50 protein-coding genes and 1 pseudogene (2 of these 51 cut by a window edge) are annotated in these 57,671 nt (G+C 47.8%); 13 read left to right on the plus strand and 38 right to left on the minus strand.

Annotated features, from left to right (window positions below; all coding sequences use genetic code 11):
* Both ftsX and ftsE read right to left on the minus strand, forming a co-directional pair.
* Positions 1–327: the 5' portion of a permease-like cell division protein FtsX gene (gene ftsX, locus BFJ94_RS16820; RefSeq protein WP_120463692.1), read on the minus strand. Its footprint begins 588 nt before the window's first position; 327 of the gene's 915 nt are visible here — the first part of the coding sequence; it begins with the start codon at positions 325–327; its stop codon lies off the left edge, out of view.
* Positions 317–1,003 carry a cell division ATP-binding protein FtsE gene (gene ftsE, locus BFJ94_RS16825; protein WP_120465271.1) on the minus strand — a complete coding sequence of 229 codons (687 nt, stop codon included), beginning with the start codon at positions 1,001–1,003 and terminating at the stop codon, positions 317–319. The genes ftsX and ftsE overlap by 11 nt, the downstream gene beginning before the upstream one ends.
* Positions 1,004–1,238: 235 nt before the next feature.
* Between ftsE and BFJ94_RS16835 the strand changes: the two genes are divergently transcribed.
* Complete coding sequence (locus BFJ94_RS16835) at positions 1,239–2,768, plus strand: VanW family protein (protein WP_229717105.1); 1,530 nt, start codon at positions 1,239–1,241, stop codon at positions 2,766–2,768.
* A gap of 105 nt (positions 2,769–2,873) precedes the next feature.
* On the opposite strand, the gene BFJ94_RS16840 is transcribed toward BFJ94_RS16835, so the two are convergent.
* The 11 genes from BFJ94_RS16840 to BFJ94_RS16890 form a co-directional block, all read right to left on the minus strand.
* Positions 2,874–3,794, minus strand: a complete 921-nt coding sequence (locus BFJ94_RS16840) for an N-acetylglucosamine kinase (protein ID WP_120463694.1) — start codon at positions 3,792–3,794, stop codon at positions 2,874–2,876.
* Between the two features lie 804 nt (positions 3,795–4,598).
* A complete protein-coding gene (locus tag BFJ94_RS16845) occupies positions 4,599–5,738 on the minus strand; it encodes an exo-beta-N-acetylmuramidase NamZ family protein (protein WP_120463695.1) in 1,140 nt (379 codons plus the stop codon).
* A 78-nt stretch (positions 5,739–5,816) separates the two neighbouring features.
* A complete protein-coding gene (locus BFJ94_RS16850) occupies positions 5,817–6,521 on the minus strand; it encodes a PIG-L deacetylase family protein (protein WP_120463696.1) in 705 nt (234 codons plus the stop codon).
* 2 nt (positions 6,522–6,523) lie between these two features.
* A complete protein-coding gene (locus BFJ94_RS16855; protein ID WP_120463697.1) occupies positions 6,524–7,528 on the minus strand; it encodes a GNAT family N-acetyltransferase in 1,005 nt (334 codons plus the stop codon).
* 51 nt (positions 7,529–7,579) lie between these two features.
* The gene (locus tag BFJ94_RS16860) at positions 7,580–8,782 is read right to left on the minus strand and encodes an anhydro-N-acetylmuramic acid kinase (RefSeq protein ID WP_120463698.1); all 1,203 of its coding nucleotides are present in this window, start codon (positions 8,780–8,782) and stop codon (positions 7,580–7,582) included.
* On the minus strand, positions 8,782–9,642 hold the full coding sequence (locus BFJ94_RS16865) for a carbohydrate ABC transporter permease (RefSeq protein ID WP_120463699.1): 861 nt from the start codon (positions 9,640–9,642) through the stop codon (positions 8,782–8,784). Before BFJ94_RS16865 ends, BFJ94_RS16860 begins: the two co-directional genes overlap by 1 nt.
* A gap of 19 nt (positions 9,643–9,661) precedes the next feature.
* On the minus strand, positions 9,662–10,582 hold the full coding sequence (locus BFJ94_RS16870) for a carbohydrate ABC transporter permease (protein ID WP_120463700.1): 921 nt from the start codon (positions 10,580–10,582) through the stop codon (positions 9,662–9,664).
* A gap of 86 nt (positions 10,583–10,668) precedes the next feature.
* A complete protein-coding gene (locus tag BFJ94_RS16875; protein ID WP_120463701.1) occupies positions 10,669–12,147 on the minus strand; it encodes an ABC transporter substrate-binding protein in 1,479 nt (492 codons plus the stop codon).
* A gap of 29 nt (positions 12,148–12,176) precedes the next feature.
* Positions 12,177–13,091, minus strand: a complete 915-nt coding sequence (gene murQ, locus BFJ94_RS16880; RefSeq protein WP_120463702.1) for an N-acetylmuramic acid 6-phosphate etherase — start codon at positions 13,089–13,091, stop codon at positions 12,177–12,179.
* A 692-nt stretch (positions 13,092–13,783) separates the two neighbouring features.
* Positions 13,784–14,440: a transcriptional regulator gene (locus BFJ94_RS16885; protein WP_120463703.1), complete on the minus strand. Its 657-nt coding sequence runs from the start codon at positions 14,438–14,440 to the stop codon at positions 13,784–13,786.
* A 171-nt stretch (positions 14,441–14,611) separates the two neighbouring features.
* Complete coding sequence (locus tag BFJ94_RS16890) at positions 14,612–15,481, minus strand: MurR/RpiR family transcriptional regulator (protein WP_120463704.1); 870 nt, start codon at positions 15,479–15,481, stop codon at positions 14,612–14,614.
* A gap of 284 nt (positions 15,482–15,765) precedes the next feature.
* Here BFJ94_RS16890 and BFJ94_RS16895 point away from each other — a divergent pair, with 284 nt between their 5' ends.
* The 11 genes from BFJ94_RS16895 to BFJ94_RS16945 all read left to right on the plus strand — a co-directional run bounded on the left by BFJ94_RS16895 (position 15,766) and on the right by BFJ94_RS16945 (position 27,248).
* Entirely contained in the window at positions 15,766–17,064 is a 1,299-nt protein-coding gene (locus BFJ94_RS16895; RefSeq protein WP_120463705.1) for a 6-phospho-beta-glucosidase, read from the plus strand.
* Positions 17,061–18,116 carry an N-acetylglucosamine kinase gene (locus BFJ94_RS16900; RefSeq protein WP_120463706.1) on the plus strand — a complete coding sequence of 352 codons (1,056 nt, stop codon included), beginning with the start codon at positions 17,061–17,063 and terminating at the stop codon, positions 18,114–18,116. The genes BFJ94_RS16895 and BFJ94_RS16900 overlap by 4 nt, the downstream gene beginning before the upstream one ends.
* A gap of 176 nt (positions 18,117–18,292) precedes the next feature.
* Positions 18,293–18,925, plus strand: coding sequence for a 4Fe-4S single cluster domain-containing protein (locus tag BFJ94_RS16905; RefSeq protein WP_229717104.1), 633 nt, complete (start codon positions 18,293–18,295; stop codon positions 18,923–18,925).
* Entirely contained in the window at positions 18,922–19,380 is a 459-nt protein-coding gene (locus BFJ94_RS16910) for a hypothetical protein (RefSeq protein ID WP_120463708.1), read from the plus strand. Before BFJ94_RS16905 ends, BFJ94_RS16910 begins: the two co-directional genes overlap by 4 nt.
* 11 nt (positions 19,381–19,391) lie before the next feature.
* Positions 19,392–19,982: a hypothetical protein gene (locus BFJ94_RS16915; protein ID WP_120463709.1), complete on the plus strand. Its 591-nt coding sequence runs from the start codon at positions 19,392–19,394 to the stop codon at positions 19,980–19,982.
* 17 nt (positions 19,983–19,999) lie between these two features.
* Positions 20,000–21,682, plus strand: a complete 1,683-nt coding sequence (locus BFJ94_RS16920; RefSeq protein ID WP_120463710.1) for a Ycf46 family AAA ATPase — start codon at positions 20,000–20,002, stop codon at positions 21,680–21,682.
* Positions 21,683–21,694: 12 nt separating this feature from the next.
* Positions 21,695–21,904, plus strand: coding sequence for a DUF2997 domain-containing protein (locus BFJ94_RS16925; RefSeq protein ID WP_120463711.1), 210 nt, complete (start codon positions 21,695–21,697; stop codon positions 21,902–21,904).
* A 3-nt stretch (positions 21,905–21,907) separates the two neighbouring features.
* On the plus strand, positions 21,908–22,237 hold the full coding sequence (locus BFJ94_RS16930; RefSeq protein WP_162944311.1) for a WXG100 family type VII secretion target: 330 nt from the start codon (positions 21,908–21,910) through the stop codon (positions 22,235–22,237).
* An 18-nt stretch (positions 22,238–22,255) separates the two neighbouring features.
* Positions 22,256–23,464 (plus strand): hypothetical protein, encoded by a 1,209-nt coding sequence (locus BFJ94_RS16935; protein WP_120463713.1) that lies wholly within the window; start codon positions 22,256–22,258, stop codon positions 23,462–23,464.
* A 603-nt stretch (positions 23,465–24,067) separates the two neighbouring features.
* On the plus strand, positions 24,068–24,829 hold the full coding sequence (locus BFJ94_RS16940) for a hypothetical protein (RefSeq protein WP_120463714.1): 762 nt from the start codon (positions 24,068–24,070) through the stop codon (positions 24,827–24,829).
* Positions 24,822–27,248 (plus strand): Mbeg1-like protein, encoded by a 2,427-nt coding sequence (locus BFJ94_RS16945; protein ID WP_162944312.1) that lies wholly within the window; start codon positions 24,822–24,824, stop codon positions 27,246–27,248. The genes BFJ94_RS16940 and BFJ94_RS16945 overlap by 8 nt, the downstream gene beginning before the upstream one ends.
* A gap of 232 nt (positions 27,249–27,480) precedes the next feature.
* On the opposite strand, the gene BFJ94_RS16950 is transcribed toward BFJ94_RS16945, so the two are convergent.
* The 10 genes from BFJ94_RS16950 to argC all read right to left on the minus strand — a co-directional run bounded on the left by BFJ94_RS16950 (position 27,481) and on the right by argC (position 40,336).
* A complete protein-coding gene (locus BFJ94_RS16950) occupies positions 27,481–28,206 on the minus strand; it encodes a polymer-forming cytoskeletal protein (protein WP_120463716.1) in 726 nt (241 codons plus the stop codon).
* A gap of 4 nt (positions 28,207–28,210) precedes the next feature.
* Positions 28,211–28,855, minus strand: coding sequence for a YhbD family protein (locus tag BFJ94_RS16955; protein WP_120463717.1), 645 nt, complete (start codon positions 28,853–28,855; stop codon positions 28,211–28,213).
* Positions 28,856–28,981: 126 nt separating this feature from the next.
* On the minus strand, positions 28,982–30,994 hold the full coding sequence (locus BFJ94_RS16960; protein WP_240431916.1) for a methyl-accepting chemotaxis protein: 2,013 nt from the start codon (positions 30,992–30,994) through the stop codon (positions 28,982–28,984).
* A 370-nt stretch (positions 30,995–31,364) separates the two neighbouring features.
* Positions 31,365–32,780, minus strand: a complete 1,416-nt coding sequence (gene argH, locus BFJ94_RS16965) for an argininosuccinate lyase (protein WP_120463718.1) — start codon at positions 32,778–32,780, stop codon at positions 31,365–31,367.
* A 501-nt stretch (positions 32,781–33,281) separates the two neighbouring features.
* The gene (locus BFJ94_RS16970; RefSeq protein WP_120463719.1) at positions 33,282–34,520 is read right to left on the minus strand and encodes an argininosuccinate synthase; all 1,239 of its coding nucleotides are present in this window, start codon (positions 34,518–34,520) and stop codon (positions 33,282–33,284) included.
* Between the two features lie 48 nt (positions 34,521–34,568).
* Positions 34,569–35,531, minus strand: coding sequence for an ornithine carbamoyltransferase (gene argF, locus BFJ94_RS16975; RefSeq protein WP_120463720.1), 963 nt, complete (start codon positions 35,529–35,531; stop codon positions 34,569–34,571).
* Entirely contained in the window at positions 35,528–36,718 is a 1,191-nt protein-coding gene (gene argD, locus BFJ94_RS16980; protein WP_120463721.1) for an acetylornithine transaminase, read from the minus strand. Before argD ends, argF begins: the two co-directional genes overlap by 4 nt.
* Positions 36,719–36,762: 44 nt before the next feature.
* A complete protein-coding gene (gene argB / locus BFJ94_RS16985) occupies positions 36,763–37,536 on the minus strand; it encodes an acetylglutamate kinase (RefSeq protein ID WP_229717108.1) in 774 nt (257 codons plus the stop codon).
* 119 nt (positions 37,537–37,655) lie between these two features.
* Entirely contained in the window at positions 37,656–38,888 is a 1,233-nt protein-coding gene (argJ, locus tag BFJ94_RS16990) for a bifunctional glutamate N-acetyltransferase/amino-acid acetyltransferase ArgJ (RefSeq protein ID WP_120463723.1), read from the minus strand.
* Positions 38,889–39,283: 395 nt separating this feature from the next.
* Positions 39,284–40,336, minus strand: coding sequence for an N-acetyl-gamma-glutamyl-phosphate reductase (argC, locus tag BFJ94_RS16995; protein WP_120463724.1), 1,053 nt, complete (start codon positions 40,334–40,336; stop codon positions 39,284–39,286).
* A 237-nt stretch (positions 40,337–40,573) separates the two neighbouring features.
* On the opposite strand from argC, the gene BFJ94_RS17000 reads away from it, so the two are divergent.
* Positions 40,574–41,011, plus strand: a complete 438-nt coding sequence (locus BFJ94_RS17000; RefSeq protein ID WP_120463725.1) for a type II toxin-antitoxin system PemK/MazF family toxin — start codon at positions 40,574–40,576, stop codon at positions 41,009–41,011.
* A gap of 899 nt (positions 41,012–41,910) precedes the next feature.
* Here the strand turns inward: BFJ94_RS17000 and prfB are convergent.
* From prfB to BFJ94_RS17085, 15 genes and pseudogenes are all read right to left on the minus strand, one after another.
* A protein-coding gene (gene prfB / locus BFJ94_RS17010) for a peptide chain release factor 2 (protein WP_120463727.1) occupies positions 41,911–43,024 on the minus strand; the annotation gives its coding sequence in 2 pieces (ribosomal slippage) (positions 41,911–42,951 and positions 42,953–43,024; 1,113 coding nt in all).
* Between the two features lie 143 nt (positions 43,025–43,167).
* Positions 43,168–45,675 carry a preprotein translocase subunit SecA gene (secA, locus tag BFJ94_RS17015; RefSeq protein WP_120463728.1) on the minus strand — a complete coding sequence of 836 codons (2,508 nt, stop codon included), beginning with the start codon at positions 45,673–45,675 and terminating at the stop codon, positions 43,168–43,170.
* 222 nt (positions 45,676–45,897) lie between these two features.
* Positions 45,898–46,446, minus strand: coding sequence for a ribosome hibernation-promoting factor, HPF/YfiA family (gene hpf / locus BFJ94_RS17020; protein WP_120463729.1), 549 nt, complete (start codon positions 46,444–46,446; stop codon positions 45,898–45,900).
* A 494-nt stretch (positions 46,447–46,940) separates the two neighbouring features.
* Positions 46,941–47,138 carry a cold shock domain-containing protein gene (locus BFJ94_RS17030; RefSeq protein ID WP_068778981.1) on the minus strand — a complete coding sequence of 66 codons (198 nt, stop codon included), beginning with the start codon at positions 47,136–47,138 and terminating at the stop codon, positions 46,941–46,943.
* A gap of 134 nt (positions 47,139–47,272) precedes the next feature.
* A complete protein-coding gene (locus BFJ94_RS17035) occupies positions 47,273–47,983 on the minus strand; it encodes a hypothetical protein (protein ID WP_120463731.1) in 711 nt (236 codons plus the stop codon).
* A 48-nt stretch (positions 47,984–48,031) separates the two neighbouring features.
* Positions 48,032–48,529: a VanZ family protein gene (locus tag BFJ94_RS17040; protein ID WP_120463732.1), complete on the minus strand. Its 498-nt coding sequence runs from the start codon at positions 48,527–48,529 to the stop codon at positions 48,032–48,034.
* Positions 48,530–48,532: 3 nt separating this feature from the next.
* Positions 48,533–49,567, minus strand: coding sequence for an SDR family NAD(P)-dependent oxidoreductase (locus tag BFJ94_RS17045; protein ID WP_120463733.1), 1,035 nt, complete (start codon positions 49,565–49,567; stop codon positions 48,533–48,535).
* Positions 49,548–50,918: a UDP-glucose dehydrogenase family protein gene (locus BFJ94_RS17050; RefSeq protein ID WP_120463734.1), complete on the minus strand. Its 1,371-nt coding sequence runs from the start codon at positions 50,916–50,918 to the stop codon at positions 49,548–49,550. The genes BFJ94_RS17045 and BFJ94_RS17050 overlap by 20 nt, the downstream gene beginning before the upstream one ends.
* A 99-nt stretch (positions 50,919–51,017) precedes the next feature.
* Positions 51,018–52,268, minus strand: coding sequence for an oligosaccharide flippase family protein (locus BFJ94_RS17055; RefSeq protein WP_120463735.1), 1,251 nt, complete (start codon positions 52,266–52,268; stop codon positions 51,018–51,020).
* A gap of 34 nt (positions 52,269–52,302) precedes the next feature.
* Entirely contained in the window at positions 52,303–52,911 is a 609-nt protein-coding gene (locus BFJ94_RS17060) for an acyltransferase (protein WP_205571033.1), read from the minus strand.
* A 42-nt stretch (positions 52,912–52,953) separates the two neighbouring features.
* A pseudogene (locus tag BFJ94_RS17065) lies at positions 52,954–53,910 on the minus strand (IS30 family transposase).
* Positions 53,911–54,028: 118 nt separating this feature from the next.
* On the minus strand, positions 54,029–55,330 hold the full coding sequence (locus BFJ94_RS17070) for an O-antigen ligase family protein (protein ID WP_120463737.1): 1,302 nt from the start codon (positions 55,328–55,330) through the stop codon (positions 54,029–54,031).
* Positions 55,331–55,393: 63 nt separating this feature from the next.
* Positions 55,394–56,557: a glycosyltransferase gene (locus tag BFJ94_RS17075; protein WP_120463738.1), complete on the minus strand. Its 1,164-nt coding sequence runs from the start codon at positions 56,555–56,557 to the stop codon at positions 55,394–55,396.
* A gap of 29 nt (positions 56,558–56,586) precedes the next feature.
* On the minus strand, positions 56,587–57,411 hold the full coding sequence (locus BFJ94_RS17080; RefSeq protein WP_120463739.1) for a glycosyltransferase family A protein: 825 nt from the start codon (positions 57,409–57,411) through the stop codon (positions 56,587–56,589).
* 58 nt (positions 57,412–57,469) lie between these two features.
* On the minus strand, positions 57,470–57,671 hold the final stretch of the coding sequence (locus BFJ94_RS17085; protein ID WP_120463740.1) for a glycosyltransferase family 2 protein. The gene runs 965 nt beyond the window's last position; 202 of the gene's 1,167 nt are visible here — the last part of the coding sequence; its start codon lies beyond the right edge, outside the window — the gene reads right to left on this strand; it ends in the stop codon at positions 57,470–57,472.

The raw sequence follows: 57,671 nt of genomic DNA on the forward strand, positions 1-57,671 counted from the left end.
CTCCACGCCCAGCTTGTCTTTAAACTCCTTGAGCCCTTCGTTCTTCGGAATCAAGGTTACTTCACTAACCTCAGGCATCGTCTGAATCTCTGCCATTACCTTGTCCCGCAATGCATCATCCACCTTCGATTCCAGATAGACGCTGATCTGCACCTGGCTATCCGCATCATCGGCGAAGGAATTTATGTTAATGACGAGCATAATAAAGACGCCCAATACGAGTAGAGACACAATGATAGATGTAATCGAGGCTACTGACATCCAGCCGTTACGGAACACGCTCTTGGCTCCTTCACGGAACTGCCTTAAGAGGGTACTAAAACTCATAACCGTATTCCCCTCTCATCTCATCACGAACGATATTGCCATGTTCAATAGCGATAACACGTTTGCGCATTGTATTTACAATTTCTTTATTGTGAGTAGCCATAACGATCGTCGTACCGCGGAAATTAATCTCATCCAGCAGCTGCATAATTCCCCAAGAGGTCTCTGGATCAAGATTCCCTGTAGGCTCATCGGCGATAATCACCGAAGGGCTATTCACAATCGCTCTGGCAATCGCCACCCGTTGCTGTTCTCCCCCTGATAACTGGGAAGGATCACGGTTCGCTTTATTTCTCAGGCCGACTAATTCCAGCACCTCAGGCACCCGCTTGCGAATCACCTTCTTCGGCGCTTCGACAACCTCCATCGCAAAAGCGACATTCTCATACACATTCAGCTTGGGCAGCAGTCGGAAATCCTGAAATATAACACCGATATTACGTCTGACATAAGGAATTTTGCGCTGTTTGAGCCTGCCGATATTAAAACCGTTTACAGAAATTTGTCCTTTCGTTGGTACTTCTTCACGATATATTAGCTTCATAAAAGTCGATTTTCCCGCACCGGAGGGACCGACCAAATACACGAATTCATTGCGGTCGATTTTAACCGAGATGCCTTTCAAAGCATGGGTCCCGTTAGAATACGTCTTCCATACGTCCTGCATTTCTATCACTTCATCACGTCCTAAGCTTTGATTCATATCTAGTAAAATTCACGTGCAGTCAACTACTTTCATTTCGACATCTTCCAGCCAAATCCTTTAAAAGATGAGTCAAATTTCATCAGTTCGATAATTATTGTAACAAATATGTTACCATTTGAGTACCCGAAAGTTTCCATTATTTCAGCATATATATCATAAATAAGGTTGTACATTAACTTTTTCCAGAGATGATAAGGAGCGAGCCATGAGAACAAAACGCCTCTTATTCTATGTCGCCCCGATCCTCGCTCTGGGGATCACCGTACTGATTCTGCTGCTGTCACTGCAGCGTTATGCCTTTCGGGATACCGTTCCTTCCGGGGTGATCGTCGCTGGAATTCCTATGGGAGGAATGACATTTCACCAAGCCATACAGATTCTTGATACGAAGCTGGCGGAGCTGGAGAATGAGCCGATTACCTATTCGTTCCGCGAGAAGCAGACTACCGAGACCCTATCCTGGAAAAATAGCGGCATCACCTTCGATGTCCCCGATTTCCGTACAGAACTGGCGAGTTTATCCCACGCTAGTCTCTGGAGCCGTCTCCAGATCCGCAGCCAATTCTCTAAGGAGTGGAGGTTACAGGCTCGTTACGATTCACAGCCGCTCAAGCTGAAGTTTAGTCCTGAATGGGAGAATGCGCATTTCGGCCGGCCCGTTAATGCGGTGAGAACGATCGGGGCCGATGATCGTATCCGTTATATTAATGGAAAGTCCGTGTACCGGATCGATTGGACGGCCTTGACGGCGCAGTTGCAAGCCACGCTTCCGACGGTGCTACCTGTAGGGGATGCAGCTAAGGGGAATAAAAGTTCACGCGGGACGGTGCTAAGTGGAATCAAGGCCCGATTCATGTCCAGCTCTGCGGTTCGGTCCGAAGTCCGGGCAGGCGCTCAGGCTGAGACCATCACGCTAGAAGTACCTCTGATACGGCTTCAACCCGAAGTCACGCTAGATCATCTCAAGGCCCAAGGCATTAATCGTAAAATAGTTCAGTTCTCCACCGATCTAACGACGAGCGGCAAGGGGCGTCTGCATAATGTCGCAGCCGCAGCCCGCAGCATTGACGGCATGCTGCTCGCCCCTGACGAAATCTTCGATTACGCCAAGGTCGTCGAAGCCGCTGAACAGGATTACGGCTTCCAGGAAGCTCCGGTCATCTTCGCCGGCAAGCTGGTGCCTGGAGTCGGCGGAGGCATCTGCCAGGTGTCCAGCACGCTATACAATGCCGCCCTCCGGGCCGGGCTGGAAATTGTGGAACGGCGCAATCATACTCTGCCTGTCAGTTACATCCCGAAGGGACAGGATGCGACCTTTGCGAAAGGCTATATCAATTTCCGCTTCAAGAACACGACAGGCAAGCATCTGCTGATCCACGCCAAGAGCAGCCAAGGGCGGCTCGTCATCAAGCTGTACGGTACATTTCCCGGAAATGTCACCTATGACATCCAATCCAGGACAATCCGCACCCTCCCGCCCTCCAATAAATACATCAAGAATCCCTCACTCCCCACCGGGGAGCAGGAGTTGATGCTGGAGGGCAAGCCAGGCTATATCGTGGAGACCTATCGTCTCAAGAAGGTCGATGGCGTCACCGTAAGCCGCACGCTGCTATCCCGTGACACCTATCCATCCCAGCCCACCGTTATCGCTGTACATGATGGAACCGAAGGCAGCAGCAACCGACCGCAGCAAATCGTTGAGGATGGCGTGGAGGGGCCGAGGTTTCCATAATTCTGAAGTTCTAATCTCTAGCCTGACCGATTAACCACTCACGCGCATATAAAGACCGTCAGTTCCTTATGAACAATGGAACTGACGGTCTTCAGGTTGTGCCGATCATATTTTATGCTGCTCCCAAGCCATCATCATCGCTCCCCAGGCGGCATCATGCTGGGGCAGAATGCAGGTCATACCAGCATATCGTCCGGCTATTCTCTCCCGCAGAGCATTCTGGATGTGGCTGTTATGCAGCAGTACACTTCCGGCCAGCGCCAGTCTGCCTTTCTGCAGGCCGAGCCGCTCAGCCACCGGAACGATCAGCTCGAATAGCGCAGCTGCGCTCCGCTGGGCGATATCCAGCGCTGCGGCATCACCGACCGAACAGGCCTCTGTTAGAAGCGGTGCCAGCGCAGCGATCTCCTTCTTCGTCCGGTGCGGGTCATATACGAAGCGGATGACCTCGTTCAGAGCGCCTGCGGGCAGTTGCAGCTTCTCATAGATCAGGCCGCTGATCACCGTCGGCGGAATCCGCCCATCATGGGCCTGAACGAGTGCGCTTAACAGCTCCCGGCCCACGCTATAGCCGCTGCCTTCATCATCGATCAGATGCCCCATGCCGCCGGTGCGGTGAGAGCTGCCCTGCTCATTGCGCCCGTAGCAGATCGAGCCTGTGCCGGCGATCAGGATCAGCCCCGGCGGGCGGCTGAGTGCGCCATATAGCGCGGTTTCGTGATCGCCGGCCAGCGTCAGGCCGCCCACGTATCCGGCCGCACGGACGGCCGCGCTCAAGCGCTCCGTCACCCCTGCCGCGCTGATCCCGGCCGCGCCGACGCAGATCTGCACGCAATGCTCCAAGCCGCCGCATACCGCCCCGACCCGGGCGATAATCTCGCCGATATTGCGCTCTACGACACCTTCATCCTGTCCATTATAGTTAATCGGACCCGATGCGAAGCTCTCCACCATTTGTCCGTGCTCATCGGCAATGACGACCTTCGTCTTCGTGCCACCACCGTCCAGGCCAGCAGCATATCTCATGATGATCACGCCCTTCTTAATTAGAGGTATGTAAATAGGCAGCAGTCAGGTCGACGAGCATCCCTAATAACTGCTAAAATACACTTATTTCCCGGAATAGCGGCCTCGATTCAGAAATAAGTGCGAAAATACAACTATCCCCCGCCAAAAGCCTGCATGAACGAGAAATCCGCCCGAATAGTTGTATAAAAGCAGCTATGTCTTAGGTGGAGAGCGCATGACACCAAAATAGTTGCATATCAGCACTTATAGCGCTGATTGCACTTTGGGCGCTTATCAGCACTTATCGGCACCTATTACCCCTTATCTTATTAACCTCTATCAGCTCTTATCAGATCCCATTGTCACATATTAGCAACCTATCAACACTTATTAGCTTCTATTTACACCTAGTGCCACTTACCAGTTACAACTATTACCCATTACCTATTACCACTTATCAGCACCTAACTTACTCGCACTAGCACCTATGAACCGGACTCCCCACTGGGAACGAGACATTTAATTGCATAAACTACATCTAAAAAGTGCCAAATCACCTTTAGCGCAGCTTTAGTTGCAAAAAGTACACTTAGAACGCCGACTGTTGCGGATGGAGCAAGTTTCAGTCATTTTAAGTGTACAAAATGCATCTGTAAAAGTGGCTTCCCGGTCATTTGCAAAAATAACTGTATCTTCTACAGCTAAACTAAGAGCCGTTAAAGCCCATCAACCCAGCCCAGCCGCCCCACAGCCCCCACTACAGGCAGACGACACGCGCGACCCTTAGTCCATTCATGCCATTCTTGCCTGCTCACGAATACATCACGAGTACAGATGATACTCCTGCTTCGCCAGAGCGAAGCTGCGGCTCTCTTCCCGGAACTGCTCCAGCATCGCCGTCAGGTCAGCCGCTTCGCGATACAGCTTGTCGCCGCACAACAGGTCGATGAACGGGCGCGAGCCCTCCTTGAGCGGGGGCAAATAGGCGAACTCCTCATAGTTCTGCTTCACGGTGTACATCAGCGTTACCCCTGTCTCCAGCGGTCGGAACGAACGGTGATCCGTTACGTACAATTGCACACCTCCGCATAGCTCGCCCTCGAACTTGGAGGTGGTCGGCTTGAAAAAGACCGGGCGGAAGCGCACTCCCGGCAGGCCCTTCCCGTTCATCTCAACAGCCAGCCGCTCGGCCTCGATGAACGGCGCTCCGATTATCTCGAACGGGAAGGTCGTCCCGCGACCCTCCGACAGATTCGTGCCCTCGAACAGGCAAGTGCCACTATAGACGAGAGCCGTCTCAAAACGTGGAATGCCCAATGAAGGATGCACCCAGGTCTGCCCGGTCTGCGGGAAGAGCATGCTCCGTTCCCAGCCTTCGCAAGGCACAACATGAAGCTTACCCTTCCAGCCCTGCTGCTCATTAGCCATCAACGCCACTTCCCCGGCAGTCAGGCCATACCGAGCACAGAGCGGATAATTTCCGATGAAGGACTCATAGCCCGGCTTGAGCACATTCCCCTCGACCGTCACTCCGCCCAGCGGATTCACCCGGTCCAGCACGACAAATTCCTTGCCCGCCTTGGCACAGTCCTCCAGAGCGTACAGCATCGTATAGATAAATGTGTAATATCGCACGCCTATATCCTGAATATCATAAACAACCATATCCACCTGATCGAGCATATCCGGCGTCATTCGCTTGGAATCCTTACGATACAAGCTATATACTGGCACCCCTGTTAGCGGATCGGTATAGGTCTCGACCATCGCTCCCGCCGCCTGATCCCCGCGCACCCCATGCTCCGGTGAGAACAAGGCGGTGAGATTGAAATTTTCCTGCAAAATCTGAATCGTCGATACAAACTCAGAGGTGATCCCCGTCGGCGTAGTAATCAAGCCTAGCCTTTTGCCTTGAAACAGATGTGCGTAGTCCAAAATGTGATCGATCCCGTTCTTGACCATACCCTCGGCTCCTTATCTCACATGTTCAAAAAGAGAGAGACTCCCTGCATTTCCTCCCCCCCTATGGAACACGCATTGTTATAGTTCTGACTTGATGATCCGCACCGACTCCTCTGGAATCATGAACGTCTCCGCATAGGTCTTGCGCGCTTCAATGCCGCGAACCCGAGCCAGATGCTTATAATACTCCAGATAAGGGAAGGACTTGCTGCCAGTAACGAACCAGTGCTGGGAGACCGCCTTCACCCACAGATCATACGCCTCCTGCTCGAAGCCAACGTAAATATATGGTTTATAGTCGACAGCATCCTCCCAATTCTCCGCATAATAGAGTCGTGAGGCGAAATGCGCCGGCTTCTCGCGCTCAAAGGAACCCAGCCCTGCGAAGAAGCGCGCATCGTTCACAATTCGATGAGTGGTGCTATGATCCTTATGCATACTATTCTTAAAATGGGTGATCAGGATATCCGGCTTCACCTCCCGGATTACATCGCAAACCCGGTAACGCATATCCTCGCTGTCGCTCAACTCGCCATCTGGAACCTCGAATACGATCGACTCTCCGCCGAGCATCTCGGCGAAGGCAGCTGCTTCCCGAACCTTTTGCTGACGGTATTCTCCCATATCCTGCCCCGCCGGGACGCCGCGCTCACCTGCCGTCAGGGCCAATGTTACGATACGATCGCCCTTCAGCGCATGACTGGCGAGCACCCCGCCTGCCGTTAATTCCATATCTCCTACATGACCGCCAATCGCCAGAATCGTTAACGCTTGCTCACTCATTGTCAGAATTCCCTCCTCATGATTGCAAACCGTTTGACTGTCTGAAAGCCTGCTTTTTCATAAATTCGCTTGGCCGGATTCTCGCTCCCCGTGAACAAAGATATGTACTCTGCGCCCGCCTGCTGGAAGGCTTCGCACATCTTGAAGAACAGAATACTGCCCAGGCCATGCCCTTCATGCTGCGGATGCACACCGATTCCGATGAAGAAGGCCCGCCCGCTCGGCTCGCGGATGATCGGCCCGGCGAACCCGGCCGCCTTGCCCTGATAAGCCGCGATCATCACCGGCACACCGTCAGCGGCATAGCGAGGAATCTGCTCCTGCCAGAGCGGATTATCCAGTCCGGCCAGCATCTGCTCCAGTCCGCTATGCTTCATAGAATCGAATAGCTCCACACGGTACCCCTCCGCAGCAGCCTTGCTCTCCTTGCCCCGGATCTCCTCAGGTATTGAGAATGCCCCCAGCGGCAAATACATCCCGCATTCCAGCGCCCGCTCTACATACCCGTACCGGAGCAGAAATTCATGTAGCCGACTACCTTCCGGCACGCCTGGAGCATTATTATGCTCATGCTCGTCCGTACCCGGAATCAACCAGGGCAGCTTCATAGGATTGAAGAACAGGAAGTCCGCCTGCTGCTTGCCCCGTTGCTGGAAGCGTCTCTCTATCGCTCCGATCATCATGCGGTAGGATTCATCCGTTTGAACAGATTCAGCTAGGATAATACAAGTGATATAACCAGCCCTCTCCCCGAGCGGCAAGTCATCCCCTGTACACCCGCAAGCGAAGCCCAGCACCTGAACATGCTCCCGCTTCTGCTCCTGCTGATCCCACTCCCGATCCTGATCCACCAGCACGAAGGCCGCCTCACGATCAAAATAGGGACTCAACAGAAATAAAGCTGTGAAGTCGTCCTCTGTTAAGCTTTTATAGCCATCGCGAACCGCTTGCTTGTTCCATAACTCAACTACACCAGCGGTAAATCGATCCTCCCATGCTGTGATCATGCTCTGAAACCTCCGCTTCCATTGGACTTAATACTCTCTTATCATGCATGTTCATAAAGGATAACTGACCTTGCCCATAACAGCGGGCCGCTTCGCTCCAGTCACTGCGCACAGATTGTTCGGTTGCCGGGCCATCGTATAATCTGCCAGCAGGGCAAAGGCCATCGCCTCCTTGGCATCACTGTTATGTCCAAGCTGCTCCTGGGTCAGCACCTGCACCCCGAGCGGTTCCAGCTCCTGCTGTAAATATCCGATCAATACAGGGTTATAGCTTCCCCCGCCGCCAACAATCAGCAGATCAGTGGGATAGCGCTCCATCACATAACAGCGATAAGCCTCTGCGATTGAACGGGCTGTCAGCTTCGTCACCGTCGCGATCAAATCCTTATTAGATAGACCTAGCTCCTGCTGATAACCGAGCAACCTCTCGATATAAGCCGAGCCGAACAGTTCTCTACCCGTCGATTTAGGCGGGCTCTGATTGTAATAGGGCTCCTGCATCAACAGATCAAGTAATTGTTCATCCGGCTGACCCCGTGAAGCGAGGGCGCCTCCGACATCCATCTTGCTCTCCCCGCCGCTCCAATGCACCACCAGCCCGTCGATCAGCATATTGCCGGGCCCGGTATCAAGGGCGAACACTTCCTCTGCTGTACCGCCAGCCGGAAGCACCGTCATATTGCCGATTCCCCCGATATTTTGCAGCAGCAGTGTCCGCTCCTTCTCCCCATACAGTAAATATTCAGTGAACGGTACGAGCGGGGCCCCTTGACCTCCCACAGCCATATCCGCCGGGCGAAAATCAGACACACAGGTGATCCCGGTTCTGGCCGCGATAACCGAACCCTCACCAACCTGTACGGTGTAGCGCAGAGCATAGCCTCCGATCATCTCATCTACCGGGCTATGGTACAATGTCTGACCATGGGAGCCGATATGGGCGATATCTGTCGGACTAAGCCCCGCCTTGGTAATAGCGGATAAGGCCGCTTCAGCAAACAACTCGCCGAGCCACATATTCAAGCGCCCGACCCGATTCAGCGTCGCCGTCTTCACGTCGAACAGTGCAAATATCTCATCCCTCACCTGTGCAGGATAAGGGGTATTTTCAAAGGCAAGTAAACTGACCTCCGGTCTAGTTCCGGGTTCACCGGTGATCTTCACGACAGCCGCGTCGATTCCGTCCACCGAGGTGCCTGACATCAGTCCTACAGCATAGCGTACCGCCAGCTCGGATGACTGCCTCCCATCCATCAGCCCTTCACCGCTCCCACGGTCACGCCTTCAAGGAAATACTTCTGCAGGCTGAAGAACAGAATGAACATCGGCAATGCAGAGATCGTAGCTCCAGCCATCATCGGTGCAAAATACGTCGTATTGGCGAAACGGAAGTTCTTAAGCCCAACCTGAATCGTCTGCATATCCATCGTATTCGTAACCAGGAATGGCCAGAAGAACGTATTCCAGCTATCCATGAACGTCAGGATCGCCGTGACCGCCATAACGGTCTTGGATAGAGGCACGATCACTTTGATGAAAATCTGGAATTGGTTACAGCCCTCGACCTTGGCGCACTCAATAATCTCAGTAGGTATGGACGACATAAACTGCTTGGTCAGGAATATGTTGTACACGGTTACAAGCCCCGGCATAATCAAAGCTCTGTAGGTGTTCTCGATCTGGAAGATGTTCACGATCAGAATGTAGAGCGGAACCTGGGTGACTTGATATGGAATCATCATGGCGCAGAGCAGGACAGAGAACAGTACGGTCCGGCCTTTGAAGCGAATCTTCGAGAAGGCATATCCCGCCAGGGTGGCAAAGATCACGTTGGACGCCGTAACGCTCCCCGCAACAATCAACGAATTCAGCAGCCATCGATAGGAATGTTCACTATAATCGAAGAAGAACTTATAAGACTCAAACGATATTTTTTTAGGCCATAAGGAATAGTCCAACGCCCCGGCTTCTACGGGATCGCCGAACGAAGAGATAATCATGAAATAAATCGGGAATATAGTTGCGATTGCAAATAGCAAGAGAAGAATTATGATGGTTGTATTTCTGGTGTATTTGACCGCTTTCTTGCCAGTATATTTCTTGTACAGTGCCATGCGTCATTCTCCTCTCCTATTAGTATTCGATATTTTTGCCGAAGAATTTGAATTGAATAAAGGAAATGCTGGCGATAATTGCAGCCAGAATCAAGGATTGAGCCGCTGCCTTACCGAATTCGAAGTACTTAAACGCGTTGTTGAAAATAAGCAAACCGACCATCGTCGTCGCATTATCCGGACCACCGCCGGTCATCAGATAGGCGTTCTGGAACACCTGGAAAGATCCGATTACGCCCGTAACGAGCAGGAATAAAGTTGTAGGCTTCAAAAAAGGAATAACGATATACCATAGCTTTTTCAGAAAATTGGCTCCATCCAGATCGGCAGCTTCATAATAGCTCTCATCAATCCCTAGCAAAGCGGCTAAATATATGATGATGCTCGTACCATGGCTTGACAGCCAGGCCATCAGCACCAGGGAGAACATCGCTGTCGAGCTAGCCCCCAGCCAGTTCATATTGGAAAGGCCAAACACATGGAGCAGCTTGTTGAGGATCCCGCTCGGCATCGGATCGAAGATCCACAGCCAGACGACGGACAGAGCTACCCCTGAAGCGACTGCGGGCAAATAATAGATCGCCTTGAAGGCGGTCTGTGTCCGCTTCTTCAGAGGAAGGATCAGAATTGCCACCGCAAAAGACAGAAATAAGGTGAACGGTACGGTTAGCACCGTATAGACAATCGTATTTCGAATCGACTTCCAGAACAGAGCGTCCGAGAAGGTATTCACATAGTTCTCAAAACCGATGAACACAGAGCCCAACGGGCGATATTCCTGAAAGCTGATAATAAAAGCGCTGACCACGGGATAAGCCGTAAACATCGCAAAGACTACGAGTGCCACTGCGATAAAGGCATAGCCCCATCCATTATCGCCTCTCCATTTTCGTTTTCTGGCCACTTTTGTCGTCGACGGTACTTTTGCTAATTGGCTCATATGTCTTAGCTCCTTTTCCAACCGTTTTGCCAAAATGACCCGGGCAGCCCTATGAACAAGTCATACGGCTACCCGAGCTAAGAGTATTAATCCTTCACGATACCATCTTCTCCAAAGGCCTTGATGGCTGCGGCTTTCACCGCTTCATACATATCTTCCGGAGTAATCTCATTTGCAAGCAAAGCCTGAAGCTTAGGAACGATGACTTCATCCTCAAGCTTGATCGCCTTGGCGCCAAGATCGGACGGGATATCCGGCCGCGGCGGGTTAGCGTGTGAGAGAAGCTTCTCTACAGCTGCCACGTTGTCTGGGTTACGGTTGATATCCATGCTCTTAGCAGCTTCTCTGCCGCTCTCTGTAATGTGGGCAGCGAACAGGTCATTGTTCGTCATTGCAGCAACCTTGCCGCTAGCCAGGAAATACGCAGCCTTGACTACATTGGCTTTATGCTCTGGCGTCGGCTCCTTCTTGCCACGGAAGGTCACATATCCGTCAACAACGGTACTGGAAATCGGCTCTTCACCAAGGAAGGTTGGCACTGGCAGAACGATATATTCTACCGGAATACTACCAGTGACAGCGCTTCCATCATTAGCCTTAATTTTCTCGTTATTCTGATTAGCGTTATTCTCGAACGTAGCCAGGCCTTTACCTGTAATCATCGTCTGCCCGGTCAGGAACATATTCCAGCGTTTCCCGGCGTCTACCGAGCTAAGCTCCTTCGGCATGGAGCCGTCATCGATCAGCATGCGTACAGCCTTCAATACTTCGAGATAATTTTTGCTCGTGTAAGCGAACTTCAAATCCTTATCGAATGGAGCGGGCATACCGGCGTTTTTGATCAGGATATTCAAATAGTCCTTGCCTGTAACACCAGCGGTAGCAAATACGAAGCCATAGCGACTCGTCTTATCGCCTTCCTTAACAACACCCTTCTTGATCGCTTCGCGGAACTCTTCGAAGGTCCAGCCATTCTGTTGTACGTTCTTCCAGTCTATGCCGGCCTGTTCAAGAAATTCCCGGTTGCCACCGAGCGCATGCACTTCCATATAAGCCGGGAAGCCATACAGCCCGTCGCCTCTCTTCATATACTCCAGCGGGGTCTTGTCATAGTCATTGACCATTTCTGGAGTGACGGTATCGGTCAGATCCATCAGCATATTCTGCTGCAGATATTTCGAAATGCCGTCCGAGCCGATAAAGGCGATATCCGGAGGGCTACCGGCATTCACTTGTGTATCCAGCTTCTGTGTAATATCCTCCCAGCTGGCAGGCTCGATCTTCAGCGTCAGGTTCGGATAGAGCGCACTGAATTCCTTCTCCATCTCTGCGAACATACTCTGGAAATTGCCCGAAACAGGCGGAAGCAGTGCTGTAATTGTATCTTTCTCTTCCGAACCGGAATTGTTATTAGTAGCCTCATTTGAATTGGCTGCGTTGGTTGTGTTGTTAGCGGCTGTATTATCTTTGCCGGAATTGCCTTTACCGGATGAACCGCAAGCCGTTAATGCCGTCAAGGCCATGGTTAGAGCCAAGACTAATGCCAGAACACGCATTCTTCTCATTTCAAAAATCCTCCCCCTGGAATTTCATACTAAACTACGTGGTTTGTAGTGCGAATGGCTAGCTTTAAATTTCCTTCACATTCCTGAAGCACCTGCTCTGCCTTACTGGCATCGAGGCCCGTCTTGATCATCAGAATCGCCAGCTTGCAGCTCATGGACGCCTTCTGCAAGTATTCGCCGGCCGTGTTATGATCTACTCCCGTTGCGAACTGGATGATGCGGATCGAACGGTCGTAGAGCTTCTTGTTGCTGGCCTTCAAATCTACCATTAAATTGTTGTATGTCTTCCCCAGTTTGACCATCGTGCATGTTGTCAGCATATTAAGTACGAGCTTCTGAGCTGTACCGGCCTTCAATCGGGTCGAGCCCATAATCACTTCCGGCCCTACGACTGGAGAGATACATATATCGCATACCGCTTCCAGTCTGGAGCCCTTGTTATTGACTACCCCGATCGTCGTAGCGCCCAATTCGGCCGCCCGCTTCAGACCGGCGATGACGAAGCTGGCCGAGCCGCTCGCTGAGATGCCGATGACAGCATCCTGCGCGGTCACACCAACCCGCTCGATTAAGGCAATCCCCTCCTCTGCACTATCTTCAAATCCTTCTACAGCCACCCTTAAAGCTATATCACCTCCGGCAATATGCCCCTGCACTAGCAAAGGGTCTACTCCGAAAGTAGGTGGACATTCTGAGGCATCCAACACTCCCAGTCTTCCGGAAGTACCTGCGCCTATATAAAACATTCTTCCACCGTTCTTAAGTGAACGGTATAGAATATCCACCGCCTTCGTGATTTGAGGAATTTCCGCAGCCACGGCAGCTGGAACCTTGGCATCCTCCTGATTGAGCAGATGAAGCATCTCTTCGGTTGTACATTCGTCAATCATCTGTGTGTGGGGGTTGACTCTCTCTGTGGTCAGTTCTGCAAAGTATTGTTCCATAGCTGATCCCTTCTCCTCACTGATGGTCTCAATCTCCATTTCTTAGATATCGTTCAAAAAGCCCGCTACCCAGACCCAAACCTTATCCGGCTGAAAGCGTTTTTAAGAAAGCGCCTAGCGGAGTCATAACTGCGGTGCTGTTGTTCTTTTTGAACTCTCACTCTTAGCATAAGCTTAAATGAGCGCCTACCGTTTCGTCAATAGTTTTTGTAATAAAATTTTAATATGTAATAATATTTTGTGTTTTTAATTCAGTATCGCAGGGTCAGGCATCTCTCGCTTGCAGCCTGTGTTCGAACTCGATCTGGTCTAACGGACATTAATGTCCGTTACAGCCTATTTTCGGATACTTCGGCCTCCTTACGGTCATAAATGTCCGTTAGAAGGAGGGCTGACTCAAAAAAGGACCCGTTTTCTCTCCTAACGGTCATTAATGTCCGTTACAGCCAATCTTCGGATACTTCGGCCTCCTTACGGTCATAAATGTCCGTTAGAAGGAGGGCTGACTCAAAAAAGGACCCGTTTTCTCTCCTAACGGTCATTAATGTCCGTTACAGCCAATCTTCGGATACTTTGACCTCCTTACGGTCATAAATGTCCGTTAGAAGGGGGGCTACCCAAAAAAAGGGGGGGTTCTCTCTGCTAACGGTCATTAATGTCCGTTAAGATTGAAAAGTGGCTTTTTTCCTGCTCTAACGGTCATTTTTGACCACTTGATAGGTACAATAGCGTTGTTGTTTATTGTGAACAGACAACACGTCCATTTTCACAAGTTCATTCAAAATACGCCTCGCCTGTCTATCGGATCGATTCAGGTGCGAGGCGAGCTCTTCGGATCGGAAAGGCCGAATGACCCCACGCGCAAAGCGTAGAGTCTCTGCTTCAACCCAGCTAAGTGAAGGACTCGTTGACAAGGACACAAACTTACCGACAAAGGATAGTGCCATCTGCTGGATCACCTCTGGCTCTTCCTCAATCGACAAATAGGCAACAGGCAGGAACAACCAATCGTCTAGTACAAGGTAAGCCTGTTTCTTGCACAAATCTCTGAATCGCCATGCTTCAATATCTCTCGCGTGGGACCGATATCCGTGGATTTCGATGCAGCCTTTGGCTCCGCCGGGCATATAGGCCAGATCCAGATAACGATAACGGCTGCCATAATCCCGCACCTCCCACTCCGCATATAAGTGGTTAAAGTTCCCTATAGCCGGGTACCATATCTTCCTCAAAAACTCCCTCGTACCGTGTCCAAGCTCCTTTTGAAGCATCTCGCGTCTTCTCGGATTTTGTTCTGCAGCGAGTTGATCGTTAAGCCATTGGTTCATTTTGACCTCAAAACCACTCATCGCACCTCTTCCTTTCTATCTAAAAATAAATAATGCCGCTCTGATTACAAGAATCGCCAACGATCCCTGATCAAAGCGGCATGTGCTTCACACCATTCCTCATTTTCTGTTAGTCTTGCCTCACACGCTTCACAGCTAAAACCGGCTTAGCTCTATATCTCTCAATGTCGCTTATTTGCGGCTGCGGTGCTTACTAGCTAGTATATTATGCGTCTTGGTCAAATATTTCTTCACATTCTTGTATTCTGCGCTGGCTACGCCGGCGAACAGAATATCGATCACGGTCAGCATGGCGATCCGCGAGCCCATCGCTCCGCTGCGCATCGTAATCTCTGGAGTAGTGATACCGAGCAGAATATCGGCCTTATCCGCCAGCTCGCTCTTGCTGTAACGAGTAAGGGCAATCGTCGACACATTATTCTTCTTGGCGATCTCCAGCGTCTCCAGAATCTCTACCGTATCCCCGGAGTTCGAGACGAAGATCGCTACATCCCCCTTGCCGAGCAAGGTGGCGGCGGTGAGCTGGCTATGCCCGTCCGTATATGCATGACACATTTTATTGATCCTGGAAAATTTCTGCTCCCCGTCCATACAGATCAGCCCCGAGGCGCCGATGCCGAAGAATACGATGCGATTACTGGAGCGCAGTACCTTCACCGCCCGTGCTACTTCATTCCGGTCGATGACGCTAAGTGTATCTTCAATCGACTTGATGTTGTTATGTGAAATATTCGAAATGATCGTGAACAGGTCATCCCCCGGCTGGATGTCCGTATAGACATCCTTCTGCTCATCATCGATCGAGCCCAGTGCCGCCGAAATGCTGACGATGAAGTTCCGGTACCCGCTATATCCCATCGTTTTGCAGAAACGCAGTACGGAAGCATCGCTCGTCTTGCTGAGCTGAGCGAGGCTTTTGATAGAGAGATGCGGGATTTCCTCCGTGTTAGCCAGAATATACTCAGCCACCATTCTCTCTACCGGAGTTAAATTATCTTTCATCTCACGAATTTTGATCAGAATATTATCATTTATCGCCATGTAATACTCCCCACTTACCTTGTTTAATTTATGTGACGAACTTTGAGCTATAACTCTGGCGTTGCTAGACTTGCCCCTATCTTAAGTGCTTTTCAGCGAGAATACAAGTTGATCACCCCAAAACAATTGGCAATTTCTTTAATTTTATTGAAATAATATTTCAAAAACATAATTCATTATAACATTTATTTGCGAAATATTATTGTCGAATTTGTCAACAACATGCTATAATGACGGCGATGATAATGTTGGAGCTCTACATCAAAAGCATAGGAGGATTTCAAATGACTCAGAAGCTAAAGATCTCCATTATTGGTTCCGGAAGTACGTACACCCCTGAGCTGATCGAAGGGATTATCAAGCGCAAAAACGTCCTGCCCGTCAGTGAGCTGGTGTTCATGGATATCGATGCCCGAAAGCTGGACATTGTCGGCCAGCTATGTAAGCGCATGATTGAGGCCGAGCAGCTCCCCTGCCGCATAACCATGACGCAGGATCTGGATGAAGCGCTGCGAGATGCTGACTTTGTATTGGGGCAAATCCGGGTAGGCAAGCTGCCTGCCAGAGTGCTCGATGAGAAAATTCCCCTGAAATATAATCTGATCGGTCAGGAGACCTGCGGGATCGGCGGTTTCTTCAAGGCGATGCGCACGATCCCGGCGATGCTGCACATCGCGGAGCGGATGAAGGAACTCTGCCCTGACGCCTGGCTGATCAACTTCTCTAACCCGGCCGGGATTATTACCGAAGCGTTATTGAATCATAGCGAGGTCAAGATGCTTGGCCTATGTAATGTGCCCTTTAATATGTTCAAGAGCATTCGCGAAGCTCTCGATTTAGACCATCCTGAATTCACTTATGTCGGGCTGAATCATCTGAGCTGGATTACTTCAATCAGGCAGGATGGCAAGGATTATCTCGAAGCAGCGCTCGAAATGGGTCTGAACAGTGAGGCGATGAAGAATATTCCGTCCAGCGGCTTCAGCAAAGAGCTGATCCAAACCGTAGGCGCCATTCCTTCCTCCTATCTCGAATACTACTATTTCAAGAATAAGAAGCTGAAATTCGTTCAAGAGAGCGAACTAACGCGGGGCGAGAAATGTATACAGATCGAAGAAGAATTACTGCAGATCTATGCGGACTCCAAGCTGCACACCAAGCCTGAGCTGCTATCCACCCGGGGCGGAGCTAACTATTCCGAAGTAGCGATCAGCCTGGTAGATGCGATTTATAATGATAAACAAGAAGTCCATGTCGTCAATCTGCTGAATCACGGCGCGCTCGACTTCATGGAGGACAATGATGCCATCGAGGTATGCGCCATCGTCGGCAAGGACGGGGCCAAGCCGATTGGAATCGAGAATTTCGACAATCGTCATATTATCGACTACATGCGTATGGTCAAGGCCTATGAACGCGAGACTGTCGCCGCCGCAGTCAGCGGAAGTGAGGACGCGGCGATGCGCGCACTAGTAATGAACCCTCTCGTCGGCGATTACGATGCTGCCCATAGCTGCTTCCAGGAGCTCAAACAGGCCCATAAAGCCTATTTACCGCAATTTTTCAAGGAAGACAGCAGATGAGTACAAGCAATAATTACATTATAGGTGTCGATGGGGGCAATAGCAAAACGGATTATTATCTGTTCGATCTCCAGGGCAATTATATCGATCATCTTCGCACAGGAACCTGCAGCCATGAACGGTTCGCCGATGCCTATGCCAGCACATTCCGGATCATGCAGCAGCATCTGAATGAATTGCTCCTTCCCCATGGTCTGGGAATAGAACAGCTGCAGGCTGCCGCCTTCGGGCTGGCCGGAGCCGATATTCCTCCCCAGAAGGAGCAGCTTAACGGCGTAATAGAACGGCTGGGCTTCCGTAATTATGCCGTGGATAATGATTCCTTCCTCGGCATCAAGGCTGGCAGTGAGAAAGGATATGGCATCTGCTCTATCAATGGCTCCGGCATGTCCACCGGCGGCATCACCAAGGCTGGGGACCGGCTGCAAGTCGGCGGTGTCGGCAGCGAGCTGTCCGGCGATGAAGCGGGCGGCTTCTATCTGGCGCGCAGGGTGCTGCGCACGGTCTATGATTCCTTCTACCGGATGGGCCCGGACACCAGCATGACCGCTCCGGTCATGGAGCTGATGCAGGTAAGCGAGAAGTCGAGATTCATCGAGACTGTCGTTGAAGGAGCCACGAAGCGGAACCTCCCTAATACAGAGCTAATGCGAATCCTGTTCGCGGCCGCAGATCAAGGCGATGCCGCCGCTATCCGCGTTATCGATCAGACCGCCGAGCAATTGGCCCGCTCCACCGCAGGCTGCCTGAGCAATCTTGATTTCAGCGAAGAGACCGAGATCGATATCGTCCTCGCCGGATCGGTATGGATCAAGGCCGAGAGCCCGCTGCTATTCGAGAGGTACAAACATTATATGTCCGGCTGGGCTTCTCCTTATCATTGCCGCTATATCTTCCTGCAGGTGCCTCCGGCAGCAGGCGCAGTTCTATGGGCCATGGAGCTATCCTATGGTCAGCCTGTGAACTCAGAGCTCCGCCATAAGGTGATCCGCAGTATTGAGCAGGTACAAGCCGAACAGAACGCAGCGGCCAAGTCATCATATTTTCATTAATATGAACCATTATATAAGAGCCATCCTAAGGATGGCTTCTTCTTGTAGGTCCCCCCTCCCCCATTTCCCCATAAATTAGGAAGTTATATATATTTAAGACTGGATTTATAGTAAAATTAATCCAAACCCTCTTTTTCCAATAGATTGTCCAAATCCTTATAAGGCTGGTGCATAGCGTGTCTACAATTCGGATATCCAGAATCGTCGCGAGAACGAAGGTCGAAGGGCCCGGTCTGCGTTATGCGATCTGGGTACAAGGCTGTCCAATTCGATGTGAGGGGTGCTTCAACCCCCATACTTGGGATAGGCAGGGCGGAGAAATTCGCAGCATCGAAGATATCGTCCAGGATATTAAGGCGGAGCTGAAGTCATCCCCCGAGCTGGAAGGGATCACCTTGCTCGGCGGCGAGCCGTTCAGTCAAGCCCATGGATTGAGTATTCTCGCCCATAAGGTCAGGGAAATGGATCTGTCCGTCGTTACCTTTTCAGGATATGACTATGATACGCTTCGCAGATCAGGGCATAGCGGATGGCGACGCTTGCTGCAGCAGACCGACCTGCTCATCGACGGGCCATATATTCAGAGCTTGCATGATCTAAGCCGCCCCTGGATCGGTTCCCGCAATCAGCAGTACCGTTTCCTCACGGATCGCTATAAACAGCTGGAGGACAGATTATCTTCAATAGACAATAAGCTGGAAATCCGGCTGCATCCAGACGGTACCCTCACTGCGAACGGAATGGCCCGGATCTCCGATCTGGAGCTGCTGTTGGAATTAGGTTATCAAAGCAAGGAGGCCAAGGAATGAGTGTCGAAATTGTGCTTATCCCCGTTGCGATTGCATTGACGAAGGAAATTGCGGAAGGGATATTCCGGAAGCTAGAGAATAAGGATAGCGATATCCTGATTCTGGAGACCCGAATGAAGGATGAATCGCTTCTGAAGCAGGCGTTAGAGGATTGGGATTGCTCTTTTCGTACCCTAGATGATATCGGAGACCTTACTTTTCCATCCTCAGGGCATGATGAAGTTATTTTTCTACGCAACCACACCGGCTGTTACACCCTCGTTCTACCTCACACTGCCAATCAGACCGCCTATGAAGAATGGCTTTCCAACGTTGAGAACTCCTATACCGATCTACTACAGCAGCAGGTTTATCAAAATTTGCTCGAAAGAGCGCAAAGCCAGGGATTAATCCTGGAACAAGAGGAGCGGCTGAAGGATCGCTCGATCCAACTGACGTACATATTGAATCAATAAAGGAGATTGATATGTTCAGAGCATATACCAATCGGGGCAAAGGCTGGGAAACCCTGCAGAGCTGGTGGATTCTTCTGACCCTCTTCCCTCTCGGAGTAGCCAGCTTCCTTTCGTTCTTGTACATCGGGTTGCGGGTAAAGAACTGGCGTTGGATCATTTACGGGCTCGTCTATTTAGGCGGCGCCATCGCAGTATTCGCTACCTCTGAAGGAGTTAGTGCGATCATCGCTATTACACTGTGGATTGTAAGCATCATACATGCTATCAAGGTACGATCGGCTTTTCTGATTCAACTGGATGTATACAAATCGGGTGAAAAGTCGCGAGAGCAGCAAAGAATAGACCGATTGCGCCAGGAAGCCCAAGCCAAGTTCCAACCGTCTAGTTTTCCGTCACCGACCCAACTCAAGCCCCCAGCCCCCAAAATAAAGACGGAACCTAATATGCGAAGCTTCACTGGGAATGATGCTAGCCCCAACGAAAGTCAGCAAACCGAAGCTAATCCACTTCATCCAGCCAACACATCTAACACATCCCATGCATCTGATGATTCTGCCACGAAGTTAAGCTCATCCGGCAATGGACGCCGGGTCGATGTCTAATGAAAAGGAGTGAAATTATGACATCCAGGAACGCTACTCATAAAACGAAAAAGCACCTGGCCAATCTATTTCGAGCAAGATTCCCTTATCTTTACATTCAAACCTGGGAGGAGGACCGGATTCTATCCTTGATCCGTGACGTGGCTCAGGACGCCGAGCTGATCAAGACAACGCGGGATGTTATTCTGTGGCGGGTAACGAGCGGACTGATCGACGGCAAGGGCCAGCCCAAGGACGACACGAAGCAGCCGCTGAAAGCCCTGGAATATATAGAAAAATACGATAAGCCCTGTATCTTCGTCTTGCAGGATTTCCATGTGTTCTTTGGCAGTGAATGGCGCACCCCGGATTATCTGATCATTCGCAAGCTAAGAGACATGCTGTCAAGTATTAAGCGGAGCGAGCATCCGATCAACGTGATTTTCACCTCTCCGTTTCTGACGCTGCCGGAGGATTTGCAGAAGGATGTGACGATTGTCGATTTTGAATTGCCCTCCTTCGAGGAGATCAAGGCGGTGCTGGAGCAAATGATTCAGATGAATGAGCAGAACGGGCGGATTCAGATCGATCTTGATGAGGAAGGAAAGGAACGCTTGGCCAAGGCTGCACTCGGCCTGACACTGTCAGAAGCAGAGAATGCCTTCGCACGAGCTATCGTTGAGGACGGCAAGCTGGGGGCTCAGGATGTGGAGATCGTCCTGGAAGAGAAGGAGCAGATCATCAAAAAGAGCGGAATTCTGGAGTTCATTCGCAGCGACCTGAAAATGACCGATGTCGGCGGTCTGGAAAATTTGAAGCGCTGGCTATCGAAGCGGAATAAATCCTGGCTGGATTCGGCGCGAAAATACGGACTACCTGCTCCTAAGGGCGTGCTAATTACCGGTGTACCGGGCTGCGGCAAAAGCTTGATCAGTAAATCGATCAGTTCCATGTGGCAGCTGCCCTTACTCCGGCTCGACATGGGCAAGATATTCCGCGGTATCGTCGGAAGCAGTGAGGAAAATATGCGAAAAGCGATCCAAACCGCCGAGGCCATCTCCCCTTCCATCCTCTGGATTGATGAGATTGAGAAAGGCTTCAGCGGTTATTCTGGAGGCTCGGACAGCGGCACTTCAGCCAGAGTATTCGGGCAATTCCTCACCTGGATGCAGGAGAAGACCAGTCCCGTATTCGTGATTGCAACGGCCAACAATATCTCCCAGCTGCCAGCGGAGCTGATGCGCAAGGGGCGGTTTGATGAAATTTTCTTCGTTGACCTGCCTACCCGGCAAGAGAGAAAGGAAATCCTGAAAGTTCATATTTCCAAGCGTTTAATAGATCCGGAGGTGGCTGGTGACTTTGAACTTACCGATGAGATTCTGAATCTACTATCCTCTAAATGCGAGGGCTTTGTGGGCGCGGAGATTGAGCAATTGGTGATCGATGCCCTGTTCGAGGCCTATGCGGAGAATTCATCGGTTCGTCTGGAGTATTTTGAGAGGGCGATTATGAATACGATCCCTCTGTCCGTGACGCTTGCGGAGCAAATCCGCGGCATAAGAGAATGGGCGAACGTCCGTGCAGTAGCGGCAACTCCAAGGGAGGATCGCGAAGAGTATACGAATGAAGGGCTCGCTATCCCCCATGGCGGGATTCTCTCCAGTATGGATGAGTTCGATGATGTCCGGTTCAAGCGTGGCGGAAGAACAGTTGATTTTTAGAGGAGGAGCGATATGGCGGAGAAGGTGCAAATTCGGCTCTATCCAGATGGCAGGATTGAAGCGGAGACGTTAGGTATGCAAGGTGAGAAGTGTACGGATGTTATCGCCCTGCTTGAGCAGCTGTTGAATGCGGAGGTGGTGAAAACCAACCTTAAACCGGAATACCATGAAATCGCGGAAGTTAAGTCTAAGACCCGTCAACCATTAAAATGGGAGGAATGAATTGTGTATTCTTCGAGTGAAATCCGTTCTGCTGCCAGAAAGACCTCGCAGGGTGAAGCGGATCTGAAGCGGTCCGAGAGACAGCTGAATTCTGATATTCAAGAGGCCGCTTCCTGGTGGAAAGGCAAAGCCGGCACGGCCTTCAAGAATGATTATACCGGGCAAACCAGGAATGAGATCACCAGATTGTATACGGAAATCCGCAGTATCGAATCCGGGCTGGAGCGGCTGGCTCGCGAGGTTCAGATCGCTGATGAGCGGCGTCGGGCCGAGGAGGCCAGAAGAGCTCTGGAGCAGCAAAGACAAGAGCAAGAGCAAGCCAAGCGAAAATAAACAAGGAGAGCAAATGTGATGCTGAATGATAAGCAATATTTATGGTTATGTGAGCTGGCGGATAGCGGTTTACTACAAGCGCAGCAGCACTCCGGGAGTGTATTGGAAGTCGTCCGCGGCTTGCAGCCTGCGTTAACGGCGCGAGAGTTGGATGACTTGGCTGAGGCTATTCTCGGTAGCGCCAGCTATGCCGACTTTGAGCTGCAGGCACAATCCTCAGGCGATGAACGCCTGGTGAATTGGGTTCTGCTCTTGAACAAAGAGCAGCAGCAAGGTGTAATTGTAGTAGGATCAGAGCCTGGAAAATCCGCAGTTTCAGAGATCCCTTCGCTTCCATTGGATAGTGTGGTGGATGGCGCGGCGCATTCGATTCAGGAGCAATTGCCAGCTGAAGCTGTGGTCGTCTTTACTGGACTGGGTCAATGCGGCTGGTATGCTGCCTTGTTGGCGGAGAGGCTGGATGCGGAAGCGGTTGTTTTTGGCGCGCCTACTATGGAGGAACTCCCGGGCAGAGCCATCAATTATGTGGGAGAGGATACACCGGTAGGAGAATATACGGAGAAGGTCGTATTTGTAAAAGAGATCGATGAACTCGGTACCGAGGCGGATACCATTCCGCTGTTTCGGAAGCTGGCCTTTGATGATGGTGGCAGATTAGTCGTCTCAGAGCAAAGCGAGTTCTCTCGCTTCGTAAGCTGGTTTTACAATACTGTGGGAACGGTGGAACCGGCGATCTGGAATCTCTTTTTTCCAGGGATGGAAGAGGAAGAAGCTGTTATTCTCGCCGATCTCGGCGTATACTCTGTCTTCTTGAAGGTCGGCGAGCTTACCCAAGAGAAGCTCCTCCGTTCGATCAACGACACCGTACGTTATGCTGCAGGGAAGCTGGAGTCCCAGCGCGGTCAACTGGCTGCCCAATTGGATAAACTGCCGGATGAGGACTATGATGACCGGGTCGTAGAGGTAGCGGAGAAGTATACGAAGGAAGCGGCTGAATTCATCGGGCATACCTTCGACAGTGTCCAGACCGTGCTAATGGGAGTCGCTCTCTTTACGCTGGAGCGGGCAGATGGAGGCTTCGATACGGAGTCCCTGATCGACAGTTTCCAGATACAGCTTCATGAGCTATTGGATCAGGAAGTCGAGCGCGTGAAAGATACCCTCGATCAGGCCGTCGCCCGCCGATTGGAGCAAGCTTTCCAGCTTCCTGCATTTGAGCTTGAATGATGAGATAGAGGTAGAAGCGACTTCGCGCCCAACTAATTGCATAAATACACTTATTCCCGTAAAAAGGAGTTCGCCGTCAGTAGATAGCTGCGGATATACAACTATTTAGTTAAAAAAGCTTCATTCGCACACAAACCCAGCCAAATAGTTGTAGAAAAACACTTATACTCTCTATCGAAGGCCTAAAGCGGTGATATAGTTGCATATTTGCACTTATGATCTATTATGCCTCGTCCTAATGGGATAGTCATGGGATGCAAATGAGGAAGCGCCTTCGATTTGACTTCGACTATCTTCGACTCTTATAGTAACTTGATTCTTGACGAGAACTACCTGCCTGATGGAGCTACTTAACTGCATAAAGTACACTTAACCGCAACCTATCGGCGCCAATTGTAGCTTTAACTGCAAAACATACACTTAAAATCCTATTTCCCCCGCCTTGAGCAGGTTTGAGTGATTTTAAATGTACTAAATACACTTACATAAGAGGAATTCCGGATCTTCCCGGAAAATAAGTGTATGAATATACAACTAACTGAGGTGAGATATTCTACAAATGGAACCATATAGCTATTCCAATTCAGCGTTGGGAGGGATCTGATGAATCAATGGGCAGCACGTACACTACTCGTTGTTTTAGCAGGAATGATCATTATTTTAGGAGTGAGCGGATGTATGAGTAAGAAAAAAACAACAGAAGAAACCAAACCTACCCCGGAGGTTGTCAAGGAAAAAGTGTTAACCCATCTACAGGAGAAGTATGGAGAAGAGTTTGTTCCGGTATCTTTTAGCGGTAGTAGTTGGGCTTATGCTTACAATACGATGTACGTATATCCAAAGAGTGGATCGAAATCGGACTCCGTTGAGGTCCACATCGTGATTAATAAGGATGGTACTTATGATATTAGCGACGGGTATTTCGGAATTTATATCCGTGAAAAGTATGAAACAGTAATTTCTGACTTTGTTAGTGACTTCTACGAGGATTTTAAACTGTATACGGATTTTGGAGAGGGCACTTTACCAAATCGTTTAAATAAGAATAGTGGTATTGAACAAATGTATGTTAATGAAGATGAAAATGTTTCGTCCCATACAGTTATTTTTGTCAAAGAGGATTCGGTTAAAGGCCAAGATGTAGAATCGACCTTAGTGGACATGGCAAAGAAAATGAGAGCTAAAAAAATGGTTGGTATGCTTCGATTATATGTCGTTAAAGGCGAAAAATTTGAAGGAATAGATTTGAATGCATTAAACGCAGTGGATGAAAGTGAGTACTTCCTAGGAAGCCAAAAGTCCGTCATGGTTACTCATGAGTTGAAGATAAGACAAAACAGAAAGGAGGTTGATGTTGATGGCTGAATTAAGCGAAAGTCAGTTAATTCTATTAGACAACTTAATATATCTTAATGATGTTGCTAATAAAGACGGCCAAACTGTATCAATGATCGTCGACAACCTGTTATATTCTAATGGACTCAAAAAAAGTGAATCTATAAAAGACGGGGCCGTCGAATACCCTGGTATGATGAGCAAACAAGAGTGGATATCCATTCTGAAGGCGATTGAGAAAGATCCCCAGTTGATGAATATGACGATAAAACACGGCCAAGTCGGTCACGTGTACGACCAAAAAGGAAACATCGTCGTGAATCAGCAGGGGAAGCCGTTAGAGGTTGGCGCGCGGATGGCTACCTTTGTGGATAGTAACAATAATGCTACGGTGGTCTTCCGCGGTACGGCGGGAGACTTCGAGTGGCATGATAACGGGACGGGCGGGTATTTATCCGATACGGTGATGCAGAAGCGCGCCCTGGAGTATATTGAGAGTCTGCCCTACAACCATATTACGGTTACCGGCCACTCTAAGGGAGGCAATAAGGCTCAATATGTCGGGATTCTCTCCGATAAGGTGGATCGGGTCCTCTCCTTGGATGGGCAAGGCTTCTCCAAAGAATTCGTTGAGAAGTATAAAGATCTGATCAACCAGAACAAACATAAAATCACCTCGATCTCCGCTGAAGATGACTACGTAAATTGTCTCCTGATTCCTGTTGCCGGGAAAATGATCTACATAGATACTGACTATCAAAAAGACTTCCTTAGAAACCACAGCCCGGGCATCGTTCTGGATGCTAATGGACAATTAAGAGATACTTCTACACCCGGAGCTATTCCGAGGTTCATTAATGATTTGACGATCTACTTGAACGCTCATATGAAAGAACCGCATCGCAGCTATGCGATGGATGGACTACTAGCTTTAATGCAAAGCGGAAACGAAGGGTTTCAAAAAGCAAGCGGTTTTCACACCCTGGGAAGCGCCATCATTACACTTCCCTATCTGGGGGGATATCTTCTGGAGAAGGCCGCCCAAGGAGGAATGGATTTTGGGAAGCTTCTAGCCGCCTTTCTGGGTGCCGTTGTACTGCCTCGCGAATTTATGGATGACTTTTTTCGTTATTTGAAGATCAATGCAGAGAATTTAGGCTACCTGATTCAATTAGGAAAAGAAATCGGCATGATCCTGGCTCCTATCATCATCGAAAAGCTGGCCGCCTTTGTAACTAATTTAGGAAATCAGATTGCCGATAAGGCCAAGGAAATCGCTGCAAGCATCGTCGCCTTCGCAGGAAAAATCAAGGACGGATGGGACACGATGGTGCACAAAATCAGCAGCTTTGTATCGGACCTTAAAAACGCCGCCCTGGAAAAGCTTCAGAATTTTAAAGAAAAAATGTTTCAGGGAATCAAGAACTTCAGTAACTGGGTAGCCGAGGGCACGAAAAAAGCGGTCAACGCCGCTAAAAACACCTGGAATCGCGCAGTGGATACGGTCAAAGGCTGGTTTGGAAACATGAAGGAGAAGGCCGGGAATGCGATCAGCAGCCTGAAAGCGGGAATCAAGCATACGGTCAAATTAACTCGAGCGGCCATCGGTAAATTCATCGACGCTTCGGTAACGAAGGCGAAGGAAATTGGCAACTGGCTGGTCACCAAGCTGGATCAGGCCCGAGGTAAGATACGGGAGCTAGGCGCTAAAATCCAGGCGGCATTCCATGCCTTCGTAGACAGGTTGAAGGAAGGCTGGGAAAGCCTCAAGGGTCATATGAAGAGCCTGGCTGGAAAAGCCAAAGATACTGCAGTTCAGGTTTCTAAAAACATCGCTCAGTTTGCCCAAAATCTCGTCCAGACGGTGAGAAGCTTCTGTGATAAGCTGGCCGCCGCCTATCGGCGAATCATGGACGGTATCAAGCAATCCTGGGATAAGCTCGTTGACAAGGTTACTACCCTGTACGGCAAGCTCAAGAGTACGATCAGTATCAAGGTTCACGAGTATAAAGACAAGATGAAATCGATGGTCACCCTGGCCAAGGGAAAAATCAAAGACCTCGGCAAACAAGCTTATAAGGGGATCAAGCAGTTCGCCAGCAAGGTGATAAAAGGAATGTCACGAATCTCCGGCGGCCTGCTTATGGTCAGTGTGGATCGGCTCGACCATTTGCAGACGAGGTTCAAACGAGCGGATAACGAAATCATGTCCACCACCGGACGGATTATGAGTGATGCGGAGCGTATTGCTGCTGATGTCTCGCGTTCTTATAGCGAATCCAACGTGCAGAGCCAAGTTCGCCAGCTTCAGCGGGCGATCGATGATGTGCGAAATCGCAGCAGACGAATTGCGGATGAATTGCAGCGCAAGACCCGTTCTATCAGTATCGCCAGAGAACAGTATTTAAAAATCGAGCACATGGTGAAAAGTGAGATCCGAAGCACTTAATAAGCGGGACGGTAAATCCGGTAGTTGCAAATCATACACTTAAATTCCCGAATTATCGTAACTACCTGGCAACAAATGTATTCCGTACACTTAAAATAACTCATTCCTGTACCCTTTAGGAAAAACGTTATTTTAAGTGTACTTTTTGCAATTAAAATGGTGTCGAGGCTAATTAATGCTGATTTAGTTGTATTCTATGCAGTTAGGTATAGCTCTACAGCTACAGCTACACCTACACCTGCTCCGCGCTTCCGACCGAAGCCCTGGGATCGATCTCGCAGTGCCGCTTATACTCCACCCGTTCAATTTCACAGCCCGGTCCGATCTTGACCGCATCTCCGCGCACGATTCTGGCCCGCGTCTCCTCCAGCTCCACGAGATCTCCTTCAATGCTGTCCGCCGTCAGCTTCGCCGCCAACGAAGGGGTGATCAGGCTTAACAGACGTCTCGGCGAAGACTGCTTCTGCCGTACCACAATTCGCTCACCGCCGATCTCCCGGGCCTGGCTGCTTCCTTCCAGCAGAATCTCCAGTTCCCCCGCATTGATCATGCCGTTCGCACGGATCAGACCATGTACCTTCAAGGTCTCAAACTCTGCATTTTCCCCAATCTTGATGCCACCGTCTACCTTCGCATGCTCAGCGGATACGCCTCCGCCCAGTGTCAGCATTCCGTTAATATCGATCTTGCCAAACTCTACATTTCCCTCCACCTTCATCGAGCCATCCACGCGCAGCTCACCGCCACGAACCGAGCCGGATACAGAGGCCGTTCCGTTCGAGCGTAATTTTCCCGCCTCCACCGAGTTCTTTACCTTCAGGGTACCATTCGAGGTCAATGAGTTACAGACGATGTCTCCGTTTAGCGTAGCCAATCCATCTGCTACAATCTTCCCATAGGTTCCTCCGGCCACCTGGCCGATCCCGTTAATCTTCAAGTCTTTGAATTCACTTCCCATTAACTTAAACCTCGCTCCCGTTTATAAGTAGCTTCAATGCCTCCGTACACTGTGCCAATGATAGATGGGCAGCAATCTTCGCCCCAGGATCTACGTAGATCTGCGGGTCATTAGCAACGAGAATGAAGGTGGACACTCCCTTTTTACGTATTAAAATAATCCCACCATCCATTCCCGCAATCCGCGGCAGATGCTCATTCAGCATCTCGATCAACAGCCGTCCTTCCTCCAGCGAAATATCACCGCTCTGCAGCCACTGATCCAGCACATACATGCTCAGCAGTTTATCGAACTCAAATAATAGAGATTGTGCTGCCGGATCGGCCACCTCAATATATAAATTCAAGGCAGACGATGTAACCATGTTTCGTTCCAATATTTCACCTGCGGTCAGCCGAATATCCGCCAAGCCAGGTGAGAATACATCTGCCAATGCATCCAGAGACAGATCATCCTTCATATTCAGAATCCGGTCGATACGTTGAAGAATTTTATCACGTGGAAAAAAGGTTTCCTGTCCAGTATAGGAAGATTTGCGGATGAACCACTGCTCCGGAATCAAGTTCTTGCGCTTCCAGCGATACAGCTGACCGTATGATATACCGGTCACATCCAGTAGCTCCTTTTTGGAAATCAAGTCTTCGTTCATACGTATCCCCCTTTCTCAGAAATTAATGTAACATAACATTGTTACGTAGTAAAGCGGACAAAAAATATCTCTAACGCATTCGAAATCCAAGTCCAAATACGCTAGAGATATAGTCTGCATTCTATATTATTCTTTTTCCTTATCCAGCTTGAAATACTCTACTTTACTATGCATCGATGTAGCGATTTGAGCCAAGCCCTCTGCTGCGGAAGCAATCTCCTCCATAGAAGCGAGCTGCTGCTCAGTAGCTGCCGTTACACTCTGGAAGTCGTCCTGGCTCCGGGCTGAAGTCTCCGCAATATGAGCTACCGAGGCGGCTACCTCGTCAGCACTTGCCGACATCTGCTCAGTAATAGCTGATACATCCTGGATTTGTTCCAGAATCTGCTTCGTCGATTGCTCGATCTGACGGAAGGCAACCTGCGCGTCATCGGGCACAGACATCCCGCGTTCTACATTCGTAACAACGTCCTGACTCATCTTCGTATAGGCTTCCTGAGTCAAATCAGCCATTTGTACCAAACGGCCCTGAATCTGTTCAACCGTATCCTTCGATTGTTCAGCCAGCTTGCGAACCTCCCCGGCTACGACGGCAAAGCCGCGGCCTTCCTCACCTGCTCTAGCCGCTTCAATCGCTGCATTTAGGGCTAGCAAATTCGTCTTCTTGGCGATATCGGCAACCGCTGAGCCCATCTCGGCTACATGGGAGCTGATCTCATTCATTTGACGAATCAATTCGGCCGACTCCGACGTAGAGCGATGAATTTCACTCATCTGCGCTGCCACAATAGCTACCTTCTGACTACCGGTATGGATATCCTCCTCCGTCTGAGAGGAAGAGCTTGCGATCAGATTCGAAGCCTCGGCGATTCTATAGATACCCTGGGACATCTCTTCCATCGCTCTCGCCCCTTCTGCCGAAGAGGTCGCCTGTCTCTCCGCATCCTCGGAAGCGTTCTGAACGAGCTCCACGACATGTTCAACAGCCTTCGTATTATGCTCGGTGCTCGCCGTCAGCTCTTCACTGGAAGCAGCGAGTTGCCCGGAAATATCTGCGACACTACCGATAATATCCCGGATCGTCGAGACCATACTATTGTAGTTCCCCGTCAATTGACCGATCTCGTCCTTGCTGCTGACCGCAACCTTCTCATTCAAATATCCTTCTCCGACCCGCTTGGACGACAGATTCAATCTTTCGATCGGCAGCGTAACCGCCCGGACCACGAAGTACAGCACGGCAAGCCCAAGAATCAGAGCAATCCCTGATATGATCAAGCAGTTCCAGAATATCGGCATCGCCCTTTCATCGATTTCCTTCATCTCCAGCACACCGACAATCTTGAAGCCTGTCCATTCATTTGTTATAAAATAAACCCGCTGATCATTGCCGCTAACCGGACTCTTATAGTTGATGAATCCGGATTCGGCGGCATGGATCTTATCCACCTGCTCGCCCTGAATCTCTTCACCGATCTCTGTCTCAGGATCGGCTACCACCCGATTATTCCGGTCCATCACATAAATGTAGCCTCGCTCGCCCAGTTTCGTGCTCTCGGCCATCTCATTGATTTTGGACAGATTCAAGGAGACCGTGATCGCACCTTGTTTATCCGGCAGCGCACGGCTGACGAATAGACTGTAATTGCCTGTAGAAGTCGATTTGAACGGATCTATAATAACCGCTTTATCAGGCTCATCCAACGCGGCCTTATACCAATCGCGCTCTCTGGGATCATACTCCTCCTCACCCGTCTCCACCGCCTTCATCCAGGCCCCGTTGTTATTCCCGATCACAATATTGCCTGTATCCGGGTGCTTCTCAACGAAGAGCTTAAGCAGCTTCTGAACCTCCGGTGACTTGCTATCAATCTGCTGTGAGCTGATCTGCATAGCTAGCTGATCTGCATTATCGACCTGCGCTTCGATCAACCGATCCAAAGACTCGTTGAACAGGAACGCGCTCATTTGGGTCAGATCATCCGTGCTCTCTCGCAGCTCCGTCTTCGCACTATTGAAGCTGCCGATTGCGATGACGATACTAGGTACAATAAGCATCAGAGCAAATAGAATGAATAATCGGTTACGTAAACTTCGTACTTCTACTAAAGATTTTAATCGTTTCATTAGTCCTTTCAAGAAAGCCCCTCCTCTGATTTGCAAATATGCTAAAAACTTGATAAATCACCCCTTCGATCCCTCCTGAAAATATGTATTTGTGCAGCAATGAACATGAGGTTAATTCACATGATTTTGCAGGGTATAAAATTACAAGATATCCATTTCTTCGACAGAATTCGAGCGTTTCTTAATATGTCCTAGAAAATTTTCATGAAAAATTAATAATCCTTTTCAAACTATTGCAATCCAGCCATATTATTCCCAAATCATACATGTATTGAAATGCGGAGCGCTCGTATGGACACGTTATAGCCTCTCTTCGAGAGACAGCAAAAACCACCACATCCACAGATGGACGCGATGGTTCAAAGTACAATCTGATCTTATGCTATTTGCTCTTCTCTGTATATTCTACGACCCAGCTAGCCGTAGTATGGAGCCTTTCCTCCGCACGCCCGATCGCCGCTGCTACCTGTCCCGAGGCCGTTCCGCCATAGACATTGCGGGCATTCACCACTGCTTCCGGCTGGAGCACCGCATAGATGCTCTCATCGAACAGACTGGAGAATTGCTTGAACTCCTCCATCGTCAGATCAAGCAGGAATTTATGGTTCTTAATACAGTACAGCACCGTCTTCCCGATCACCTCATGGGCTTGGCGGAAAGGCATACCTTTCCCGACCAGGAAATCGGCAATGTCCGTGGCATTGGAGAAGTCCTTGTTCACCGCCTCGCGCATCTGCTCTTTGTTCACCTTCATCGTGGCGATCATCGGGGCGAACAGCTTGAGCGCTCCTTGCAGGGTCTCCACCGTATCGAACATGCCCTCCTTATCCTCCTGCATATCCTTGTTGTACGCCAGTGGCAGCGATTTAAGGACGGTGAGCAGGCCCATCAAGTTGCCATAGACGCGCCCTGTTTTGCCTCGAACCAGTTCGGGGACATCGGGGTTTTTCTTCTGCGGCATGATGCTACTGCCGGTGCAGAAGGCATCATCCAGCTCGATGAAGCGGAATTCCGTGCTGCTCCACAGAACCAGTTCCTCGCTCAAGCGCGACAGATGCATCATCAGGATCGAAGCATCGGCCAGGAACTCAATAATGAAGTCGCGGTCGCTGACAGCATCCAGACTGTTCTCATAGACGCTGTCAAAATGAAGCTGCTCGGCGACGAAATGACGGTCGATCGGGAACGTCGTCCCGGCCAGCGCCCCCGCCCCGAGAGGCAGCACATTGATGCGACGATAGCTATCCTGCAGCCGTTCGATATCCCGCTGGAACATCGAGACGTAAGCCATCAGATGATGGGCGAACAGAATCGGCTGCGCCCGCTGCAGATGCGTGTAGCCTGGCAGAATCGTCTCCAGATTCGCCTTGGCTTGTCCTAACAGGGCTTCCTGCAGATCATGGAGCAAGCCCACGAATTCTACGACCCGTCTCCGCAGATACAGATGCATATCCGTCGCTACCTGATCATTACGGCTGCGCCCGGTATGCAGCTTGCCGCCGACCGGGCCGATCTCGTCGATCAGCTGCTTCTCGATATTCATATGGATATCTTCGTTCTCGATCGAGTATTCCAGTTCTCCGCGGCGGATTTGTCCCAGCACGGTATGAAGCCCTTCCTTAATCTTCTCGACATCCTCCTCCGGGAGAATCCCGCATTTGCCCAGCATCGCCACATGCGCCAGACTTCCCTGCACATCCTCCTCCGCCAGAGCCTGATCGAATCCGATCGAGGCCGTATATTGCTCGACCAGCCGGTTCGTCTGCTTGGTGAAGCGTCCTCCCCACAGTTTGCTCACCTGACCCACTCCTTATCTATAGATAGATCCTCCTATGCACACTCCGTGCTCTTATAGGCTCTCATTTTTCGTAAATATCGCTAATAGCTGCAATAATACACTTATCCTCGGAAAAAGCTTCCTGGACTCAGGAAATAGATGCGAAAATACAACTATCTCCTGACACAAGCCCCGATCCCACGCCAATCCGTCCAAATAGATGTATAAACGCATCTATATTCGCTATGAAGAGCCTGACGGGCCGACATAGTTGCAGATTAGCACTTATATCATCTATGACATAGCCCCGAGAAGAGTATAATAGCTTCCACTGAAGTTTCTAGTTGTATAAAGTACCGTTAGAACTCCACACTTCGGCTCTAGCCGTACATTAATTGCAAAAGGTACAGTTAAATAATTGTTTTTCCGCGATTGGGTGAAGAAGGAGAATACTAAATGTACAAAATGCAACTAAAAGTAGCCTTCCCCCGCCATCCCGCAAAATAAGTGTATAATTTGCACTTACAATACTACACTCTGTTCTACTCCCTTGCCTACTTTCAGACGCAGCGCGTTCAAGTGAATGAAGCCCGTGGCATCGCCTTGATCATAGGCCTGGCTTGGATCAGCCTCCATAGTAGCAATATCCGGATTATAGAGACTTACCGGACTCTTCACACCGGCGGCGATAATATTGCCCTTATATAGCTTCAGACGAACCGTACCCGTCACATTCTTCTGGCTCTCGGTGACCAGCGCCTGTAGTGCCAGACGCTCCGGCGCGAACCAGAAGCCATTGTATACCAGCGTGCTGTAGCGGGTAATCAGGCTGTCGCGCAGGTTCATGACTTCGCGGTCCATGGTGAGCGACTCCATCTTGCGATGCGCCGTGAACAGAATCGTTCCGCCCGGAGTCTCATACACCCCGCGGCTCTTCATGCCGACGAAGCGATTCTCTACCATATCCACCCGGCCGATGCCATGCTTGCCGCCGAGTTCGTTCAGCTTCTCCATTACGCCAAGCGGACTAAGCTGCACGCCGTTTATTGCCACACAATTGCCTTGCTCGAAGTCCAGCTCCACATATTCCGCTTGATCCGGCGCATCCTCCGGCGATACGCTGAGCAGATACATATCCTTGTTCTCCGGCGCCGCCGCATCGAACCATGGATCTTCCAGCATGCCGCTCTCATAGCTGATATGCAGCAGATTGCGGTCCATCGAATACGGCTTCGCAGCCGATGCGGTGACCGGAATCCCGTTCGCCTCGGCATAAGCGATCATTTCCGCCCGACCCGGGAAGCGATCGCGGAACTCATTCAGCCGCCACGGTGCAATGACAGCGATCTCCGGTGCAATCGCAGCCGCCGCCAGCTCGAATCTGACCTGGTCATTCCCTTTACCCGTCGCCCCATGCGCGATTGCTGTCGCCCCTTCAGCCCGGGCGATTTCCACCATCCGCTTCGCAATCAACGGGCGAGCGATACTCGTTCCCAGCAAGTATTGCCCTTCGTACAATGCTCCAGCCTGGAACATCGGATGGATGAAGTCCTTGGCGAATTCATCGCGCAGGTCATCGATGTACACTTTGGAAGCACCGGTCGCAAGCGCCTTGGCCTCCAGACCGTCCAATTCCTCCTTCTGACCGATATCCGCTGTAAAGGCGATGATGTCTGCATCGTAGGTTTCTTTTAACCATTTCAATATAACGGATGTGTCGAGGCCACCCGAGTACGCCAACACAATTTTCTGCTTCGCCATAGTCTCTCTTCCCCTTTGCTTGATATATAACCTTATAACCGGCTTCGTCTAGCCGATCAATGCCGCCATCAGCGCCTTCTGTGCATGCAGACGATTCTCCGCCTGATCAAAAATAATCGAGTGCTCGCCATCGATCACGCCCACACTGACTTCCTCCCCGCGATGGGCAGGCAGGCAGTGCATGAACACATAATCCGGCTTGGCATAGGAAGCCAACTGTTCATCAACCTGATAATCCTTAAAAGCCAGCTCCCGCTGCTTCTGCTCTTCCTCAAAGCCCATGCTGGCCCAGACGTCCGAATAGATGACATCGGCATGCTGTACCGCCGCTTGCGGATCGCGAACCACCTCAATGATCGCTCCCGTAGCCTTGGCGAATTGCTGTGCCTGCTGGAAAACCGCCGCATCAGGCTCGTAGCCCTCTGGACTGGCCACGGATACATGCACTCCGAGCTTCGCCCCGCCGATCATCAGGGAATGAGCCATATTATTGCCGTCGCCGACATAAGCAAGCTTAATGCCTTGCAGCTTGCCCTTATGCTCGTAAATCGTCTGATAGTCCGCCAGCACCTGACATGGATGCGCCAGATCGCTAAGCCCGTTAATGACAGACACCGAGGCATACTTAGCCAGCTCGACCACCTTGTCGTGTCCGAACGTCCGAATCATAATGCCATCTAAGTAACGGGACATCACACCCGCCGTATCCGCAATCGTCTCGCCGCGACCGAGCTGGATATCATTTTTACTGAGGAACAGCGCATGGCCGCCCAACTGATAGGTGCCGACTTCAAAAGAAACTCTCGTCCGGGTCGAGGACTTCTCGAAGATTAAGCCGACGGTCTTCCCCTTCAGCGGCTCATACACTTCTCCGTTCTTCTGCTTCCGCTTCAGTTCAATCGCCAGATCGAGCAAATATTGAATCTCCTCGGTGGAGTAATCATCCATTTCCAAAAAATCACGGCCGCGCAAATCAAAAGTCTGGTTTGTCAATGCTTGGGACAGGCTCATAGCTTCGCTTCCTCCTTGCTCGTATATGTGGTAATGATCGCCGTCAGTGTGTCCACCGCTTGATCGATCTCTTCATGGCTTACATGCAGGTTCGGCAGCAGCCGAATGACATTAGGACCCGCGGTCACGAATAACAGCTTATTCTTCTGTCCGGCAGTCACCAGCTCCGCCACAGTCTCCACACATTCGATCCCGACTAGCAGGCCCATGCTGCGGATGTCTTTTACGAAGGGCTGTCCGTCAAGTGCCTCCTTCAAGCGTTCGAGCAAATATTGACCCGCCTCGGCCGCTCTCTGTGGCGTGTTCTCTTCCTTCATGGTCGTCAGTGTTGCAATCACCGCGGCTGACGCAACCGGATTGCCGCCGAAGGTGGAAGCATGGCTTCCCGGCGCGAAGGCCTCGCGCAGATATTCCTTACCGAGCATCGCACCTGCGGACAGGCCGCTGGCGATTCCTTTGGCTACTGTGAAAATATCCGGCTCGATGCCGTATTGCTGGTGAGCGAACCAGGTACCGGTCCGGCCCATGCCCGTCTGTACTTCATCAATAATCAGCAACAGCCCCTGCTCCTGACACAGCTTGGAGAGCTCCTGGACGAATTTGTGATCCACCGGATACACACCGCCTTCAGCCTGAATCATCTCGATCATGATCGCTGCCGTATGCGGACCGATTGCGCTATGCAGTGCGTCCATATCGTATAACGGAACCGTCTTGAAGCCAGCAGGCAGCGGCAGGAAGCCGTCCTTCACCTTCTGCTGGCCCGTAGCCGTCAGCGTGGCCAGTGTACGCCCGTGGAAGGATTGCTCGAAGGTAATGATCTCGTAGCGGTCGGCGCCCTTTATTTTCTGATGATAACGACGTGCCAGCTTGATCGCTGCCTCATTCGCCTCCGCTCCGCTATTGCAGAAGAACACCGCATCGGCACAGCTGATTTCCGTTAACAATTGCGCCGCCTGCTCCTGCTGCGGGATCTGGAACAGATTCGATACATGCCATAGATCATCGAGCTGCTCCTTGACTTTCTGCTTCACCTTCTCCGGGGCATGCCCAAGATTCGTAACGGCGAGCCCGCTCATGAAATCGAGATAACGATTGCCCTGATCATCCCATAACCAGCTGCCATGGCCCTTGACCAGATTGATCGGAAAGCGTGAATAAGTTGGAAAAAGTGCGCTCTGTGCCATTGTCAATTCAACTCCTATCCCTTAAATGTTATCTATGCTAACGGCTAGCCCATTCGAACAATTCGCGTACCGATCTTTTCGCCGGATAGTACCCGACCCAGAATGCCCGGCTCACTGCCATCCACGATAATAACTTCGTTCACCTTGCCCTGGATACAAGCGACTGCGGCTCTAACTTTAGGAATCATGCCCCCATAAATCTCGCCCGTTAGTATCATATCCTCGATTTGCTGTACCGTGACCGTCTCCATCACACACTTCTCACCGCCGATATTCTTCAAAATCCCTGGAACATCCGTGACGACGATCATCTGCTGCACGCCTAAGACCGATGCTACCGCTCCGGCAGCTGTATCGGCGTTAATGTTATAGCGGGTGCCATCCTCTCCGATGCCTACCGGCGCAATGACTGGCATATAGCCGAGCTTCAGCACGCCTTCGATCAGCTCCGCATTCACATCCGTTACATCGCCGACCCATCCGACCTCCGACGCGGTCTGCACCGGCTTGGCGGTAATCAAGCTACCATCCACCCCGGACAATCCCAATGCCTTGCCGCCCGCTTGGCCGATGCGCCGGACCACCTTCTTGTTGATACTGCCCGCGAGCACCATCTCTACGACATCCAGCACTTCCTCGGAAGTGTAGCGAAGTCCATTCACGAAATGAGTCTCGATCCCCAGCTTATTCAAGTTATCTGAAATGGCCGGGCCGCCGCCATGTACGATCACAGGCTGTACGCCGCTGGCTTGCAGCCTGGCGAGATCATTGTAAAAAGAGTCGGGTAGCTCCTCCAGTGTGCTGCCGCCGCACTTCATGACAAATGAGCTTCTCTCCCCTTGCTGATCGTTCAATAGTGGGTTGCCTTGCACCCCCTGCTTGCCCTGCAAAGCTGTCTCCATATGGATGAACCTCCTTTTGATAGATTGATAGTTTATTAAGTGCGGTAAGCCGCATTGATTCGTACATAGTCATAGGTTAAATCGCAGCCCCAAGCGGTGGCCTGACCTGCTCCATAATGCAGTTCGACATGAATAACGACCGTGTCGCCCTGCAAATAGGCAAGCGCCTGCTCTTCGTCGAACGCTACCGGCTGCGAGCCGATTAATACGGGGATGTCGCCGAGCTTGATATCGACGGTGTCCGGGTTCACCGGCTCCCCTGCGCGGCCCACCGCCGCGATGATCCGGCCCCAGTTCGCGTCAGCGCCGAACATCGCCGACTTGACGAGGCTCGAGCCGATCACCGTCTTGGCGATGGCGCGGGCCGACTGATCCGTGACGGCTCCGCTCACCGTCACCTCGACAAGGCGCGTCGCTCCTTCGCCATCGCGAGCGATCGCCTGGGCCAGTGTCTGGCATACATGCCGGAAGGCCGCCGCGAAGCTGTCCCAATCGGGATGACCCGGGGCCAGCTCCGTATTCCCGGCCAGCCCGCTGGCCATTGCGATCAGCATATCGTTCGTGCTCGTATCTCCATCGACGGTAATCATATTAAAGGTGACATCCGTCGTCTGCCCAAGCAGGCCTTGCAGTGCCTGTTGGGAAATCACTGCATCTGTCGTCACAAAAGCAAGCATCGTGGCCATATTCGGGTGAATCATTCCGGAGCCTTTGGCCGCTCCTGCAATCGTCACTTCATGGCCATCCACGGTAAGCGTGACGCAGGACTCCTTCTTGACGAGATCCGTCGTCAAGATCGCTTGCGCGAACTGGTCGGCGCCCTCATCCCCTGCCGCTAATGCAGCCGGCAGGCCGACAATCCCGCCGACCACGCGATCCATCGGCAGCAATTCGCCGATGACGCCGGTAGAAGCGACGGCCACCTCGCTTGCAGCGAGGCCGAAGGCATCCGCGGCTGCCGCGCGCATCGCATAAGCGTCGGCCTCGCCCTGGCGGCCGGTGCAGGCGTTGGCGTTGCCGCTGTTCACGACCACCGCCCGCAGCCGCCCGTTTGACGCGATCGATTCGCGCGTCACCTTCAGCGGTGCGGCCTGGAATGCGTTGGTCGTGTAGACCGCCGCCGCCGTCGCCGGCACCTCGCAATAGATCGCGCCGAGATCATTGCGCGATGTTTTCTTCAGGCCGCAATGCAGCCCGCCGGCCTGGAATCCCTGCGGCGAAGCAACCGTGCCTTCCGGGACAACCTGAAATAAACTAACCACTTCCATGACGATCCTCTCCATTCCCCAATCCTATTTATCTTGTAAACTGTTAAGCTGCTGAAGTAATGTACTGCGGAACTACCGGACTACCAAATTACTGGACTGCTAAAAACTACTGGACTACCAAACTGTCGCCAGTACTCTGTTCCCGCCCCTTGGCTGTGAGCCTTAGCTTACGAGCTCCCCTTCTGATTTCTAAGGAAACGTGGTATCGCTATTTGCACCAAAAGCAGCCTCTGAAAATTTTAACGAAACTGGGGATTGCTATTAGAGCAAATTAGGGGGTTAACACCCCGATTTCCCCAGAATAACGATATGGTGTTTCGTTAAAATAGATTTACCGCTGTTTTTGGGGAAATAGCAATCTGTAGTTTCCTTAGAGCATCGGACGACCTGATCTTTTATGGATACACCGGACTAAACTTAAGCCCCGTCGTTTCATCCCAACCCATCATCAGGTTCAAATTCTGTATCGCTTGACCGGCAGCTCCCTTGACGACATTATCCGTCACCGCCACGATCGTGACCCTTCCAGTCCGCTCATCCACAGAGAATCCGATGTCGCAATAGTTCGAGCCGAACACTTCCTTCGTTGCTGGCCACTTCCCCGCCTCACGAATACGCACGAACGGTCTTCCGTTATAGAACTCGCGGTACAACTCCACAAGCTTCTCTTCTGTATAGTCCCCCTGTAATTTGGCGTACATCGTACTCATAATTCCTCTGGTCATCGGCACCAAATGGGTCGTAAAGGTAACCGTCACTGGAGTCCCAGCTGCGCGCGTCAGCTCCTGCTCAATTTCAGGAATATGCTGATGCTTATTTACTTTATATATTTTCAAATTTTCATTTATTTCTGCGTAATGGGTGGTCAGGCTCGTGCCCCGCCCTGCCCCGGATACACCAGACTTGGCATCGATAATGATGCTTGCTGGATCGATCCAGCCTGCAGTTAGCGCAGGCAGCAGGCCTAGCAGCGTCGTAGTCGAATAGCAGCCCGGGTTAGAGATGAAGCTGGAATCACGTACAAACTCTCCATTAATCTCACATAGCCCGTAGATCGCTTGCTCAAGCCACTTCTGATCCGCCGCCTCCTGCTTATACCACGCTTCGTACAATGCGCCATCCTTGATCCGGAAATCCCCGGATAGGTCGATTACACGCAGCCCGGCTTCAAGAAGCTGTGGGACCAGCTTGCTGCTTACCCCGGAAGGGGTAGCTGTAAAGACTACGTCCGCCTTCTGCGCAATCTCTCGCGGATCTACACCGTCCAAATTCTGCACCATCAGCTCCGACAAATGCGGAAAGCCGTCCGCAATCGGCTCGCCCGCACTGGAGGATGAAATCACCGATACAATCTCTACATGCGGATGTCCCATTAAAAAACGAATCAGCTCCACGCCTCCGTAGCCCGTGGAACCGACAATCGCGACCTTTACTTTTACAGCTTCCACTCCTCTTCCTCCTCTTCCCAGCACCTGCTTCTATATCCTTATGCATAAATCTGTAATTAATATGTATTATTATACGTTTGAACTTATATAAATACAACCATTAATTTGATTCCCTATTTGCAACCATTAAAGAATAGCCAAATATAAGGATAATTTCCCCAAAAACTTGATTTGGTTAACTAATTAGATAGATAATTACATTATCGAATTACATTTTGAAAAGGATGGTGAGACTCATTGTTTAAGATAGACAAACGGGAAGTTAAACAGGAGGTAGAGAAACTAGGGAAAAATAGAAAGACAACCAAGGGTTTGCAAGTTACACCAATAGCTAATCCGTACAAGAAAGCTGTCTGGAACCTGATGGACAAGTTACAAGAATCAGATGCGTATTCTATGGTGCAATGGTTGATTCATGTCGAAAGATGGATAGATGATCATGGGAAAAACGTCACAGCAAGATATAGTCGGGGAGATATCGTATTTATTGAACTTGGCGCAATGAATTTTGGATTTGAGGCTTCCTACGAACACCCTGCAATTGTTATTGCAAATAGTTATAACACTGTTCTAATAGCACCCTGTAGTTCGAAAACTCATGGCAAAGGCAGAAGAGATGTTATTGATATTTCTATAACCGATACATTGGGATGTCCAACAACACAACAGGTTTAACTAGTAATTCTGGCATCGGTGTAGGTGGGATTCGATGGATAAGTAAAAATCGTATACTAAATCGGTCTGGAAAGGTTACCAACCTAAAGATTTTGGACCAGATCGATGACTACTTACTAAGCCAATTATTCTTCTATAATGTAGTTTCAGCCCAGCATGATAACGAAATTTATGACCTGAAACTCGAAAACCAGCAACTAGAAAGGAAGCTCGATGAAATGAACAGTATTCTGAGAAATATTGAACAGTTACTGGCAGCTCACTCTACAGACTTACTACATTCTTTTAGATCCATTGCAGCTGGAAAAGCTGATTAGTCGAACCACTACTTATTGACATTTCATACAACTCACGTTATCATATACATAATTAATAGCAGTATATCGTCTATGAAGCGGATGCCTCTGAGAAGAGGGTCCGCTTCTTTGGTTTTCAGATCAAAATTACATAATATTTAGAAAATTGCGTCAATTTAATTGCAAATAATACACTTATATCGATGGGAATTATTGCGGATATTGTTTTAGTTGCATTTCGTACACTTAGACTCGCCCTTTTTCATGAATCAAGGAAAAACGTTATTTAAACTGTATTTTTTACAATTAAAGTGAGGCTACAGCCAATTTTGTGTTTTTAAGTGTAACCTATGCATTTATGACCCGGACATGTCTATTACTCCGAACACCATTGTCCGTCGGTTGTGGCATCGAGCTGGTACATGTAGTGGACGCTGGACATTCCCCTATTCGTTGCGGGTAACTGTTGCGTTCGTCGGCGGGTTATTGTCGCTACAGTCTCCTAACAAAAAAATTCCTACACCCTCCGGGAGAAATGGACGAGATCTAATCAGAGCTTCTCTTCCCAGTTCCCCCAAAGATGTGTAGGAATGATTATGCTAGTTATTGTACTTCTGTTCTAATCTGGCTACGCAAATACCCATCGATGAATGGATCGAGGTCGCCGTCCATAACAGCGCCGACATTACCGGTCTCCACGGAGGTACGGTGGTCCTTCACCATGCTGTAAGGATGGAATACGTAGGAGCGGATTTGGCTGCCCCAGGCGATCTCGGATTGTTCACCGCGAATCTCATCCAGCGCTTTCTGCTGTTCTTCCAGCTTGCGTTCATAGAGCTTGGAACGGAGCATGGTCATCGCCTGCTCGCGGTTCTTGATCTGTGAACGTTCATTCTGGCAAGTAACGACGATGCCGGTTGGCAAGTGGGTAATCCGTACGGCCGAGTCGGTCGTATTGATATGCTGACCGCCCGCACCGCTGGCCCGGTACGTATCGATCTTGAGATCCTCGGTGCGAATCTCAAGATCTACGTCATCAGTGATCTCCGGCACGACATCGCAGGAGACGAATGAGGTATGTCTACGGCCGGAGGAATCGAACGGAGAGATACGCACCAACCGATGCACCCCCTTCTCAGCCTTCAAGTATCCGTAGGCATTATAACCTTTAATCAACAGCGTTACGCTCTTGATCCCCGCCTCATCACCCGGCAGATAATCCAGCGTCTCCACCTTGAATCCGCGTTTCTCGGCCCAGCGTGTATACATCCGCAGCAGCATAGAGCCCCAATCCTGTGACTCGGTGCCTCCGGCGCCTGGATGCAGCTCAAGGATGGCATTCATTTTATCATAGGGCGCACTTAATAATAACTGAAGCTCAAAATCCTCCAGCTTCTTATGCAGCGAGGCTACGGACTCAGAGATTTCAGCGATTAATGATTCATCATTCTCCTCTTCAGCCAGCTCCGCCATCACCACGATGTCGTCATACTCCTGCTGCAAAGCATTATATTGGTCAACAGAGGATTTGACGGCATTCATCTCATTGATCAAGGCCTGCGCCTTGTCATTATCATCCCAGAAATCCGGTGCCGCCATCTTCTCTTCATAGTTCGCGATCATTTCCCGCTTCAGGTCTAAGTCAAAGAGACCCCCTAAGATTAGTTAGTCGCGCAGCCATTTCTTTCATGTCATGCTTTACACTTGGATCGATCATGCTGTTTAATCACCTTCCTGTATATGAGATTGTTCAAAAAGTATTTATGCTCATTTTATCCATTTATAGTTCCATCCACAATAGGACGCCCGCCAAAATACAAAACGGGAAGCCTTCCGATCACGGAAGCTCCCCGCTGGCCATTATGCGTTCTGTCCGTGGCAGTGTTTGTATTTCTTACCGCTGCCGCAAGGGCAAAGATCATTGCGTCCAACCTGTTCGCCGCGCTTCACTGGACGTTTCTCCGCTGGCTCTCCGCTGGTCGAGATTTTGTCCTCATCCACGACCGCTTGACGCTCCTGATTCGTCTCGATTTGCGCCTTCATAATGTAAGTCGCAACCTCTTCCTGGATGGCAGCAACCATCGCATTGAACATTTCATAGCCTTCAAATTGGTACTCACGAAGTGGATCGGTACCGCCGTAAGCACGAAGGTGAATACCTTGGCGCAATTGATCCATCGCGTCGATATGATCCATCCATTTGCTGTCTACGGCACGCAGAGCGATAACTTTCTCGAATTCACGCACCAGCTCAGGACCGATCGCTTGCTCACGAGTATCATATTTCGTCATTACTTTCTCAAAAATGAACTCGACCATTTCATTCGCTTCTTTACCCCATAGATCATCACGGGTAATTGCGCCATCTTCCAGCATCTTCGTATTTACGTAATCAGCAACTTCCTGCAGCTCCCAGTTCTCTGGAATATCATCCATGGTGTGAGCTTCTACAACGCGCTCGATAACTGGCTTGATCATATCTACAACGATTTGCTTGATATTCTCCGATTCAAGCAGCTCGCGACGCTGTTTATATATAATTTCACGCTGCTGATTCATCACGTCGTCATATTGCAATACGACTTTACGCACGTCGAAGTTGTTCCCTTCAACCCGTTTCTGGGCGGATTCAACAGCTCGTGTAATCATTTTACTCTCAATCGGCTGATCCTCTTCGAAGCCAAGACGCTCCATCATGTTCATGACGTTATCGGCACCGAACCGCTTCATCAATTCATCGCCAAGTGACAGATAGAATTGCGTCGAACCCGGGTCACCTTGACGTCCGGCACGACCGCGCAGCTGGTTATCAATCCGGCGCGATTCATGGCGCTCTGTACCGATAATATGCAAGCCGCCAATATCAGCTACACCCTCGCCAAGCAAGATATCCGTACCACGACCCGCCATATTGGTAGCGATCGTAACGGAGCCGGGCTCACCAGCACGCGAGATAATCTCGGCTTCTTCAGCATGGTACTTGGCGTTCAGCACTTTATGAGGAATGCCTTTGCGCTTCAGCATCTCATCAAGGAGCTCGGAGTTCTCAATCGATACCGTACCGACCAGAATTGGCTGGTTCTTTTTATGGCGCTCAACGATCTGTTCCACAACAGCCTTGAATTTGCCCTCTTCGCTCTTATAGACCACGTCCGGCATATCCACCCGCTGATTCGGACGGTTCGTCGGCACTTGGAGGACTTCAAGTCCGTAAATCTTCTTGAACTCTTCTTCCTCGGTCTTCGCAGTACCGGTCATCCCTGCCAATTTGCGGTACATCCGGAAGTAGTTCTGGAACGTAATCGTAGCGAGCGTCATGCTCTCGTTCTGAACCTCGATGCCTTCCTTCGCTTCAATTGCCTGATGCAGGCCATCGCTATAACGGCGGCCCTGCATAATCCGGCCCGTGAATTCATCGACGATCAACACTTCATCTTCCGTCACAACATAATCCACGTCACGGCGCATAATGACATTCGCCTTCAACGCTTGCGTAATATGGTGGTTCAGCAGAATGTTGCTATGATCGTATAAGTTATCGATACCGAAGGCTTTTTCCGCTTTGGCCACCCCTTTTTCAGTCAGGGCAACGGCTTTGACCTTGATATCCACCGTATAATCCTCTTCACGTTCAAGCTTCTTCACAAAACGATCCGCGAAATAGTAAAGCTCCGTGGATTTCTGAGCCTGTCCGGAAATGATCAGTGGAGTACGTGCTTCGTCGATCAGGATGGAGTCAACTTCGTCAATAATACAATAGTAGAGCGGACGCTGTACCATTTGCTCCTTATAGAGCACCATATTATCACGCAGATAGTCAAAGCCGAACTCATTGTTCGTACCATAAGTAATATCGCAAGCATAGGCCGCCTGCTTATCCTCATGCTCCATGCCGTTCAGGTTAATCCCGACAGTCATGCCGAGGAAGTTATAGATTTGACCCATTTGCTCGCTGTCCCGTTGCGCCAAATAGTCGTTAACCGTAACGACGTGTACGCCCTGACCTAAAAGGGCATTCAAATAAACCGGTAGGGTGCCGACCAGGGTCTTCCCTTCACCGGTTTTCATCTCGGCAATTCTTCCTTCATGCAAAGCCATACCGCCAATCAACTGAACATCATAGTGGCGCAGACCCAGCGTTCTCTTGGACGCCTCTCTTACTGTAGCAAAAGCTTCCGGGAGCAGTTCATCCAGAGTCTCACCCTTCTCGATCCGTTCACGAAACTCTGCCGTTTTCCCTTGCAATTGCTCGTCCGATAAAGCTTCGAATTCAGGTTCCAATTTATTGATAATATCTACCGTCTTCATAAGACGTTTAACGTCACGTTCATTCGTGTCGCCAAATATCTTCTTCATTAATCCTAGCATGATTTACCCCTTTCACGCATATACAGATGATTTGCCTAAATTGTAACAGTTTGTAATCAATGCCGCAACAAGCGACATCACCCGGAGCCGTAAGCAATTTGCTCCTATATGAATAAAGAGCCCTATCCGATAAGCGGATAAAGGCTCGTTCCTTTTACTTCAATTGAAAGAATTACCATCTACATTCCCACAATCGTCATGAATGGATACGAAGTGTTACAGCTATTTCTGCTCGATTAATCCATACTTGCCATCGTTCCGTCTGTACACTACATTCGTCTCATTCGTCTCGATGTTAGCAAATACGAAGAAATTATGGCCTACCATATTCATTTGCAAAATAGCTTCTTCCACATCCATTGGCTTCAGATTGAACTTCTTCGTCCGAACTACCTCGAATTCGTCTTCTTCCACATCGCGAGCATTTCCGTTCACTGGACCTTCAACGAATAGATTCTTCAAACCGCTCTCCTGACGGAATTTACGGTTAATCTTCGTCTTATGCTTACGAATTTGGCGTTCCAGCTTGTCCACAACCCCATCGATCGATGCGTACATATCATCACTGCGATGCTCGGCACGGAGTACTACGCCTGTAAGAGGAATTGTGACTTCGACCACATGCAAGCCTCGTACTACACTCAGCGTAACGTTCCCACCTGTAGTCGGCGGTACATCGAAGTACTTGTCAAGTCGGCTGAGCTTCTTGTCTACGTATTCTCGCAAGGCTTCTGTCACTTCAATTTGTTGTCCTCGAATACTATAATTCATAGGGCACTCCTCCTTTGACTTTGCACCTTTATTATATCACACATATTAACCCAAAGTAAAAAATGTAAAAGGCAAGTTAATGTCAATTTGTGGACAAATAGGTGGGGTAATTTCATGGCCCAATCTGACGTATAGAGAGCTAATCTGGCTCCAGCCGGAAAGGCAGGATTTCCGCAACTTATGTCGAATTTTGGATACTAGAGGGAGGTTCGAATGGGATGTTTACAAAATCCAGGCTTGAGGTATTATTGCGTCAACTTGCCACATTAAAGAGAAAATATCCAGAGGATAGCGCATTCTATGATAGTAAAATCAGTGTCATGAAGCAGAAGTACATAAATTATCGCAAAGATCTAGAACATGATTCCAAACGATATAGAGTTCTCGCTTCACAAATAAAGACCCTGGAATAGTCCAGGGTCTATTGCTAGCGAATCTTCAATTCTTAACCATCATACATTATATGTAGGTCGCGGCGATTATGGCCGGGATGATTATAATTTGATTACGTTAGCTGCTTGTGGTCCGCGAGCACCGTCAACGATTTCGAATTCTACGGATTGGCCTTCTTCCAAAGTCTTGAAGCCTTCGGATTGAATTGCGGAGAAGTGTACAAATACGTCGGTTCCTTCTTCAGTTTCGATAAAACCATATCCCTTTTCTGCGTTAAACCATTTAACTTTACCTTGCATGCACTAACATTCCCTTCATTATCAAGTAAGAGTCCGTCCTATAGAACAAGCCCTCACTGTTGACTATACCACCCAAACTTCTCCAGTGTCAATTACCAAAGAAAAGGTTTTATTGTAATTTTTTCGTTAAATCATTATTTACCAGATACCTTAGTGACTTTCTTCATCATTTCCGACTTTTTATTCGCAATTGCCTGCTTATACTCCGATTCAGCCTTCGTAGCCAATTCATTATCAAGCCCGGCTTCCTTCAGCTCGTCCTTCATTTGATCCAACAAACTGTTGAACGTACTATCTACCTTGCTCTGCAGCTTATTCGCCGCACTCATATAAGTAGATGATAGATCCGCCAAGGAGCGTCCTGTCCGATAATCCTGGAGGGCATTCTCTGCAAGCGTGTCCAGCTTGGATAGCGCCGTTGACTCCAATTTCTTGAACACCTTCGAATACTTATCTTCGATTCGCTTCTTCTCATCCTTGGGAGCATCCGAATGGGTAGAATCCTTAGCGTTCGACGATTTCCCGCCTTCAGCCTGACTGCCATCCGTACTTGGCTCTTGACCATTCTGCTCAGATGTAGCATTGCCCGATGTTTCCTGGCCATCCTTCTCACCCTTAGCCGTATCGTCAGGATCACCACTAAGAACAGAATCGAGATCACCAAAATCCGAGAAATCAAAAAAGTCCTGCTCTACGCCAATATCTGCAGCCTGGATATCCCGGTGTGATATATAATAGTACCCGCCATATCCGCCGCCGACCAGCACAACCAGAACGATCAGCGTGATCCATAACGGCTTCCGGCTCTTTTTCCGTCTCTTCCGCTTTCTTCTTACTTCATTCATCACATTACCTCACTGACATCAAATAATGCGGTTATTATATCAGTTTTCTCAACTAGCGTCATGAGTCTTACGGCGCTTATGTATCCGCTTCATCAACAAGAGCATCAAGGCAGCTCCGCAAATCGCCCCCGCTGTATCAATCAGGACATCCTGAAATAATGGCGTCCGATCCGGCGTCAAGCTCTGATGGAACTCATCCGAGCAAGCATACAGGAACGAAATTAGAACAGCGAGCACATAGCCTCGCCAAGCCTTCCTCGTATTGAGCGCATAGACAAGCGTGAAACCTAACAAACCAAATATCGAGAAATGCGCGCCTTTACGTATGAGAAACTCAATAAAACCGGCCTTTCCTAACGTTAACACACTCACCTCTTTACCTGCATAATCAAAACTCACACCTGACATTCGCTCCGCCAGAGAGCTCGCAATGAAATTCCCCTCAATATCAGGCCGCAAATCCTGTGCATGATAAGGTTGAGAGGAAAATATGAAAATGGCTAGCATAACAAGGATGGCCGGCAGCCATCGGAGTAGGTTGGACATGGGTTACCTTTCTATTTTGTAATACTGGACATACCACTCAGCAAATCTCCGCAGCCCTTCTTCAATTGATGTCTGGGGTTTAAAGCCAATAGCCTCCTGCAACAAATCCGTAGAAGCGTAAGTGGCTGGTACATCACCTGGTTTTATGGGTTCGAATTGCTTAATAAACGATACTTCTTTACCGAGGGCTTGTGTTAATGCTCCCTCTAATGCCTGAATAAATACCATTAATTTCTCAGGTTGATTATTGCCAATATTATAGACTTTGTGCTGGACACTCTCCTCTGGCGCAGGCGGATTATTTAATAGACGCTCAATTCCTTCAACAATATCATCAATATAGGTGAAATCCCGATAGAGATCTTTTTCGAAATCCCCGTCATTAAAGATCTGTATAGGTTTCCCGGCAAAATATTTATCCGTAAATCCGAAATAAGCCATATCCGGCCGTCCCATCGGGCCATATACCGTAAAGAAGCGGAGTCCTGTTGCAGGAATTTTATATAGATGGCTATATGTATAAGCCATCAGCTCGTTTGATTTTTTAGTGGATGCATATAATGAGACAGGATGATCTACAAAATCACTTTCTTCAAAAGGTACCTTCTTATTCGCCCCATAGACCGAGCTAGATGATGCATATACTAAATGATCAACAGGATAATACCTACAAGCCTCCAGTATATTAAAGAAACCAATGATGTTGCTCTGTATATAAACATCCGGATTCTCTATAGAGTATCGAACTCCAGCTTGAGCAGCCAAGTTAATAACTATATTCGGCTTATATTCTTCGAATACCTTAAATAACGCTTCTTTATCAGCAATATCACTCTTTATGAATGTGAACTGCTCATATGGGGCAAGTTGCTCCAGACGATGGTATTTCAGATTGACATCATAATAATCATTTAGATTATCTATGCCAACCACTTTACAACCTTGATTTAATAATTTATCAGCTAAATGATATCCAATAAAACCAGCTGCCCCCGTAATGAGGTACACTTTACTAGAATCAAGCGTTTTGTAATTCAAGCTTATTCGCCCCCTGCATTCCCGCTCTAGTCACAGACGGTCTTCCGATAGAATGATACTCAACCCCAGCGTCCTGCATGTCTTGGACACTATAGATATTCCTTCCGTCAAATACAAGAGGAGTCCTCATTAACTCTCTATATTTATGAGGCAATACTGCCTTCACTTCTCCCCATTCGGTAAATATGAAACATACATTAGCATTCGCTAGAGCTTCTTCAATATCAGATACATAGGTAATAGTCCCTTTATCGATTTGCCCTTCCGGGAATTCCTTGGCGAATCGATCAGCACCGACCGGATCATAGGCGTAAATATTAGCCCCTTGCGCTAACAACACAGGTACATTCTCAAGAGACGCGGCTTCTCTCAAGTCATCTGTGCCTGGCTTAAAGGTTAATCCCAGAACAGCAACCTTTAGACCATTAAAAGTAATAAGTCTCTTGCTAGCCTTCTTATACAACATCGTTTTCTGCTCTTTATTTACTTCTATAGCAGCTTTAACCGTTTTGAGTTCATATCCATTCTGCTTGGCTATGTATTCTAGCGCCTTGGTATCCTTAGGGAAGCAAGAACCACCGAAGCCGATCCCTGCATTCAAGAACTTACTTCCGATCCGTTCATCATAACTCATTCCCTTAGCAACGTCCTGTATATCTGCACCCAATAACTCACACAGATTCGCAATATCATTCATATAGGATATCTTCAGGGCAAGGAAATCATTGGAAGCATACTTGATCATTTCTGCTGATCTTCTGTTAACAGAAACAATCGGCAAATAGAATGGCGCATATATTTCCTTCAACATCGCTTCCGCCCATTCACTCTCAGTCCCAATGATAATCCGCTCAGCATGTAAAGTATCATGAACTGCAGAGCCCTGTGCCAAAAACTCAGGATTTGATGCTACTTCAACTCGAACATTGTTCACTAAGAAATCCTGAATAAACTGTTCTACCTTGTCGTTCGTACCCACGGGAACCGTAGATTTAACCACAACGAGACAATCCTTCTCAATAGATTCAGCGATCTGCCTCGCCACGGTTGCTATGTATGAAAGATTCGCAGAGCCATCTGGCTGTTCCGGTGTACCTACTCCAATGAAGATAGCATCGGCATCCCGATAAGCTGCCTTATAATCCGTCGTATAATCAATTCTTCCAGCAGCATGGTTCTTCTGCATCAACTCTTCCAAATCTGCTTCATAGATCGGAGAAACCCCCGATTTCATTAAAGCAACCTTATCTTCATCCACATCAACACAAGTTACTTGATGCCCTTTCTCGGCGAAGCATACACCTGCGACTAAGCCGACGTAACCGGTTCCTGCTACTGCTAGTTTGTACATATGTTATCACCTTTCTATACTAAATTAACTTAAATTCCGCTTATGTTTTAGCATTTAAATGACTCTCTATTCGAGATTTTACCAAAATCATACTTTATGTTATCTCTTTAGTATTATTGACTTAATTTTTTTCATTTCATTCTCGTTAAATAATACAATCTCTTTAATAGCTATGTTATACCGTTTGATAAATGAGAGTAATAAAATAATACCACTAACAGAATAAGAAATAATCGACGATATTGCAGCACCGCTAATACCCATAAAAGGAATTAAAATGTAATTACCTATAACATTTGCAATGACAGCTGCTATTAGTATAAAGAAGGAAATCTTTTGATTACCATTTGAAATATAGAGAGTATTCAAAATCTTAAAGAAAATCATAGGTATACAACCAACAAATAACAGCAATGTTACTGAATATGAGGCTATATATTCTTTACCATACATTAAATAAAGGAAATCCTTCCCTAACAATGAAAAGCCTATGATAATTATGATAGACAAATATATATTAAACTTAATTCCAAAAACAATATCTTTCAAAGAATTATCTTTAGCAGTTTTATTAAACAAAACATCTTTGAAAGCATCGGGTATTAACCAAACAATTCCTGCTAAGGTCACCCCTACACTATAGATACCTATGTCGCTATAATCAACAAATTGTTTAAGTATAATAGTATCAACGCTGTAGTTTAGGACTATCAATAATGAAGTAACCATAGGAAATAAACTGAATTTTAATATATCTAACATAAAATAAAAATTTATTTTTAAAGAATACGGATAAAGCTTATTGCTAGTAATAAATAATAAGCTTTCAAGCACAATTTTGATAATATAAATGTAGATTATGATCTCTAGATTATTATTAGTAAATAAATAGATAATCAATAAAAAAAATGCGTAGATTGCCATCGAAACAATAGTGATATAGTTTCTTTTATTTACATTTGCAACTAATGACATAAAGCTAATTTGCATGTTAAATTGACTTAATATACTTATAATCAATATAAAATTCAAAATTCTTTCTTTATAAAACACATTGATAATTAATAGTAAAACTATATATAAAATCAATTGGAAATAAAATATATTCACAAATTCCTGAGATGCACTATCCCCATTTTTTTTTTTGAAAAAAGTATATGATTGACCAATACCTAAATTTAGAATTAATGCTAGTATTCCAACAATATTTAAAATATATGAATATTCCCCCTTAAGACTAGGCCCAAGATATCTATTTAACAAGACCGAAGTAATCATACTTAAAAATACCAAAATAAACTTCGTCATTATGGCTACAAAATACTCGTTGCTTCTAACCTTATGCGCCATTACTTCTCCTCTTCTTCTCAATACAAAATGTGAATTACTTCCTCTTTTTTATAACCTTCGCCGGAATCCCTACAGCAATGGAAAAGGGAGGAATTGACTTGTTTACAACGCTTCCAGCTCCTATAACGCTTCCCCTGCCAATAACAACACCATCTAGTACTTTAACCCCTGCTCCCAACCAAACATCATCCTCGATAGTAATCCCCTCCCTCGTCTCACCTTGAAATGTAATGGGTATATTCGGGTCACTAAATATATGATTTGCCGGAATCAAAGTACAGTTTGTGGCTATTCTTACGTTATTTCCAATCTTCAGGCCTCCATTTCCATTGATATGACAAAAGGAATTAATGCTACAATTTTCACCTATTTCAATAGATCCACCATAGGGCATAATGCAAACCCACTTAGATATACTAGTATTTCTTTTTATTATTACTTTTCCTGAATTTGGCCCCCAGTATACTTTGCTTATAATGCATCCCTTTCCAATAGATAGATTGGGAACCATCATCATTAAGATAAAATTATGAATTGGGCTAGATACTCTTTTAAACCGGTATTTAAGACTTTGACATACTTTGCCAATTATTAATATATTCCTCACCCACTTTTCATAAAATATTTTTCTGTGAAAATCCAAACGCTCGTTTGATTGAATATCGTCTTTTTAAAAGACGGATTGTCAAGGCAAGTGCGACAGTTCCTCTGAAAAAGATTCGCGAGCGGTTCTCCATCCCAGACATTTTCGTGGTCTGTGGTTAATCAGATCAAGAGCATGGTGTAAAGCCTCGTCCGTAACTTGAGCGAAGTCCGTTCCTTTGGGAAAAAACTCTCGCAAGAGGCCGTTGGCGTTCTCATTGGAGCCTCGTTGCCAGGAGGAATACGGATCAGCAAAGTACACCTGTATGCTATGGGTGGCCTCCAGATTGGTGTAGCAAGCAAACTCCTTGCCACGATCTGCTGTAGCGGTTTGAAAGGCTCCGATAGGATACTCAGAAGCAACTACACCAAAAGCGATCTCCATAGACAACGCTGTGCGGTCTGGCATCCGAATGGCTTTGTACAAGCGCGTTTTACGCTCAATGAACGTAGCTACACAGCCCTTGCTTTTCCCACGGCCTGAGACCACCGTATCGAGTTCCCAATGACCAAACGTTTCCCGAGACCGTACCTCTTTGGGACGCTGAGAGATAGACTTGCCCACGGTAAACTTGCCACGCGTCTCAGCAGGCTTCTGCCGCTTGCCTTTGTGTCTGGGAACGGTGAGGATGCCTTTGGACAACAGGCCCGCGTACAGCCAGCGATAGATCGTTTTAAAGCATACGATGGCTTGCTTCTCCTGCCGAAACCGCTATGTGATCTGCTCCGGAGACCAGGTGGCCTGACGCTTCTCTTCGATGACTCTAGCCAGCTCCGGCGTCCACTTGCCTTCGGGAACCGAGGTTTTACGACGCTGGGTATAGCTCTCCTGGGCTCGCTGTGCACCATAGGTCTCCTGACCCTCGTGACGCTCCAGTTCACGGCTGATGGTGGAATGATGTCTGCCGAGCTCTCTGGCAATCGCTCTGGCACTTTTCCCCTGCTGGTGGAGGATTTCTAGCTTGCTGCGCTCGATTATGCTAAGATGTGTGTAGTTCATGGTGGATTCTCCTTGTGTGTATGTAGGGTGTAGGAACTTTCATTCTACACGAATCCGGCCATGGGCTCTTTTTTATTTATTTCCAGCAGGTGTCGCACTTCATTTTACAATCCGTCATTTATAAATTACCATCTTTCAATTTATATCGCTCATAAACCCCAATAGTCACCCCCATTAGTATCCATGGAAATAAACCCACTCTTATTTCTCTAAAAAAATAATAACCTACCGAAAAAACTTGATAGCTAGCGAGTCCGACGAAAGATGCTGTTAAGAGCATTAGGGAGGCCCTGTTTTTTGTAGATTTTCTCATGTTCTTCAAAAAGTAAATTAGCAATATTAAGACTAGAGCGTACTGTAGTATAAATCCTAATGCGCCATATGTCACCAATATGTTTACTGGCTCTACTTCAACGCCATATGAAAGGACACTTTGATTTACTACTTGTTTAGACAACCCAAACAAATAGTGAAAAGGGTTCTTTAATAGAGATACAAAATACGCTATTTGATCAACTCTACCCCCACCACTCGTTTCAAATAAAACTCCCCATCTATACACCATTTTTACAACAATTGGATTACCATTGTTATAAAGATAAAGAAATATTGAATAAATTACACTTGAAACTAAGATTAAGTATATTGTTGGCTTGAAACTTTTTCTATTTATATAAACGCTTACTACATAGAAAAGAAAAACTGAAAATACTAAAGCTAATATTCCTGCTCTGGCTTGACTTGCAAAAATATTAATAATAGATAAAAGCATTAAACTAGTTGATAAAAATTGGTGCTTTTTATAGTAACTAAATACAGAAAATCCGTATACAAAGAAAAATGTAGCTAATCCTCCGTTTGCAGTGGCATGTTGAGCTAATCCGTGAACCCTAATACCAACCATTGTTCTATTCAATTGTTCTAATTGTCCTGAAAAATCGTTAAAGGGATACAATCTCACTAAAAATTCTCTACCTGGCCATGGAATCCATTGAAATAAACCTATTAACATTCCTATATTTAAAATTATTAGGAAATACTTAATAAAAATATCTGCCTCAACTTTCCCATTATAAAATATTACTGTAAATAAGATTATTGTTAAAAATTTCGCTATATACTGTAATGAATCTGTTGGAAAAATAAATTCACCAAAAACCGTTACTGTCCCGTATAAAGTTGATAAGAAAATTTCAATTAGTATTAATAGAGAAAATAAAATCAGGGTTTTTTGAAACTTAGGTACTGTTATCCATCCAAAAATAATGCATAGGAGAATCATTATCCCTAAGGGAATGAATAAATATAAAACTGGCATACTAAACTGTCTGATGCTGATTATTGGCATTATGCTCAAAAAAAGGATTATAAACAATAACTGGTTATTAATCTTTAATGTTTCTTTTTGAATGTCAATCACCTCATTTACCTCTGAAAAACTTAACTATTCAATTTTCGTTATCTTTAGAATTTTACTCTTTTTCTATAATTTACTTTCCATAAAATCAATGATATTTTTTGCACGTTCTTCAATATTTAAAGATCTTGCTTTTTTTAGGGAACCATTTGAAAGTTTATCTCTCAAGCCCTTATTTTTATAAAGTAATTTTATTGAGTCTGCCACTTCATCAATATTCATTGGATCTATTCTAATCGAACAAGTCTCATCAATAATATCATCATTAAACGATCTATTTGATGATACTATTGGTAAACCGCAGGCCATTGCTTCAATAATAGCATTACAGCAACCCTCAGCTAATGTTGGCAGTACAAAAATATCTGCTGCTGATAGAAGTTCAGGAATATTTTCGTGAGGCTGCTTTCCCTCTAATAAGATCCCCCCACAACTTGGGCCAACATGTCCAAATCCAATAAATATTGATTTCACAGTATCAGAACCCACCATCTCTATTGCTTTTGATAGACGGTCAGCGCCTTTTATCTCTATAAATCGCCCTACAAATACAACAATAAAAGCATCTGCTGGTAATCCATACTTTTTTCTCATCTCGATCTTGTTGCGTTTATAAAAAAGTTTATTATTAATCGAATTTGGGAATACGCCTATTTTATCTTCTTCAACGATATTTTGTTCTAGCAAATTCGATTTGTTTGCGCTTGAAACTGATATAACGCCTCTTATGTCCTTCAAAAGATTTCTAGTTCTATCAATTCCTAAATAATCAATGGTATAATTAGTATTTTCACCATATGCAAAAAATGCAGGTATATTCAACTCCTGCGATATCTTAGCAGCTGAAATACCCGAGGGGAAAATAAAGTGTCCATAAACAGCATCGAAGTTAGACCCTATTTCTTTTAATACTTTTAAACAACTGCGCTGAAAAAAAAATAAGTTTAAAACATTAGTATTAATGGGGCCATATTTCTTTGAAGAAAAGGTAAGGTACCTAGGTGAATATATTTCAACAACGCCCGATTCTATGTTCTTACTCCAACGTTTTGGACTTAATCCACTATTACGAACTAGAGCTTTTGTTATTGACACTGGATTAAGAACAGTACAATCAATCCCCATATCCTTAAAGGTGACTACTAGTTGCTCGATAAATGGATTTCTAGGATTCGTTTCAGTTGGATATGCATCAGCTATGATACAAATTCTCTTGATTTTCTTTTTCATATTTAGACTTCCCTCTATAAATATTTATATCAATAGTTCACTCCAGTTTTCACCTTCCCCCTATCCCTGTCAAGAAAGTCTTGTCTACCTTTAAACATCTGTTGTAGAGCGGTTATAAAGCTAATTTGATTTGAGTATAAACTTCTTTTTCTAATTAAAAATTGAACCATTAGTAATATTGAGGTTACTCTGCCGCCCATTGCTTGAAATAGAGCTCCTCGATCAAAAAAATATTTTTCATTGTACCCATTAAACCATGTAGACTCGTTCTCCTCAATTTCAGCAATAGTTTCTATAGAAGAATAAATTCTTAATTTATTTTTCAATGCATCTCTTATAAACAAACTATCTTCCCCAGAACCATATTGAGCCCCACCGCCAAACAGTAAAGAAAAACAAATATTTTTTTTAAAAATAGAGTCTCGTTTAAACGCTATATTTACTGTTCCATATTTCAAGGAATTTAAAAATCTTACTTTTCCATTCTTTTTTACTTTCACTATAGTTTGCCCATTCCTTTTATGGATCGGTACATTAAACATTATTATGTCTGCTTTCGGATTATTCTCAAATGCATTTATTACAATATCTCTATATCCGTCCACATAAATCATATCATCGTCTGCCATTAAACAAATATCACCACTCGCCCGCATAAGAGCACTATTTCTACTTAAACCAACGCCTCGCTCTGCAAAAGAAAAGTACTTTATTTGGTTTCCTTTATACTTAAATTCCGTGACTTTATTTTCATTACACTGATTAATGATTATTGCATCGGACTGAATATTCATTTTCCCCAGCAGACTATTATCCGTTTGGTGCATTGTCGAAACTAATACTTGAAGGTTCATTATAAACTCCTTACGCGAGAGAGGTTAAACGAGTGTTATTTACTTCATAACACTGTCATTATCTTGTACTTTCAGCTTTCTCCCAGAATGGCTTTGCCTTTCCTGTCAATATGGAATAAACTCCAACCCATTGTGCAAGTATAGTTACACAGTAGTAATAAACCAAAGTCAAATATTTATTATTAGATTTTGTAATTGCTCTAACCAATGCTAGAAGGTAAAATAGGGCTTGCCCCACAAACATTACTACATAAAACCAT

Source organism: Paenibacillus aceti, from assembly GCF_003614185.1.
In the GTDB taxonomy this organism is placed as follows: Bacteria; Bacillota; Bacilli; order Paenibacillales; family Paenibacillaceae; genus Fontibacillus; species Fontibacillus aceti.

Excerpts from the sequence above, each read along its gene's own strand:
- BFJ94_RS16860 (WP_120463698.1), bottom strand. The coding sequence starts at position 8,782 with ATGGATGGGAGGCAGTCATCCGAGCTGGCGGTACGCTATGCTGTAGGA.
- murQ (WP_120463702.1), bottom strand. The coding sequence starts at position 13,091 with ATGGAACAATACTTTGCAGAACTGACCACAGAGAGAGTCAACCCCCAC.
- BFJ94_RS17035 (WP_120463731.1), bottom strand. The coding sequence starts at position 47,983 with ATGAATGAAGTAAGAAGAAAGCGGAAGAGACGGAAAAAGAGCCGGAAG.
- BFJ94_RS16835 (WP_229717105.1), top strand. The coding sequence starts at position 1,239 with ATGAGAACAAAACGCCTCTTATTCTATGTCGCCCCGATCCTCGCTCTG.
- BFJ94_RS17075 (WP_120463738.1), bottom strand. The coding sequence starts at position 56,557 with ATGAAAAAGAAAATCAAGAGAATTTGTATCATAGCTGATGCATATCCA.
- BFJ94_RS16920 (WP_120463710.1), top strand. The coding sequence starts at position 20,000 with ATGACATCCAGGAACGCTACTCATAAAACGAAAAAGCACCTGGCCAAT.
- BFJ94_RS16890 (WP_120463704.1), bottom strand. The coding sequence starts at position 15,481 with ATGGCGATAAATGATAATATTCTGATCAAAATTCGTGAGATGAAAGAT.
- BFJ94_RS16915 (WP_120463709.1), top strand. The coding sequence starts at position 19,392 with ATGTTCAGAGCATATACCAATCGGGGCAAAGGCTGGGAAACCCTGCAG.
- BFJ94_RS16970 (WP_120463719.1), bottom strand. The coding sequence starts at position 34,520 with ATGGCGAAGCAGAAAATTGTGTTGGCGTACTCGGGTGGCCTCGACACA.
- BFJ94_RS16900 (WP_120463706.1), top strand. The coding sequence starts at position 17,061 with ATGAGTACAAGCAATAATTACATTATAGGTGTCGATGGGGGCAATAGC.
- secA (WP_120463728.1), bottom strand. The coding sequence starts at position 45,675 with ATGCTAGGATTAATGAAGAAGATATTTGGCGACACGAATGAACGTGAC.
- BFJ94_RS16925 (WP_120463711.1), top strand. The coding sequence starts at position 21,695 with ATGGCGGAGAAGGTGCAAATTCGGCTCTATCCAGATGGCAGGATTGAA.
- argB (WP_229717108.1), bottom strand. The coding sequence starts at position 37,536 with ATGAAGTGCGGCGGCAGCACACTGGAGGAGCTACCCGACTCTTTTTAC.
- BFJ94_RS17055 (WP_120463735.1), bottom strand. The coding sequence starts at position 52,268 with ATGGCGCATAAGGTTAGAAGCAACGAGTATTTTGTAGCCATAATGACG.
- BFJ94_RS16850 (WP_120463696.1), bottom strand. The coding sequence starts at position 6,521 with ATGAGTGAGCAAGCGTTAACGATTCTGGCGATTGGCGGTCATGTAGGA.
- BFJ94_RS16895 (WP_120463705.1), top strand. The coding sequence starts at position 15,766 with ATGACTCAGAAGCTAAAGATCTCCATTATTGGTTCCGGAAGTACGTAC.
- BFJ94_RS16885 (WP_120463703.1), bottom strand. The coding sequence starts at position 14,440 with ATGAGTGGTTTTGAGGTCAAAATGAACCAATGGCTTAACGATCAACTC.
- argD (WP_120463721.1), bottom strand. The coding sequence starts at position 36,718 with ATGGCACAGAGCGCACTTTTTCCAACTTATTCACGCTTTCCGATCAAT.
- BFJ94_RS17030 (WP_068778981.1), bottom strand. The coding sequence starts at position 47,138 with ATGCAAGGTAAAGTTAAATGGTTTAACGCAGAAAAGGGATATGGTTTT.
- BFJ94_RS16840 (WP_120463694.1), bottom strand. The coding sequence starts at position 3,794 with ATGAGATATGCTGCTGGCCTGGACGGTGGTGGCACGAAGACGAAGGTC.
- argF (WP_120463720.1), bottom strand. The coding sequence starts at position 35,531 with ATGAGCCTGTCCCAAGCATTGACAAACCAGACTTTTGATTTGCGCGGC.
- BFJ94_RS16870 (WP_120463700.1), bottom strand. The coding sequence starts at position 10,582 with ATGAGCCAATTAGCAAAAGTACCGTCGACGACAAAAGTGGCCAGAAAA.
- BFJ94_RS16910 (WP_120463708.1), top strand. The coding sequence starts at position 18,922 with ATGAGTGTCGAAATTGTGCTTATCCCCGTTGCGATTGCATTGACGAAG.
- BFJ94_RS17050 (WP_120463734.1), bottom strand. The coding sequence starts at position 50,918 with ATGTACAAACTAGCAGTAGCAGGAACCGGTTACGTCGGCTTAGTCGCA.
- BFJ94_RS16865 (WP_120463699.1), bottom strand. The coding sequence starts at position 9,642 with ATGGCACTGTACAAGAAATATACTGGCAAGAAAGCGGTCAAATACACC.
- BFJ94_RS16950 (WP_120463716.1), bottom strand. The coding sequence starts at position 28,206 with ATGGGAAGTGAATTCAAAGACTTGAAGATTAACGGGATCGGCCAGGTG.
- BFJ94_RS16845 (WP_120463695.1), bottom strand. The coding sequence starts at position 5,738 with ATGGTCAAGAACGGGATCGATCACATTTTGGACTACGCACATCTGTTT.
- BFJ94_RS16940 (WP_120463714.1), top strand. The coding sequence starts at position 24,068 with ATGAATCAATGGGCAGCACGTACACTACTCGTTGTTTTAGCAGGAATG.
- BFJ94_RS17080 (WP_120463739.1), bottom strand. The coding sequence starts at position 57,411 with ATGAACCTTCAAGTATTAGTTTCGACAATGCACCAAACGGATAATAGT.
- BFJ94_RS17040 (WP_120463732.1), bottom strand. The coding sequence starts at position 48,529 with ATGTCCAACCTACTCCGATGGCTGCCGGCCATCCTTGTTATGCTAGCC.
- BFJ94_RS16955 (WP_120463717.1), bottom strand. The coding sequence starts at position 28,855 with ATGAACGAAGACTTGATTTCCAAAAAGGAGCTACTGGATGTGACCGGT.
- BFJ94_RS16855 (WP_120463697.1), bottom strand. The coding sequence starts at position 7,528 with ATGATCACAGCATGGGAGGATCGATTTACCGCTGGTGTAGTTGAGTTA.
- hpf (WP_120463729.1), bottom strand. The coding sequence starts at position 46,446 with ATGAATTATAGTATTCGAGGACAACAAATTGAAGTGACAGAAGCCTTG.
- BFJ94_RS16935 (WP_120463713.1), top strand. The coding sequence starts at position 22,256 with ATGCTGAATGATAAGCAATATTTATGGTTATGTGAGCTGGCGGATAGC.
- BFJ94_RS16945 (WP_162944312.1), top strand. The coding sequence starts at position 24,822 with ATGGCTGAATTAAGCGAAAGTCAGTTAATTCTATTAGACAACTTAATA.
- BFJ94_RS16875 (WP_120463701.1), bottom strand. The coding sequence starts at position 12,147 with ATGAGAAGAATGCGTGTTCTGGCATTAGTCTTGGCTCTAACCATGGCC.
- argJ (WP_120463723.1), bottom strand. The coding sequence starts at position 38,888 with ATGGAAGTGGTTAGTTTATTTCAGGTTGTCCCGGAAGGCACGGTTGCT.